The following is a 56,918-nucleotide window of genomic DNA, read 5'->3' as shown; positions in this document are numbered from 1 at the left end:
ATTTGGGCGATGCGAAAATTGCCTGCTCGCCGAAGTAGCCGACTGCCCTCAATGCGGTATTGGCCGAATGAATTCCAAAGCTGGAAAGCATTGCGGCGCGAGGAGCTAGGAGTGCGTCCCTCCACTCGCTTGAACCACGGTCAACATCTACGGCTTTGAACAGAGCATCGAATTCCTCCGAGGACAACCGTCCGTCCAACGAGAGCTTATCGGAAGCACTCAGCTTTGCGAGGGCGTTACCGTCTAAAAGAGTAACTCCCATGGCCTTAGCAAGTCGCTTAGAACTGGGCCGCTTATCGGTGCTTGCAACTATCGAGCCGTCCACGCCCAAGGCAGACTGAAGGCCTCTTACCCATACCAGTCGCTCAGCCGCCCGAGGCACTTTCTTGTTCTTCGCGTCAAGAATCAGCCTACGTCGAGTGAGCGCCGCAGGCCTCTCGTAAAGCCAGAGATCAACGTCGGTGATATCCTCGCCGTCCAGTCGGAACGGCACGCCGCGAACGACAAAATAGCCCGCAGCCCAAAAATAGGCCTTCAGCACTTCCTCTGCGGCGCCACCCTTTTGGCCGGTTTTCTGCCCCGCCATCAGAAAGCCCCTCCCGTTCGCAGCGCCGCGAGTATGTCACCGGTTAGCTTCTTGCTTTCCTTCGTCTGCCTCTTACGCCTGAAATCGGTGCGAGACGCCTCCGGGCCCTGGTAACCGGACATGGAACCCTCGAATGGCCGATCGATAGCATTTGTTGAAGCTGCTTCGCCCGTCGTCAGAACAGCAAGCGCCATCTGCCCGATATCTCTCTTCTTCAATTTCATCAGATAGCCATAGCGCGATCCGGGACGAGTTTGGATTACGCCTTTCATCTCCAGAACTCGATAGTCCTCTCCAATGGCAGTCGCAGGGCCGATCTCGTTGCCGCTAATGAGCTTGTTCAGCAATGCCGATATCATTCCAATTCGTCCCGTGCCTGAAGATCTCAGCGTCATCCCATAAGTCAAAGCCGCCACCAACGCCTTTGCGAGATCGAAGGCGTCATCAGCCATTGGATCGTTAAATTTGTGGAACGCGGCAGGCTTCGTCACAAATCCGAATTCTCCCGTCTGGTTCATAACGTGGTTGATATCATACATTCCAGCAGACCTGACTTTGTCGAACAGCGTCGTGCCCAAAATCTTGTCCGCTTCAACTGTACTCACACAGCCCCGCCTCTCCAGCAATGCGTCGAGTTCGGTGATTTTGGCGGTATCCGCGCTGGACAACGAGCCGAGCACCTTCGTGATCTTGTTCAGATTGTCACGGCGGAAGAGATTTCCGTTAAAGTAGGTTCTCTGGTCTTCCACCATTTCGCCATCAACGAAGCCAATTGCCTCGGATCGATCGAGCAACTCGGAAGTCCGGCTCTTAGATAGCTTGAATTCGTCGGATATGAATTCTGCCGTCTCAGTGTGTAGCACCGGGCAAATGGACGTTAGATCGGCCAAGACAATGGTGGCGCGTTCTTCTGAATTCGGCTCAAGTTCATCAAAGATATCGCTGGCGTGCTGGACAGTAACGCTGGTTGTCAGACCTAATACCGAGACATCCCCAGCCTGTGAGAGGTCGACCACTCTGCGGCGCTTTAGCATGTCGAGAAGCGAATGAAGCTCCGTCTTCGGATTCAGTCCTGCCGCCTTCGCAAAGGCCTCGACAGTGTTCTTAGGTATCACCGACTGTTCGCTCGCAGAGAGCTGAGAGAGCAAAGATGACGCTTTACCAGCGGCGTCGAGGGCAGGGAATTCGGCCGAAGCATTCTGGGTCGAAGCCGTCTTTTGAGAATGGTGCACTACCCAAGCACCTTTTTCCTTCTTCGGGATCGCCTCATATTTTTTGCTCACGTTACCCTCCCCGCACAATCAACGCACAGAACCTATCAATAGGGGAGAATACCGCAATAGGGACCGCTATGGTTGAGCACTGAATAGCTAACCAAAAAGGATAGCATCCGGGGCATGCCGCATTGTGCACGATTGACGGAAGCACACAGCGCTGGTACACACGTCTCATTAACCCGCTAGCGCTTCGCCAGCGTTTCCGGCATATTTCACGCTGGATGCTTGACTTCAAATTTATCTAGCAGCACCAGTTTTCTTCTCATAAAACCAAAGAATTGCGGCCACGAGCCACTGCTCGTTTGTTGCTTGTGCTCTCGCGCACACGCCGATTTGGGCACAGTCCTTTTGTACTTGTCTTCCGGCTGAACCGAACACGCATTCGGGCGTGGCCTGATCCGTTGCGGCCAGGTGCCAGTCCGGTTCCTCTTCGTTTGCGGCAAATTGCCGGTGATAAAACCGATCTCACAGACGTTCCTGTCGCCAACGCGCGTCCGCGTGGCGACCGGCTGGAAAGGTCTCGCGCTTGGTCTCCGGTTGCGATAGGAGGCGTCAGGCGAGAGCGGGGAACGAGATGCCGAGGGACAAGAAGCGCAGCCGGCTTGAAAAGCTGCAGAACTCCTGGGCGAAGGCGACGCCGGCGGAGCGGTATGATTTTCTGAGCTGGATCTCCGGCGCCGTCGATGACGGAGCGGAGGCTTCCGACCCGACCGCGGCGGCGGCTTCCGCGGGCGAACCGATCGCGAGCGGTCGGTACCTTCTGCCTCCAGCCATCCAGCGCATCCGGTCGGTGATGGCGGAACGTGGGCTCACGTCATCCGATGTGATGGCGGAAATGGGCTTCGGGCGCAGCGGCCAGCCGCTCAAACGGGCGATGGACGACGGTGCGAGCCTCAGGCTCGCCGTCGTCGCGGCACTTGAGCGCTGGCTTCTGGCGAATTCGGCGGCCCCTTTGCCGCCGCCGATCACGGAACCGCGGTGACGGTCAGTTCGCTGTCGCCGATCATGCCGACATAGAGGCCATCCTCTTCCTTGTCGGCGCGACCGACCATTTCGAGACCCGACAGCGTCGAGTAGAGGATGAGCGAACCGTCGCCGTTGTTCATCGACCAGCCAGTGATAGCCTGGAGAGCCTTCGGGCAGGTCTCGTCGTCATGGCGCAGCGTCGCCCACACGCCCTCAGCGACCGGATCCTCCTGGAACGACATGTGGCATGTCCCTTCCGGCGTCTTCAACGCCCAGACTTCGTCAGCCGCGGACTGGGCCGACGCGCTCGATGCCGTCGCGATCAGGGCGAGCAACGACAGGCAATGGATCTCTTTCGACATAGGATGGTTCTCCGATCTGGCAGTCGCCAATGAGCTAAGAGCCGCCGGCAGCGGCGTCAATCGCCACGGGCGCACCGGCGGAGACCTGCCCAGAATTGGGCGTATGTCGGAAGAGGAGCGAGCCCCGGAGGCGTTACGGTTTTAGGCAAAGTCGCACTGGTCTTTATACGTCTCCCAAAGGATTTCGTGGCATAAGCGAGCGGGCGCAAACGCAGCCGGAAGGTCTTCATGCCGAACGACCATAGCAGGGACAAGCGCGCACCCGGGGCGAACGGGGCCAAGCCGGTGCCTCCGAGGAGAGGCGCGCGGCGTCTCTTCATCGTGCTGCTGCTCATGTTGACCGGGGCAATCCTCGCGACTTCGCTGCTGGCCAACGGCCAGCGAAACCTGAGGGCGCTGTTCGACCGCTACGGCATCGACTGGCTCGATGACGAGGCGCCGCCCATTCCGCGTGGGACGCGACCCTTGGCAGGACGGCAGGTCCCGGCCGACACCATCATCCTCCCATCACGTTTCCTTTCAGACGTGGAACTGGCCGCCACCGGCGCCTTCGGGCGTGAGTTCCGAATACGTGGCGAAGAGCTTTGTGCCGCCTTCGATGCAGCGGGCATCCGCAATGACGGGTGGAAGCCCGGCCAGTTCGACCCAAGAATTTCCGAATGCCTGTCGGAAACGGTGCTGGCCGACGACGAGGCTGATGGGGGGAACGCATCCTTCTTCTTCATTGCCAAGGGAACGCCGGGAGGCGAGGTCGCCTCGATCCGCATGAAGCTGATGGCTCCGGAGACGGACCAGGGAGAAGCAGCCCACCGGCTGCTGGTGAAGGCGCTCGAAAAGGTCATTGCACTCACCCAATGGCGCGACCTTGCCATCGCGGTCTCCAAGGCGGAGGTGCTCGAGGATTTCCATTCGGTGCGGTTCGGGCTGTCCCTCCGCTTCGCCCACGAGTTCAGCGCCATGCGAAACTTCAACCTCGTCATCCTGCCGGTCTCGCGGACATCGGCGATGACCCGAAGCCGCGCCTTCTTCGACAGCGCCGGCTGGCTCGAGCTGCCGTCTGCCATCGCACGGCTGCCGGCCTTTCTGCTGCCGCATGTCGTGCGCACGGAACCGTCGTCCGCAATGCCGCCGTCCCCTTGAGCCCTTCCAGCCGCCTTGCACATTTATAGTAAAATCACTATGTGTTTGCGACCACGCTGGAACGCCGACGCCGGCCGTCATGCCACGATCCGCTTTCCGGTGCAGCAGGCCCCTCGCTCGAAAAGGAAGACTATCGATGAACATCCGCCCCCTCACCCGCACATACCACGTCACCGGCCAGCTGAAGCCCGGCGATCTCCAGCAGGTGGCCGAGGCCGGCTATTCGACGGTGATCTGCATGCGACCGGATGGCGAAGGCTGGGGACAGCCGAAGTTCTCGGCGATCGAAGAGGCGGCGACCGCAGCAAAGCTGAAGGCCTATTACCTTCCGGTGGGCGGCGCGGCCGTGCCGATGGAACAGGCGCAGAAGCTTCACGCGCTGCTGAAGGAAACGGAAGGCCCGATCCTTGCCTTCTGCGCTTCGGGCAATCGTTGCGCCGGCCTCTATCAGATGGCCCAGCAGATCGGCGGGTGAATGAACCTTTGCTCCCTTCGGTTGCAAAGCCTCGCGCCAGCCTGACGTGCTAGCAATCGATCAAGAGAGAGCAAACGCCTTAATCGCCGGCCGACTCCAATACGATCTTCGAGCCCCGTCCGTGCACGATCCCGCGGATGGGGCCTTTCTTTGGACGATGGGGCTGTTCAGAAGCCACTTGCCGCGAGGCGGCGACGCAGGGTGCCGATGTCGTTGGAGACGTCGTGGGACAGCCGCGCTTCCCAGGCAATCGCCGTTTCGACGATCGTGTCGAGATCGTCATGGCGCGGAACCCAGCCGAGTTCCTTTCGTGCCAGAGAGGCATCGGCAACGACGAAGGCCGCATCGCCAGCACGACGGGGGCCGTATTCGATCGCGATCGGCCGACCGGCCGCCCTGGTCACCGCGTTCAACACGTCGAGCACGGAAAAGCCCTTGCCGTAACCGCAATTGGCAACGAGCGACGCCCCGCCGCGGCGCAGGTGGGCGAGCGCGCAGAGATGGGCCTCGACCAGATCCGCAACATGGATGTAGTCCCTGACGCCGGTACCGTCGCGGGTCGGATAGTCGGTGCCATAGACGGAGACGGACCGGCGTTTTCCGAGAGCCGCCTCGCAGGCCACCTTGATGAGATGGGTCGCGCTGTCGGTCGACTGGCCGGTGCGACCCTGCGGATCGGCGCCGGCAACGTTGAAATAGCGAAGCGCGACATAGCGGAAATCATGAGCGTGCGCGACGTCGCGCAACATGAGCTCGCTCATCAGCTTCGACTGGCCATAGGGGTTTTCAGGCCGCAGCGGCGACGTTTCGCGGACTGGTTCGGCGGCATCCGGCGTACCGTACACCGCAGCGGTCGAGGAGAAGATGAGCCGGTTCACGCCGGCCTTCAACGCCGCCGACATCAGAACCCGGGTCTTGCCGGTGTTGTTCTCGTAATAGCTGAGCGGATCGGCGACGGATTCCGGAACAACGATGGAGCCGGCAAAATGGATGATCGCCTCGATCGCATTTTCCGCGAAGACCTGCCGAAGGACCGTTTCGTCGCCGACATCACCGAGATAGAACCGAGCCTGCGGAGCAACGGCCCAGCGAAAGCCGGTCGACAACCGGTCGATCACCACCACATCCTCGCCGGCATCCAGAAGCGCCCACACCATGTGGCTTCCGATGTAGCCGGCACCGCCCGTTACCAAGATCGCCATGTTTTTCTTCCCGCTTTTTCTTTTGCGGGAAACATAGGCGCCCTTCGCCTTAAATATTCTGACGAATCTTCCGATTGATCAGTATCGGCACAGTTTAACTTCAGACAGGAAAAACAAATACCGAAGGAATTCGTTCGAATTTTATCTATCGAAGACCAACGGCCTCACGTCATCTTGCGCCGACAGGTCAAAGCGCCAGGATGTAGCGGCAGAGACGATCGGCGGCCTCTTCGATCTGTCTCGGATCGCGCAGGAAGCAGGCGCGCAAGAAGCTCTCCCCACCCTTGCCGAAGGCCGAACCGGGCGCCAGCGCCACGCCGGTCCGATCGACAATGTCGAGGGCGGCCTGCCGGCTGTCGGTGATGCCGTCGATCTTCAGGAAAGCGTAGAGCGCGCCTTCGGGCTTCAGGGTTTCGACGCGATTGGTGGCGATGAGCGCATCGCAGAGCAGATCACGCGACGTCTTCGCACGCTCGAAATTCTCCTGCACGAAGCTGTCGCCCTGATCGAGGGCGGCGACCGCGCCGCGCTGCATGAACTGCGCCACACCGGAGGTCGAATACTGGATCAAGTTTTCGAAGACCTGGCCGGTTTCCGGCGGAGCGACGATCCAGCCGACGCGCCAGCCGGTCATCGACCAGTTTTTCGAGAAGGAATTGGCGAAGAGGACACGGTCACCTTGCTGCATCACGTCCATGAAGGAGGGCGCGCGCTTTTCAGCACCGTAGTAGTAGAGGGCGTAGATTTCGTCGGCGAGGATCCAAAGGCCGTGCTGGCGTGCAAGTTCGAGGATCGCCTTCAGGTCCTCGCGGGTCGCGGTCCAGCCGGTGGGATTGGACGGCGTGTTGACGAACAGCGCCTTCGTTTTCGGCGTAATGGCCTTTTTGAGCTGTTCGAGATCGAGCGACCAGCCACCGTTGGAGAAAGTCAGCGGCCGCGCGACGGCGCGACCGCCGGCCACTTCGATCGCGGACACGATGTTCGGCCAGGCCGGAGAAAGATAGATCATCTCGTCGCCCGGCTCGGTGAGCGCCTGGACACAAAGAACGATCGACTGCATGCCTGAACCGGTGACGTAGAAATGCTCCGGCGGAAGCTCGGCGCCGAAGTGACGCGCATAGTAGCGGGAGAGCGCCTGTCGCAGTTCGGGAATGCCGCGCTGCCAGGTGTAGAAAGTCTCGCCGCCGAGCAGGGCGTCACTGGCGGCGCGATTGATGAAATCGGGGCTCGGCAGATCTCCCTCTCCGGCCCAGAGCGGCAGGAGGCCCTCGCGTCCACGCGCATAGTTGATGATCTCGACGATCCCGCTTTCGGGTGCAGCAAGAGCGCGGGGGCTGAGATCCTTCAAGAGCGTCATGTCGAGCCTTTCCAATTCCACGTGTTTCCGGCAACGCAAGGTCTATCCGATCGACGCGGGAAAATCCCATGACAATCGGTGAGCACAGAATCGATTTCGGTGATGAATGCGCAAACGACCGCGCATGGGCTCAAGCCGGGACGCGGTCGTCGTCAGTGGCGCAGGATCAGCGGGTCTTCAGCAGGTCGCGAATCTCGGTGAGAAGCTGGATGTCGGCCGGCGGCGGCGCGGCTTCAGCGGACTTCTTATCCTCCTTCTCGAGCGAGGCGCGAAGGGTGTTCACACCCTTCACCATGAGGAAGATGATCCAGGCCAGGATCACGAAGTTGATGACGACGGTGATGAAATTGCCGTAGGCGAAAACGGCACCCTGTTCGCGGGCAGCAGCCAGCGACGTCGCCGTGACATTGGCGCTCAGCGGCAGGAAGTAGTTGGAGAAGTCGAAACCGCCGAACACGACGCCGACGAGCGGCATGACGATGTCCTGGACGAGCGAGTTGACGATCAGGCCGAAAGCGCCGCCGATGATGACACCGACCGCAAGGTCCATGACGTTGCCGCGGGCGATGAATGTTTTGAACTCGTTCAGCATTTCCCATCTCCTTGAGATCTTTGACAGGCCGCAGGCGCAAGCGCTTTGGCTTCCATGATGATTAACGAAAGTTCAATCATTCGAAAACAGTGATTTTGCGCTCATTTTTCGAGGCCTTCGACTTAAGGTCAATCCGCAAGCGATTTCAAAAGGCCGCGACTTCCCCTAATGTTCGACTGTATTTGGAGCGCCGTTCTAGAGGAGGAAGCGTGCTTCCGGGATGGGTCATCTTTGCCTCGGCCTTCGCCTATCTGCTGCTGCTCTTCGCAGTGGCCAGCTACGGCGACAGGAAGAGCCGTGTGCACGGCGTCCCAGAAGGCGGGCGACCGATCGTCTATGCGCTGAGCCTCGCGGTCTATTGCACCTCCTGGACCTATTTCGGCGGGGTCGGGCTCGCCGCCGACCGCGGCCTGGAATTCACGGCGATCTATATCGGGCCGATCCTGATGTTCACGATCGGCATGCCGATCGTGCGGCGGATCATCGAACTGGCCAAGACGGAGAAACTGACCTCCGGCGCCGACTTCGTGGCTGCGCGCTACGGCAAGAATCCGATTGTCGGCATGCTCGTCACCGTCATCTGCCTGGTCGGAACCATTCCCTATATCGCGCTCCAGCTTAAGGCCGTCTCGAGCTCGGTGACGGCGATGGTCGATCCGACCGAATACGGCATCGGCACCGGCAATCTCTACTTCATCGACCTGCCGCTGATCGTCGCCTTCCTGCTCGCCTGCTTCGCCGTCGTGTTCGGTACGCGCCATACGGACGCGACCGAGCATCAGGATGGGCTGATCCTGGCAATCGCCATGGAATCGGTGGTGAAGCTCGTCGCCTTCTGGACGCTTGGCGTCTATGTGGTTTTCTTCCTGTTCAACGGCCCGACCGACCTCTGGCAGAAGGCTACCGAGAACCAGGCCGTGATGGCCGCGCTTTCCCACCAGACGCCGGTCAGCCGCTGGGTGCTGCTGATCGCGCTCTCGGCATTTGCCATCATCATGCTGCCGCGGCAGTTCCACGTTACTGTGGTCGAGAACCGAACGCCGCGCGAGCTGAAGCTTGCCGGGATCCTGATGCCGCTTTATCTGGTGGCCATCAACATCTTCGTCCTTCCTGCCGCCATGGGCGGCATCATGACCTTCGGTGGTACTGGCGACGCCGATCTCTACGTGCTCTCGCTGCCGCTGCATCACGAGATGGCGCTGGTCTCGCTCATCACCTTCCTTGGCGGCTTCTCGGCCGCCACCGCCATGGTGATCGTCGCCTCCGTCGCGCTGGCGATCATGGTGTCGAACGACATGATCCTGCCGATCTTTCTCCGGCAGAAGCTTCTGACGCGACCGAGCCAGCGTGACGATTTCGCCAAGACGCTGCTACACATCCGGCGCTCGGCGATCTTCGCCGTGATGCTGCTCGGCTATGTCTACTATCGCTCCGCCGACAACTCGACCGGGCTCGCGTCGATCGGCCTCTTGGCCTTTGCGGCCATCGCGCAGATCGCGCCCGCCCTGTTCGGCGGATTGCTTTGGCGCCGGGCCAACGCACGCGGCGCAATCGCAGGCCTGAGCACCGGCATCTTCGTCTGGGCCTACCTTCTCTTCCTGCCGAGCCTCGGCGCCGAGAACAATTCGCAGATCGCGTCGTCGATCCTCGGCTTCCTGTTCCCCGGCATCGACATGTTCAAGGCTCCTCATGCCGATCCTCTGGTCAATGCGACCTTGCTCAGCCTGCTGGTCAACACGGCGGCCTTCATCATCGGCACGCTCAGCCGCAATCCGCGGCCCGTCGAACGCATCCAGTCCGGCATCTTCGTCAAGCGCCATCCGCGCTCGCAATTCGCCACGCGCGGCTGGAAGACCCGGGTTACCGTCGGCGACCTGAAAGCGGCGATCGCGCGTTATCTCGGCGACGAGCGGATGATGCGCTCGTTCCGCTCCTACGAGCAGGCTGCGGGTCGGAGGCTGACCGACGACAGCCCGGCGGACATGGCGTTCATCCATTTTTCCGAACAGTTGCTCGGAAGCGCGATCGGCTCGTCGTCGGCGCGTCTGGTGTTATCGCTCATCCTGCAGAAGGCCGAGGATACCTCGGCCGACACCGCCTGGCTGCTCGATCAGGCAAGCGAGGCGCTGCAATACAATCAGGACATGCTGCAAACCGCCCTGTCCCAGATGGACCAGGGCATCGCCGTCTTCGACGCCAGCAACCGGCTGACGATCTGGAACCGGCGGTTCCGGAGCTTGCTCGACCTGCCGGAAAACGTGGGACAGGTCGGGTTCCCCCTCACCGAAATCGTCGGCATCCTGGCACAGCGGGGCGACGTGGCGGAAGGCGAGCAGGCACCACTGGTCCGGCGGTTCCAGCAGTTCGACAAACCCTTCCGTCTCGTCACGGCAGGCGGTGAACGCATCATCGAGGCACGATGCAATCCGATGCCCGACAAGGGCATCGTCGCAACCTTCACCGACATCACCAGCCAGGTGGCCGCCGACAAGGCGCTCAAGCAGGCCAACGAGACTCTCGAACAGCGCGTCGGAGAACGCACTGCCGAGTTGACGCGGGTGAACCACGCGTTGGCTGAAGCCCGTGCCGCTGCCGACGAGGCGAATATCGGCAAGACACGTTTCTTCGCCGCCGCCGGTCACGACATCCTGCAGCCGCTCAATGCCGCGCGCCTCTACTCATCGTCGTTGGTTGAGCGGCTCGGCGACTCGGAAAACAGCCCGCTGGTGCGCAACATCGATTCTGCGCTGGAATCGGTCGAGACCATTCTCGGCGCGGTCCTCGACATTTCGCGCCTCGACACGGGTGCGATGAAACCGCGGTTCGCTTCCGTGCCCCTCAACGGGCTGCTCGAACGCATCGAGACCGACTTCGCGCCGATAGCGCGGGAGAAGAACCTCAAGCTCGTGGTCATGCCCACGTCGCTGAAAGTTCGCTCAGACCCGAACTTGCTTCGCCGCCTCGTGCAGAATCTTGTTTCCAACGCCATCAAGTACACTCCCTCCGGCAGGGTGCTGGTCGGCGCGCGGCGAAACGGCAGGGAAGTGATCATCCAGGTGATGGATTCAGGGATCGGCATTCCCTCGTCTAAGTTCCGCACCGTATTCAAGGAGTTCGCCCGCCTCGAGGAAGGGATGCGCACGGCCTCCGGCCTGGGCCTCGGGCTATCGATCGTCGATCGCATCGCCCGGGTTCTGAACCATCCGGTGCAGCTCTCCTCCAAGCAGGGCAAGGGAACAACCTTCCGCGTAGTGATGCCGCTCGACCAGTCCGCTCCCGTTACCTCGTCGGTCACCGAGATACCGTCGAGCGGAAAGGGTGCGATGCCGCTCAAGGGCCTCAGGGTTCTCTGCATCGACAACGAGCCGAAAATCCTCGAAGGCATGGAACTCCTGATCTCGGGATGGGGCTGCGATGTCTCCTGTGCCGGCTCGATCGAGGCACTGGACGCCATCGTCGCGGCCAACAAGACCCCGCCCGACGTCATCATTGCCGACTACCATCTCGGCGACGGCAGCGGCATCGGCGCGATCCTGCGCCTTCGGGCACTCTACGAGAGCGATATCCCGGCGCTGCTCGTCACCGCCGACAGGACGGCGGAGGTGAGGGCCGAGGCGGAGAAGCAGAACATCGGCCTGCAGCACAAGCCCGTTCGACCAGCAGCACTCAGGGCGTTCATCACGCAGATCTCGGCGACAAAGAGAGCAGCAGCCGAATAGCTTCTCCCGCTGCAAAGGGGATTGGAACCGGTCTAACGCCGCGCGACCATCGACGGCTGGCCGGGCGTCTCGGACCAGGCGCCGGCGAGATCCCTGACCAGATCGTTTCGACGGACGAATTCGGCGGTCTCCCGGCCCGAACGTAGATAGAGCAGGAACTTCAGGCGCGTCCGGCCGTCGAGCGTCGCCGCGACCACTTCGTCCGGCAGAATCATCCGGCGACCGTATACTGTCCGGACCGGCAGTTTCAGCTCGGGAAGCACCGTGTTCACCAGCTCGGTACAGAAGGTACAGGCCGTGGTGTCTAGGTCGAACCAGTAGTCGAACGGCATTCCGAGACGCTGATAGAATCCAACGAGTGCCTCGCGCTTGCGCGATTCCCCGAGGCCCGACGGCCGGAGGACGGCAATGGCATCGGCATCGAGCGCCGCCGCCGCAGTGGAGAGATGCACACCCTTGTTGTCGGCCTCGATGAACATCGCTCCCTTGCGGATCGCTGCCTGGTGTTTGCGGACCGCCGGGTGGTTCCATACCCCTGCCTGGCGCAACTGCTTTTCCGTTCCGACATAGACCGCAGCATGACCGAAAAGGCCCGGAATGGTGTGACCGGACAGGCGCCCCTTGTTGCTGACAGTGATGACGTCCAGCGGACGGAGTTGCTTCAGAACCCGGTCGATGGTGCCATCATGGCGGAGAAGATGCCCCTCGCGCCAGACCATCCGCGCGACCATGCGCCCGACCGAAGGTGCGATCGGATCGGCCAGTGCGACAAGAGCCGGCGGATAGCGCTCCGGCTTCGCGCAGCAATCCCCCAGGCGAGCGACATCGCCGGTCTTCGCCGAGGGCGTTCCCTTGTCGACCGACGTGCAACCTGCTGCCAGAAGCATCAAGACGAGAGCGAGGGACCAGGCAAGCCACCGAATGGATGCGCCGACCTCACATGCATCAGGCACTCCCAACGCCGACATCGAGCCCAATCGCATGCCACGAAACCAAGTCACCATGAATTGCCAGACCTACGCCCCCACGCCGCGTCGATCCCCATCGGCACGCCAGCATGCATTTCTTTCTGCTGAAATTCCTAGTCGGTCGGCGACGGCAAATCAATTGGCCGAACGGGCAGCAAGTCGCCCGGAGAGATTGCCGGGCATCACCAGGACTTCAAGGCTCTGAGCGTGGGCGTCTTCTTCAGCATGTGTTCGTCCATGCGCGCCAGCAGACGATCGAGCAGTTGGACAGCCTGCAGGACTGCCGGTCCCTTGTTGAGCATGACGCATTCGGCCCGCGCTGCCATGGCGGCGTCAGTCATTTCGCCGCGCGTCGGGATGCCTTCGCGCACGAGGTCCTCAAGCACCTGCGTCGCCCAGACAGCCGGAACGGAGGCGGCCTCGCAGATCCAGAGGATTTCCTCCTGCATCTCGGCGAGCCGTTCGAACCCGATCTCGGCGGCAAGATCGCCGCGCGCGATCATCACGCCGAAGGGGCCGCGACGACGGGCCCGGTTGATCAGCGCCGGCAGGTTGCGCACCGCCTCAGGCTGCTCGATCTTGGCGATGAGGCCGAGCGGTCGCCCCATCATGCCGTGGCGCTCGAGGATGGTGTCGAGCAGATCAATATCTTCGGGGCGGCTGACGAAGGAGTAGCCGATGATGTCGGCGCATTCGATCACGGTCGCAAGATCCGTCTCATCCTTGTCGGTCAGGGGCGACAGGCCGAGCGGCGTATCGGGCAGATTGATGCCCTTTTCCGACTTCAGCTTCGTTCCACGGGCCTTGGTCCGTTCGACCCTGACGACGGCCTCCCCGTCGGCAACGGTCTCGACAACGGCCTCCAACTTGCCGTCGTCATAGCGAACACGATCGCCGACAGACAGACGGGTCACCATTTCAGGCAGAGAAACACCGGCGGAATAGACGACTTCATCGCACGTCCTTGGTTTACCCGAGGCAACCAGCCGGATGCGGTCACCGACCTCGAGACGCGCCTTCTTGTCCGGGAGCGCAACCGCGGCCGTACGGATCTTGGGGCCGGCAATGTCCATCAGCACGGCGATGTCGCGCCCGGTCGCTTCGGCTGCGGCGCGGGTGAATGCCGCCATGGCACGCCAGGCGTCAGGACCGTCGTGGGCGCAATTGATGCGCGCGACATCGAGACCGCTCCGGGCCAGTTCGAGAACGAAGTCCGGGCCGTCGGCAGCTTCGCTCGGCAACGTGACCATGATGCGGGTGCGCCGGTTCTCGGGCTCGCTGCCGAAAAGGTTGCTGGACGCCTGCTCGAGCCGCGCCTCGCCGTAGAAGAAGTCGGCTTCGGAGGGCATCGTCACGGGCTTCTCGCGTCCGGCAAGCGCAGCGAGTGCAACGAGCACGGCGTCGAGTGTCGGCAGGACGCGGCCTTCGAGGCGACCGAGAGAGGAAAGGCCGAGGCGCATCAGGCGACGCTGGAGCGGGCGGATGTCATGGTGGCGGAGGCAGAGATAGTGAGCGAGGTTGACAGAGGCGGGATCGACGGCGTCGCCATCGATCGAGAAGCGGTTGACGAGCGGTTCGGCCGCTTCGAGTATGGCGACGCGCAGGGCCGTCACTTCATCCAGCAAAGCCGATGCCTCAAGGGCCTCGGCCCGGAAATCCTGGCTGTTCATCGCATCCGTCCTTCAGCTTGCCCGGCGACCTTCAGGACACCGCTTGCCGTCGCGGCTAAGCAACTCCCGGTTCCGCTCCGAACAATAGGCTTTACAGTTGACGGATACATGACGACGCGTCCTGATGATCGCAAGCACCCTAGGCCCTGTTTGAAACGGTCGCGCCCCCTCCTTCCGACCAATAGCCTTCTCCTCGATTAGCCCCTAGATTGCCGCTCCAAGCATTCGTTGCCAGGGAGGGGTAATGCGGATCGCTTTTCTTTCGGACATTCATGCCAACAGGCAGGCGTTCGAGGCGGTGCTTTCGGCCGCACGCGATCGTGGCGCGGCGCGTCATGTCATCCTCGGCGACATCGTCGGATACGGGGGAGATCCTGCCTGGTGCGTCAACCGGACGATGGAACTCGCAGCAGCGGGCGCGATCGTCATCCGCGGCAACCATGACCAGGCCGTCGCCGATCCGGGCGTGTCGATGAACGAAGCCGCACGGGCGGCCATAGACTGGACTTGCACGCAACTTGACGAAGCCCAGAAGGCCTTCCTCGCCGACCTGCCGTTGAAGGCGGAAGAGGACGACCGACTCTATGTCCATGCCGATGCCTCGGCGCCGACCCGTTTCAACTATGTGACCGACGCCGAGACGGCGGCCACGCATCTTGCCGCCTGTAGCGCACGCATCAGCTTCTGCGGTCACGTCCACCGGCCCGCGCTCTACGGACTAGGCCCGAACGGAAAGGTCACGACCTTCGTTCCCTCCTCCGCCAACGGCATCCCCCTTCTGAGGCAGCGACGTTGGCTTGCGGTGATGGGCGCCGTCGGCCAGCCGCGCGACAACAATCCGGCAGCGGCGTTCGGCATCTTCGACACGGACCTCGAGGAGCTCGAATTCCACCGCACCGGCTATGACATAGAAGCGGCGGCGGCGAAGATCCGGGCCGTGGGATTGCCCGAGGGGCTGGCAGTCAGGCTGTCGAGGGGAAAGTAAGCGGGGGAAGACAATGCCGAGGGGAAAGATCCATCAAGGCGCAGTGATCGACGGCTTCATGATCGGTGAGCTTGCCCATCGCGGAGGCATGGCGCAGCTCTTTCACGTGACCCGGCTGAGCATCGATTTTCCGATGCTGATGAAGGTGCCGGAAATGGGGGCGGGAACAGATCCCGCCATGATCGTCGGGTTCGAGATGGAGCAGATGATCCTTCCGCGGCTTTCGGGCCCCCATGTCCCGCGCTTCGTCGCCAACGGCGATTTCGCCAACCATCCTTACATCGTCTTCGAACGCCTGCCGGGCAAGTCGCTCTACCCGATGCTCGACGACCTGCCGCGACCGGCGGACGAAGTCGTGTCGCTCGGCTGTCGCATCGCCGCAGCCCTCGGCGACCTGCACCGGCAGAACGTCGTTCATCTCGACATCAAGCCGTCGAACATCATGTTCCGCGAAACGGGAGAGGCGGTGCTGGTCGACTACGGGCTTGCCCGTCACCTGCAGCTGCCGGACCTGATGGACGAGGAATTCCGCCTGCCCTACGGCACCGCGCCCTATATGGCGCCCGAACAAATCCTCGGCGTGCGCAGCGATTTCCGCAGCGACATCTTCGCGCTCGGCGTCCTCATGTACTTCTTCGCCACGGCCCGGCGCCCCTTCGGCGATCCGCAGAGGATGAAAGGTCTTAAGAAGCGGCTCTGGTGGGACCCGGTGCCGCCGCGCGCGCTCGTGCCGGATTTGCCGAAGCCGCTACAGGAGGTGATCCTGCGTTGCCTCGAGGTCAATCCGGCGCGCCGCTACCCCACAGCTGCACAGCTGATGATGGACCTCCAGGACCTTTCGAAGGTGACGCTGACGGGCCGGGCCGAGAAGCTGAAGCGCGACGGCTTCTCCGCGGTCATCAAGCGCCGGTTCAACCCCGACCCGATCGAACTGGTACGCCCGCAGGTGGCCGCGACGGCGCTTTCCAACGCGCCGATCGTGATGGTGGCGATCGACCTTTCTGACGGATCGGAGGAACTCGGCGATGCTTTGCGAATGACCGTCAGCCGGATCATCGAGAAGACGCCAAATGCCCGTATCGCATGCCTCAACGTTTTGAAAATCGCCCGCATCAGCCTGGAAAGCGACCTCGACGCCGACGGCAACAACAAGCATGTGGCGCGACTGGTGCAGCTCAAGCACTGGGCGGAGCCGCTAAAGGCGCCGGAGGGCGCGATCACCTATCATGTGATCGAGGCGGTTTCGCCTGCAGGGGCGATCCTCGACTACGCGCGGGAGAACGTGGTCGACCACATCGTAATGGGCGCGCGCGCCAATTCGGCCATGCGCTCGCTGCTCGGCAGTGTTTCAGGTGAAGTTGCGGCCCACGCGCCCTGCACGGTGACGGTCGTGCGCGTACGCTCTTTGGCCGAGACGGCCGAATAGAGCCTGACGGCCTCAGAGCCTCAGTGCCCAGATCGTCGCCGAGCGCAGCGTGCCCGGCGACGCCGTCAATCGGGCCGAACGAACCGGATCGAAACCGTCTATCCGCTTGGTGCCGGCGATCCGGCCATCGTCGGCAAAGACCTCGATGGAGCCGTAGTCGAGAAAGATGCGCAGGCGGGAGACCCTTGCGGCCTCGGCGATATAGTGCGGCGAAGGCTGCTCCGGCCTCTCATAGCGCAGAACGAGACCCGTTTCGTCCTGAACGAGCCCCAGTCCAACCGACGGATGCTCGAGCGCAAGCTCGAAGGGCAGGCCAGGCTCCGCCACTTCAAAGAGGATTTCCACGGCGCCGCTCGGAAAGTTCACGCGCTCGCCATTCACCAGACGCGTGCGGTCGAGGATATGGCTGCGCAGGCTTTCCGCCGCGCCGATCGGCGGGGTCAGCAACTGCCCGTCCTCCAGTCGCAGCGTGCGCGGCAGGGTCATGGCCGAGGGAAACTCGATCGTCGGGCCGGTATCGGCCCAGTTGCCCATCCAGCCGATGCCGACCGGTGTCGTTCCGTCGGCGAAGGCCTGGAAGGCATAGTTGTCGGTGATGAAATCCAGCTCGCGGCCGAACTCCTTGGAAAAGGTGCGCCCGTCGAACCATCCGACATCGGCCATCGTCAGGTTCTTCCGCCCCGTCCGCTCATCGACTGCATTCATCAGTCCGTAGATCAGAGCCCAGCGGGTGGAGGGATGCGCGGGTTCCCCGTCCAGCGGTAAGAGGCAGGGGCATTCGAGCGCGGTTGTTCTGTAGCGGGTCTCGACATGAAGCTTCCCGATATAGGTCCAGCCGCCGGCTGCCTGCGGGTCCTCGGTCTCGTAGAGGAGGATCACCCCGCCCACGTGGCTCTGGCTTCCGAGCAGCATCTTCCAGCGGCCGTCCGGTCCCTTGAACACATAGGGATCGCGGAAGTCGAAGGTCAGCCCCTCGCCGGCCGGACGATGCGGCAGGATAACGCTCGCCTCGCCGGCGCTGAAGAGATCGGCCGACGTCGCCGACATCTGGATCTCCTGTTCCGGAACGCGCTCGCTCACCTTTTCCGTGAAGAAGACCCGGATTCCGGGGCCACTCGTGAGCGGGATCGCCGAGCCGGAAAAGGCGCCGCCGCGCTTGTCCGGGCGGGCAGACAGTTCTTCGGAGGGAAAGAGGAAGACCGGGAGGTGGCGCCAGCGCAGATAGTCCGACGAAACGGCGTGGCCCCAGTGCATGTTGTTCCATGTCCGGCCGTGTGAATAGTGCTGGTAGAAGAGATGCGGCCGGCCACCGAAACGACCGAAGCCGTTGGGGTCGTTCATCCAGCCGAAAGGCGGGCGGAAATGATAGCCTCCAGGGAGTTCCGGGGGCGCATTTGCCGGATTGGTGTGCAGCACGGTGATGCCGGTTTCCAATACGTCGGACGCCGTAAACCAGTAGGCGACGGAAACGGACGTGATCTCGCTGTCGTATTGCAGTTCGATCCGTCCGCCGCCGAAGACCTGGTAGATGCGGAAAGAATGCTCTTCCGCATTCACTGCCTGGACCTCGCCAAACTTTCCGTTGGCGCTGACGAGCGAGACCGATCCCGGAGTTCCCGGCTGTACGGCCTTCAGCCATAGATGCAGCGTCGCGTTAACCGGCAGCTCGGCGGAGATGATCCGCATCGTATCCCGATCCACGCCACTCATGGGCGATGCACTCCCGACCATGGCAATTGCGGGGGTAATGTCGTCACTCGATCGGTCGGCTCGTTTAGCATGAACCGCAAACGATCAGGTGCGCCCCGCGGTTCCACCGCGTGTGAGGATCATCGTTTCACCGATGCGCAGTACGCGCGCCCGTCCATGGCCGGCGCTTGCAGAGAGGAAACGGTCCGCCGGCTCAAGCAGCGGCTCCGGCGACAGCGCGAAGGTGCCCCAATGAATGCCGATGCCCAGCCCTGCCCGGACGTCATCGAGAATGCGGGAAGCATCTTCCGGGCAGGAATGCATGTCCGATACGAGCGTCGCGGGTTCGAAGGCGCCGATCGGGACCAGGGCCAGGTCAAAGGGACCACGGCTCCGGCCGATGTCGCGAAACACGGAACCGTAGGCGCTGTCTCCGACGAACAGCACAGAGCGCGTGCCGTCCCGGATATCCCAGGAATTGGCCTTGCCGTCAGGGACCGCCAGAAAGTTTCGCCGGGTCGCATGCACGGCGGGAAGAGCGGTGATGCGGGCGGCACCGGCAATGACGACCCCGCCCTCCCTCGGGTGATCGACACGGGCAAAACCCGCCTTCTCGCCAAATGGCTGCAGCCCGTCCGGAACGATCAGGCGAACCTTGGGAAAACGTTTCACCAGAGCCTTGAGCGACGGCAAGTGAAGATGGTCATAGTCGCCGTGCGAAATCAGCACGACATCGATCTTCGGCAGATCTGCCAATCCTATGGGCGGCTCGACGTGCCGATGCGGCAAGGGAGCGCCGAGCACGATTCCGTCGGCCAAGACCGGGTCGGTCAGGATGCTCACCCCCTTCAGCCGGATGAGCGCCGTCGAATGTCCGAGCCACGTGATGCTATCCGCATTGCCGATCGCCGAAAGCCCGGCCAGAGCAGCTTCGCGGTCGAGGGTGACGTGCTCGTCGGCTTCGTCGCGACGCACATAAGTGCCGGTCACAATGCCGAGATGATGAAAGCCGAGGGCAATCGCGCGAAGGGGCTTCGGCAGCGGTGGGTGGTCATGCCCACCGGAACTGACGGTCAGACCGTGGCAACTTGCAAGAAGCGAAGAGAGCAGGCAACCGAGCAGCAACCGCCGCACAAACAACCTCCAGCGTCGCGCAACGCCAACGGCATTACGCGGCCTTGAGACCATCTTCCCGCATTCCCCCATGTCGCCCCCGCGTCCTCGCCAAACTAAGCGCGATCGCACGCCAGAATGCAAGCAACCCCCTTCGAATTGACTAGAGCCGCAGGATTCATCGTCCCGTCACCGATCCTTCACGCGGTTGTTACGCGCCGATTCTATCGCGATCTTGACCCCATCGGACCAGGAGCCGCACCATGCGTTTGACCGCCCCGATCATCGCCGCGTTGCTGTCGCTAATGCCAGTGTTGTCGTCGGACGCTTCCATCCCGAAATCCGGCCATGCCGCACTGATCGGCGAAAGGCTTTCGAATGCCAACCTCTGGCGCGACCACGTCATGGTCGTCGCGCACCGCGCCGGCTGGAAGGAGAACGGTTCGGTCGTCAGGGCAGAGAACTCGCGTGCGGCGATCGACAATGCCGCCGCGATCGGCGTCGAAATGGTCGAGCTCGATGTCCGCCGCTCCCGCGACGGAGCGCTGGTCGTCATGCACGACGCGACGCTCGAGCGCACGACGACCTGCCGGGGCGAGGTTTCCGACCTTCTACTGGCGCAACTCAAGGCATGCCGGTTGATCGTCGAGGGAAGCCGCATCGTGACCGACGAAGCAGTCCCGACGCTCGCAGAAATGCTCGCCCATGCAAAGGGGCGGGTCCTCGTCAACATCGACAACAAGCTGGAGCCGGAAGATCTTCCCGAAATGGTCGAAATCGCCCGCCGGTTGGGCAACGCCGACGGCATCCTGATCAAGACGCCGATCTGGAACGACGAGAGGCTGACGCGGGTCCGTGCCGTGATGCAGCAGATCGGGCCGGACATCGCCTTCATGCCGATCCTCGCGGACGACGCGGTGCGCGACGCCGCCTTCGTCGACAAGGTTTCCAAGGCCTTCTCGCCCGACGCGGCCGAGATGATCCACTGGCGCCGGGAGAAGACCGAGCCGCTGACCGTTGCCGGCGGGCCGCTCTTCACCCCTCAGGCCCGGGCCGCCGCGGTGCGCGGCAACTTCCACATGTGGATCAACACCTACCCGATCACCGATCGGCCGGACGGCATGGTCGCGGGCGGACGCGGCGACGGCCTCGCCTTTGCCGAGGGAAAGCCGGACGACGTCTACGGTTTCTGGGTCAACCGCGGCGCCACCATCATCCAGACAGACGAGCCGAAGGCCGTTATCGACTGGCTCGATCGGCATGGCTATCGCCGCCACTACGGCGTCGGCAGCTGAAGGCTTCTCCCCTTGCCCGGGGCAGAACGGGCCGTCTCGTTGCGAGCCATCCCTGCCGGTCTGCGACCGAAGAACACTGTCCTTCAAGAGCCGGGGATGCCGCAGTTCGGGTGACGCCGGGCTGCAAAAGTGTTTAAGCAGGTGCGGAACCGAAAGGCCACGACGAGGGACCGCGCATGACAATTACCACTTCCCGCCTGAAGCTTCGCAGGCCAGAACTTGCCGATTTCGAGGCCTATGAGGCAATGTGGTCGCATCCCGACGTCATGCGGCACATGAGTTCCGATGTGTTGACGACCGAGCAGATCTGGACCCGTTTCCTGCGCCAGGCCGGGGGCTGGCACTATCTGGGCTTCGGCTATTTCTCCATCGAAGAACGACAGACGGGCCGCTTTGTCGGGCAGATTGGCTTTCAGGACCTCAGACGTGAAATCTCGCCTCCGCTCACCGGAACACTGGAGGCCGGCTGGACACTTCATCCCGACGCCCAGGGACTGGGCTATGCCAGCGAAGCCGCTGCCGGGCTGTTCGCCTGGGGCTCGGAGAACTTTGCGGGGCGCAGGGCCACCTGCATCATCGCGCCGGTGAATGCGCCGTCGCTGCGTATCGCAGAGAAGATTGGGATGGCGGAGTTCGCGCGCAGTACCTATCACGGGAAACCGATCGTGATGTTCGAACGGCTGCTGTGACATCCGGCGTCGATCGGCCGTCGGTGTCTTCTCCCCAAAATGAAAGCGGCGCCTGACCCCAAGGCCAGACGCCGACGACTGTCGCGTTGACGGAATGTGTCGGGCAACGCCCCCTCATCCTCCCTGCGGGCACCTTCTCCCCGCAAGCGGGGAGAAGGAAGCAGCCTCAGGCCGCCTTGGCGCTTTCACCGTAAGGGTCGAAGCGGCCGTAGAAGGTTTCGCCCTTGGCGGCCATTTCCCTGAGGAGAGGCGTCGGCTTGAAGTGGTCGCCGTAGGACGCGGCGAGCTTCTCGCAGAGGTCCACGAAGGCCTTTACGCCCATGCCGTCGATGTACGACAGAGTGCCGCCGGTGTAGGGCGCGAAACCGAAGCCGAGGATCGAGCCGACATCGGCTTCGCGCGGATCGGTGACGATGCCTTCTTCCATGGTGCGGGCAGCCTCGAGCGCGATGGTGACGAGCAGGCGCTGCTTGATCACCTCGACATCGACATCCTCCGGCTTCTTCTGGGCGAACAGATCCTTCAGGCCCGGCCAGATGAACTTCTTCGCCGGCTTGGCCGGATATTCGTAGAAGCCCTTGCCGTTCTTGCGTCCGCGGCGGTCGAGTTCGTCGACCATCTTGTTGATCAGGGTCATGTGGCCCGGAACGACGGCGGCTTCGCCGAGGTCGGCGATCGAGGCCTTCATGATCTTCTGGCTGAGGTCGACAGCAACCTCGTCGTTGAGCGACAGCGGACCGACCGGCATGCCGGCCATCTTGGCGGCATTCTCGATCATCACCGCCGGCACGCCTTCGATCAGCATGTCATAGGCTTCGTTGATGTAGCGGAAGACGCAACGGTTGACGTAGAAGCCGCGGGTGTCGTTGACGACAATCGGGGTCTTCTTGATCGCCGCAACGTAGTCGAGCGCGACGGCAAGCGCCTTGTCACCGCTCTCCTTGCCGAGGATCACTTCGGTCAGCATCATCTTCTCGACCGGCGAGAAGAAGTGCACGCCGATGAACTGGGCCGGGCGCTTCGAGTTCTTCGCAAGGCCCGTGATCGGCAAGGTCGAGGTGTTGGAGGCGAAGATCGAGCCTTCCGGCAGGACGGCCTCGACGGCCTCGATGACGGCCTTCTTGACTTCGCGATCCTCGAACACGGCCTCGACGACGAGATCGGCATCCGAGAGCGAGGCGTAATCGGCAGATGGCGTGATCAGGGAGAGCAGCTTCTCACCGTCCTCCTTGGACATCTTGCCCTTGCCGATCGCGCCGGCGACCAGTCCTTCGGAATGGGTCTTGCCCTTGGTGGCGGCTTCGATGTCGCGGTCGATCAGGACGACCGGGATACCGGCAGCAGCCGTGACATAGGCAATCGAGGCGCCCATGAAGCCGGCACCGACGACGCCGACCTTCTTGAACTCGGACTTCGGAACGCCGGCCGGGCGGCGAGCGCCCTTGCCGAGTTCCTGCATCGAGACGAAGAGCGAGCGGATCATCGAGTAGGCTTCGGTGGTCTGGACGATCTCGGTGAAGTAGCGCTGCTCGATCCGAAGGCCGGTTTCGAAGGGAACCTGCAGGCCTTCATAGACGCATTTCAGGATGGCGAGCGCGGCCGGGTAATTGCCGGCGGTTTCGCGGCGAAGGATGGCCGACGCCGCTGGCCAGAGCTGGGCAGCCGCCGGGGTCCAGATACCGCCGCCGGGAGCCTTGAAACCCTTTTCGTCCCAAGGCGCGATCGGCTTCAAGCCGTCCTTGATCATCTGCTTCGCGGCCGGGATTAGCTGGTCCGGCTCGACCACCTGATGCACCAGACCCATGGCCTTGGCGCGCGAGGCGGTGAGCGACTGACCAGTGGTCATCATCTGCAGGGCGTCCTGCGTGCCGGCGAGGCGGGATACGCGTTGCGTGCCGCCGGCGCCCGGAAAGATGCCGACCTTGACTTCAGGCAAAGCGAGCTTGACCGACTTCGCATTGGAGGCGACGCGGCCGTGGCAGGAGAGCGACAGCTCGAAGGCGCCGCCCATGCAGGTGCCGTTGATCGCAGCGACCCACGGCTTGCCGTTGGTCTCGATCTTGCGCCACAGCCACGACATGCGGCCAGCCGCGTCGAACAGCTTCTTGACGGCGTTTTCCGGATCCTTGGCCTTCTCTTCCTCGACCATGGCAAACATGCCCTTGATCATGGTGAGATCGGCGCCGCCGGAAAAGGAGGACTTGCCGGAGGTGAAGACGACACCCTTGACGGCGGCATCGGCGACGGTCGCGTCGAGGATCTTCTCGATCTCGTCCATCACCTCGACGGTGAAGACGTTCATCGACTTCTCAGGCATGTCCCAGGTGACGAGCGCGATGCCGTCTGCGTCGGTTTCGATGGTGAAGTTCTTGTAGGTCATGGTCTCTCTCCCCAAACTCAGACGCGTTCGATGATGGTGGCGGTGCCCATGCCGGCGCCGATGCAAAGCGTCACGAGCGCAGTGTTCAAGTCGCGGCGTTCCAGTTCGTCGAGCACGGTGCCGAGGATCATCGCGCCGGTCGCGCCGAGCGGGTGGCCCATGGCGATCGCGCCGCCGGCGACGTTCATCACATCGTGGCTAACGTTGAAATGCTGCATGAAGCGCAGAACGACGGCGGCGAAGGCTTCGTTGAGTTCGAAGAGGTCGATGTCGGAGATCTTCATGCCGGTGCGGGCAAGGAGCTTTTCGGTGACGTCGACCGGGCCGGTCAGCATCAGGGCCGGATCGGAGCCGATGTTGGTGAAGGCGCGGATGCGGGCACGGGGCTTCAGGCCCATCGACTGGCCGCCGGCCTTCGAGCCGACGAGAACGGCCGCCGCGCCGTCGACGATACCCGACGAGTTACCGGCGTGGTGGACATAGGTGATCTTCTCGATATCCGGATGAGCCTGGATGGCGACGGCTTCGAAGCCGCCCATCTCGCCCGGCATCTGGAAGGAAGCCTGGAGGCTTGCCAGCGACTGCATGTCGGTCCCGGGGCGCATATGTTCGTCGCGGTCGAGGATCACCAGACCGTTCTGGTCCTTGATCGGGATGACCGACTTGGCGAAATGACCCTTTTCCCAGGAAGCGGCAGAGCGCTTCTGGCTCTCGACCGCATAGGCGTCGACGTCATCGCGCGAGAAGCCGTATTTGGTGGCGATCAGGTCGGCCGAGACGCCCTGCGGCATGAAGTAACCGGGGAAGTTGACCGAGGGGTCCATGTACCAGGCGCCGCCGGACATGCCCATGCCGACGCGGGACATCGACTCGACGCCGCCGGCGATGACGATATCGTCGGAACCGGCCTGGATCTTGCCGGCGGCAAGGTTGATGGCATCGAGGCCCGAGGCGCAGAAGCGGGAGATCTGGATGCCGGGAGCGGAGAAGGCATAACCGGCCTCGAAGGCAGCCGCCTTCGGGATCACGGCACCGGCTTCCATGACCGGGTCGACGCAACCGAAGATGATGTCATCGACGGTCGCGGTGTCGAGGCCGTTGCGGTCGCGCAGGGCTTCAAGCGCCTTGGCAGCCAGGCGCGGCGTCGGCACTTCGTGCAGCGAACCATCCTTTTTGCCACGGCCGCGCGGCGTGCGCACGTGATCGTAAATGAAGGCTTCAGTCATGATTTCTCTCCCTTGGGGCGCGCAGGCGCCGAAAATTCCTTGTCCCTCTTCTCCCCAGCGGGGAGAAGTGCCGAGCGGATGCGAGGCGATGAGGGGGCCAGTTGCGCAAGCGCCCCCTCATCCGGCCCTAACGGGCCACCTTCTCCCCGGTGGGGAGAAGGGGAGGTTCAGAATGCTTCTGCAGCCATTTCCATCAGGCTGTCGGCGCCGGCTTCGATGCGGATCTTGCGCAGCGCGGTTTCCGGCATGATCTTCTCCATGTAGAAGCGGCCGGTGAGCAGCTTGTTCTTGAAGTAGTCGGCATCACCGGTGCCCGATGCCAGGTTCTCGTTGGCGGCCTTCGCCATCTTGGCCCACATGTAGCCGAGGACGACGAGACCGAAGAGGTGCATGTAATCGGTGGAGCCGGCGCCGGCGTTGTCGGGCTTGGCCATGGCGTTCTGCATGAACCACATGGTCGAGGCCTGCAGGTCGTTCAGACCCTTCTTCAGCCCCTTGGTGAAGAAGGAGAGGTTTTCGTCCGCACGGTTTTCCTCGCAGAAATCGCCGATTTCCTTGAAGAGCGCCATGACGGCGCGACCGCCGTTCATGCCGAGCTTGCGGCCGACGAGGTCTAGCGCCTGGATGCCGTTCGCGCCTTCGTAGATCATCGCGATGCGGGCATCACGGACATACTGGCTCATGCCGTGTTCTTCGATATAGCCGTGACCGCCGAAGACCTGCTGGGCCATGACGGCATGGTCGAAGCCCTTGTCGGTCAGGACGCCCTTGAGGATCGGGGTGGCGAGACCGAGGATATCGTCGGCGGCCTGTTTTTCGGCGGCATCACCTGAACGATGGGCGATGTCGGACTTCAGCGCGGTCCACAGCGTGAAGGCGCGGCCGGCTTCGGTGAAGGACTTGATGGTGAGCAGCGCGCGGCGGATGTCCGGATGCACGATGATCGGGTCGGCCTTCTTTTCCGGTGCCTTGACGCCGGAAAGCGAACGGCCCTGAATGCGTTCGCGTGCATAATTGACGGCGTTCTGGTAGGCGATTTCGGCGATCGACAGGCCCTGGAGGCCGACGCCGAGGCGGGCCTCGTTCATCATGACGAACATGGCGGCAAGGCCCTTGTTTTCCGCGCCGATCAGGTAGCCGGTCGCTTCGTCATAGTTCATGACGCAGGTCGAGTTGCCGTGGATGCCCATCTTGTGTTCGATCGCGCCGCAGGTGGCGGCATTGCGGGCGCCGACGGAGCCATCCGCGTTGACGAGGAACTTCGGCACGATGAAGAGCGAGATGCCCTTGGTGCCTTCCGGCGCACCCTCGATGCGGGCGAGCACGAGGTGGATGATGTTGTCGGTCATGCCGTGTTCGCCGGCGGAGATGAAGATCTTCTGGCCGGAAATCTTGTAGGAACCGTCACCCTGCGGCACGGCCTTGGTGCGCAGCAGGCCGAGATCGGTGCCGCAATGCGGTTCGGTCAGGTTCATGGTGCCGGACCAGGTGCCCTCGACCATCTTCGGCAGATAGGTCTGCTTCTGCTCGTCGGAACCGTGAACGAGGATCGCGGCGATCGCCCCCTGGGTCAGGCCCGGATACATCATCAACGCCATGTTGGCGGACGACATGTATTCGCCGACGGCGGCATGCAGCGTGTAGGGAAGACCCTGACCGCCGAATTCCTGCGGAACTGCGAGACCAATCCAGCCGCCCTGGCAATAGGCATCGTAGGCTTCCTTGAAGCCCTTCGGCACGGTCACGCTCGCGTCGTCATTGCGCTTGCAGCCTTCCTGGTCACCGGACAGGTTGAGCGGGAAGAGCTGTTCTTCGGCCAGCTTCGCAGCCTCGCCGACGATCGCCTCGATCATGTCGGGCGTCGCGTCCTCGAAACCGGGCAGATTGTGGTAGCGTTCGAGGCCGAGCACGTCGTTCAGAACGAAAAGCGTATCGTTAACCGGGGCCTTGTACACAGGCATGGATCATCTTCCTCCGAGACTAGATGCCGGACGGGGTCCGGATGGGTTCAGGCTATATATAAAATATTGACGTTTGCGTAAACGTCAAAATCTGCTCACGCCTGTTTTTTTGAACCGTGACGCGCGACCGGCAGGTTCGTCTGATGCCCATCCTGCAAGGCTCTGCTTGTGCGGGGCATATCAGCAAACGTTAAAAAATTTTTAGCCAGGTTAACGGGTTGTTTACCACGTTTCGTGAATTGTTGCCTCGAAAGGTGATGGTCGGCGGTGCGTCGCGTGCGAAGCGCTTTCGCCGCTCCCGCCCGGAGGAAAACCCGGTTGCGGAACGATCCATCACCAAGCCTGAGCCTAGACCCCGACCCCGGCCGTCGCGGGTGACCTGAACGAAGCGAGCAAGACCATGAACGGATCGCGATCTACTCCTTCCCGCCCCGGCGGCGCATCGTCGTTCGACGCGCTGAGCCGCACGATCGAGGGACTGGAAGCGCGCATCGAAGGGCTGATGGGAAGCACCGCCCGTCCGCGTCCGATGGAAGAGCCGCGACGCGATGGCATTCGCGAGCGCGTGGAGGAACGCCTGTCGCGGTCCGACCGCGAATTGCGCAGCGACCCTCTCGCCGAAATCCGCCAGCGCCAGCGCTCGCTCGAGGAAAGCCGCGCCCGCGTGCCGGAACGCGCACCGGCCCGCGCTGCCGATCCCTACATGCCCGCGCCGCAGCCGCGCGCTGCCGCCGCAATGCAGCCGGCCGGCTATCCGCCGGAAAACATTACGCGCGAGATCACCCAGGCGCTGCTCGGCCTTCGCCAGGAACTGAAACAGGACATTTCCGAAGGCCTCGGCCGCGAGATCAGCGCGCTTCGCAGCGAGATGCAGGGGATCCGTTCGATCGCCGAGGAACGTCGGCCGACCCAGGACATGCGGGACGACATCGCGCGGCTCTCGCACAGCATCCAGCAGCTCGGACAGGTTCGCGCCCCGGGCGCCGACGGGCTCAGGGCCGAGTTCGAGGAGCTGCGTTCGCTGATGGACGGGCTGGCCCGCGAGGATTCCGTCCGCCATATGGAAAGCCGCTGGAACCAGATCGAAGAACGTCTCGACGACGCGGATCCAGCCGCGCTGCGGGAGGAAGTCGTCCGCCTTGCCGACCGCCTCGACGACATCAAGGGCCATCTCGGCCGGATGGGCGACAATCGCGCGATCCATGCGCTTGAAGACAAGCTCATTACCGTGGCGGCCGCCCTCGAGCATATCGGCGCCCATATCGACCCGAACGAACGCATGGTCATGGAGCAGTTCGCCGGGATCGACATGCGGCTCGACGAGATCACCAGGGCGATCGCTGCCGGCAGCCGCGGCTCCGCCGCTGGCGTCGACAGCACCAGCTTCCAGCGCATCGAGGATCGCATCAGCGGGCTCGCCCACCAGATCGAGATGCTCACCGAACAGCGCCCGGAAGAAGAACCGGTCAATGAACTCGGCGACCGCCTGGAGGCGCTGACCGCGCGCATCGAGGAGCTTTCGGCCGAACGCGCTGCAAGCCGGCTGGAGGAACGCCTGGACCAGCTTTCGCAGCTTTTGGAGCGCAGCCACAAGCCGGTCGCGCAACCTGAGCTCACCGGCTACCTCGCCGACATTTCCCGCAAGATCGACGCGCTCGATCACGGCGCGGTCAACGACCGCCTGGCAGACCGACTCGACATGCTCGCACGCCGCATCGAGGCCATCGAACTCCCCGAGCCGAGCGTCGCGCGGATCGACGACAGCGTGCTTCGCCATTTCGAGGAACGGCTGAACGCCGTGGTTGACCGCATCGAGGATGCAAGCGTCGCACCGGCCGGCGAGAGCGCGAATCTGCGCGGACTCGAAGAGCAGATCGCCCATCTTTCCGCCCTGATCAGCAGCCCGGCGTCCGATCCGTCCGTCGGCGGCGAGCTCTCGGGACGCCTGATGGCGCTCGAAGACTACATGGCGACCAGCGACGAATACATCATCGAGGCGGCCCGCCAGGCCGCCGAGACCGTGATGGAAAACTATGCCCGCCAGATGCCGTCTGCCACGGGCAGTTCGGCGGCTGCGGCGGATGTCGCAGCCTTCGCCGCCCTCTCCGACCATCTGCGTCATCTCGAAGACTTCAGCCGCAACTCCGAAGAGCGGACCCACCGCACGTTCGAAGCGCTCCACGAAACCCTGGTTCAGATTGCCACCCGCCTGGACGAGATCGACCAGGGCGGCCGCCCGGCACCGCGCGCCGAGAGCGAACCGGCGCCCGTCCCGGCCGCGCCGAGCCCCGTCAGGGCCGCAGCCGAACTCGCCCCGCGGGAGACCGCCTTCGAATTCGAGCCGCAGGTCTTCGAACCCGCCCCTGTCCGCGAACCGGCAATCGCTGCCGAAGCAATCGACACCCTGTTGTCGGAAGTCCCGGTCATCGAAGCCGCGCGCCCGGAGAAGAAGGTCGAGAAGCCGAGCCTGCTTGCGGGCCTGAGCAAGCGCCTGCTGCCCGGCCAGAAGAAGGACGAGCCGCCGGCAACTTCCGGCCGCCAGCATATCGACAAGGCCCCGTCGATCGACCCGGCAGAAGTCCTTCCGCCGGAAGAGGCCAACGAACTCCTGGAACCCGGTTCGGGCGCACCGGACGTGCGCAAGATCCTCGAGCGCGTTCGTGCCAGCCAGTCGAACCAGCGTGGTGATGCGGCCGATCTTTCGGCCCAAGATGCCGACCGCGCCGACTATATCGCCGCCGCCCGCCGCGCCGCCCAGGCCGCGGCGCAGGAACTTGAGCGTACTCCCAAGGTCGCTGCAACCTCCCCTGCCCCGCTCGGCACCAGCGAGCCGAAAGCTTCGGCTTTTGCGCGCTACCGCCGCCCGATCCTGATGGCGGTCGGGGCCATCCTGCTCGCTGCGATGGCCATGCCGCTCGTCAAGACGCTGACGGGTGGTCAGCCCGCGCCAGCAACAATCGAAGCACCCAAGCCGGTCGAAAGCGGCATGGCACCGCCAGCTGCGCCCGTCGAGACCGAGGTCGCCGCCGATGCGCAGGCTGAACTGCCGGCCGCAGCTTCTGTCGACGCCAGCGGGGATGCGGACACGGAGGCGGCGTCAGTCGACGATCCGGCCACGGACGCCGCGGCGGCCGCTCTCGTCGGCGGCACGTCACTCGACGGCGAACAACTCGACACACTGAAGCCGGCACCGGATGCAGCAAGCAGTCCGGCACAAGGCTTTGCTCCCGCATCGACCGACGGCGCTGCCTCGGCTACCGCTGCAACCGCGCAGCCCGCTCCGGCGGCAGCTGCTCCCATGGCCCCTCCCGCTCCGATCGCGGACATCACCGTGCCGGCAGAAATCACGCCGCCCTCTCTCGCGCTCGCCGCCAAGCAGGGGGATCGGCTGGCACTTTTCGAGATCGCCTCACGCTACACCGAAGGCCGGGGCGTTCCCGGCGACTTCGCCGAGGCCGCGAAGTGGTATCAGCTTTCTGCCGACAAGGGCTTCGCCCCCGCCCAGTACCGGCTTGCCAATCTCTATGAAAAGGGAACCGGCGTGCCGCGCGACATCGCCAAGGCCAAGCAGTTCTACCAGCAGGCCGCCGACGCGGGCAATGCGAGCGCGATGCACAATCTTGCCGTCATCTACGCTTCTGGCAGCGACGGCGCGCAGGACTACGCCAAGGCCGTCGAATGGTTCACCAAGGCCGCTCAACACGGCGTCTCGGACAGCCAGTTCAACCTGGCAATCCTCTATGCCCGCGGCAACGGCGTGCAGCAGAACCTGGAAGAGTCCTACAAGTGGTTCGCCCTGGTCGCCAAGGAAGGCGACAAGGACGCTGCGCAGAAGCGCGACGAGGTGGCGAATGCCATGAAGCCGGACCAACTCGAGCGCGCCCGCGCCCAGGTCGATCTCTGGAAGGCGGCGCCGCTCGACGTCGACGCCAATTCGGCGACCTTCCCGGACGAATGGGTCGGCAAAGGCCTGAAGACGGCGAGCGTCGACATGAAGAAGGCGATCCGCAACATCCAGGTGATACTGAACAACAACGGCTTCGACGCCGGGACCCCGGACGGGGTCATGGGCGAGAAGACCGTGTCGGCGATAAAGTCGTTCCAGAAGTCGATTGGCGAAGAACCCACGGGCCTCGTCAGTGACAAACTGGTCAACGCGCTGCTGGCGCGCAACAAATAGTCGCTGAGAGTCATAAAAATCGGAAAATGCCCGCGTATTGCTGGGTCGAGAATTGACTCGCCCGGTATGCAGGCGCAAGAGAAATGACAAGGATCAAGCCCGATCAAGGGCTTGAGCCTGTTTCGCTTTTGCCTGAGACAGGCGGCATTTCCGACCCTTGCCCCATTCACCCGCTTCGGCGGGCAGACGCATTTCGAGGTCCGAGCGTGACGATCTACCTGCCAATTGCAGAATTGTCGGTGAACATCTTCATCATTCTCGGGATGGGTGCGGCCGTCGGGTTCCTTTCCGGCATGTTCGGCGTCGGCGGCGGCTTCCTCATCACGCCGCTGCTGATCTTCTACAACATCCCGCCCGTGGTGGCCGTCGCGACCGGCGCAAACCAGGTGGTCGCCTCTTCGATCTCCGGGGCAATCACGCATTTCCGGCGCGGCTCGCTCGACGTCAAACTCGGAACAGTGCTGCTGTTCGGCGGTCTCGCTGGCGCCACCGTCGGTATCTACATCTTCTCGCTGTTGCGGCGGCTGGGTCAGCTCGACCTCTTCATCTCGCTGCTCTACGTCGTGTTTCTCGGAACCGTCGGCAGCCTGATGCTGATGGAGAGCCTCAGCGCCATGCGCCGAGCGGCCCGCAACGAGACGGTCAGCCTGAAACGGCCCGGGCAACACAACTGGGTACACCGCCTGCCCTTCAAGATGCGGTTCAAGAAATCGAAGATCTATCTCAGCGTGCTGCCGATCATCGGCCTCGGCTTCGCGATCGGCATCCTGACCTCGATCATGGGCGTCGGCGGCGGGTTCATCATGGTCCCGGCGATGATCTACCTGCTGCGGATCCCGACCAATGTGGTCGTCGGAACCTCGCTGTTCCAGATCATCTTCGTCACCGCCTACACCACCATCGTCCAGGCCGCGACCAACTATTCGGTCGACATCGTGCTCGCCTTCATCCTGATGCTCGCCGGCGTCATCGGCGCGCAGTATGGCGTCAGGGTCGGGCAGAAACTGCGCGGTGAACAGCTGCGTGCGCTGCTCGGACTTCTGGTTCTTGCGGTCGGCCTGCGCCTGGCGGTCGAGCTGGTGGTGACGCCCGACGATATCTATTCGATCGCGATCGGGGGCTGACGATGCGCCGGCTCCTCGTCTCCCTTTCGACCGCCCTTTTCCTCTTCGCCGCAACCGAGAGCCGGGCACAGGTGCCGCTCGCCTCGGACATGACCGGCAAGGAAAGCCTCGACATCGGCACGTCGACCAGCGAGATCGCCATCACGTCGGATTTTCGCGGCGCCGACCTCACCATCTTCGGCTCCGTCAACAACAGCGACACGCTGCTGCTCGCCATCGGTCAGTATGACGTGGTCGTGACCCTGGAGGGGCCGCGCGACGACACGACCGTTCGGCGCAAGGAACGGCTGTTCGGAATCTGGGTCAACCGCACGTCGATGTCGTTCGAGCGGACGCCGATTTCGTATTCGCTGGCCAGCACGCGGAACCTGCTCGAGGTGACGGACCCGGAAACGCTGGTCGAACTCGGCATAGGGACCGACCATCTGGCGCTCACGCCGACCGGCTATCTCAGCAGCGGCGCCAACATCAAGGAATTCCGCGAGGCTTTCCGGCGCCTGAAACTGAGCGGCGGCCTCTACCAGGGCGATGCCTCCGGAGTTCGCTTCGTCAGTTCCAGCCTGTTCAAGGCGACGCTGCGCCTGCCGGCGAACATTCCGGACGGCGTGCATATCGTTCACGCCTATCTCTTCAAGACCGGCGAATTCATCGGCGAGCGCGAGCTCCCGTTGCGCGTGATCAAGACGGGCCTCGAGGATTCCATCTCGCGCGCGGCGCATGAAAGCCCGCTCGCCTACGGCCTCCTCGCGGTTCTTCTGGCCCTGATCACCGGCTGGGGCGCAAGCCTCGTCTTTCGCCGCGACTGATCCTCGACTCAGACGCCGACCGCGGCCATTCTCGCCCGAACCTCCAGATAGGCTTCCGTCAGTCTTGCAAGGGCCGATGGCATGCCTTCAGGCATCGGGATACCGAGATGAAGGAAGCGCAATTCGTGCATGAAGTCCTGCCAGAGCGGGCGTCCGCCCTGTTCGAGGAGTTCGGCTCGAATGGAAAGATCCTCCGACACGGCGAGATGTCGCCTGCCCCAGGCGCCCATCTCGGCGAACAGCGGCACGAGATCGATCGACATCTCGGTCAGGCTGTAGATCGCCTTCTGCTTGTGGCTCGGATCATCGACGCGCGTCAGGAGCCCCTTCTCTACGAGCTTTTTGAGCCGGTCCGCCAAGATGTTAGAGGCGATGCCTTCCTCCGAATTCTGCAACAGCTCGCGGAAATGGCGGCGGTTGCCGAACATCACGTCGCGGATGACGATCAGGCTCCAGCGATCGCCGAGAACCTCGAGCGTCAGATTGATCGGGCATCCGGAGCGGTGGGAATCCGTCATTGTCTCTCCTGCTAACCAGTTGCGCTTTGCCATCAGTCGAGCTAGAAGGCAACTGATTGCATATTGCAATCAGTTTGAAACCGTGACCGGGAGGAACCCATGCGCAAGTTGATTATCTGGAACCTGATGACGCTGGACGGCTATTTCGAGGGCCGGACCCCTTGGGACCTCGGCTTCCACGAGCTTGTCTGGGGAGACGAACTGCGCGACTACTCGCTGGAGATCGGACGACAGGCCGACCTTCTCGTGTTCGGACGCAAGACCTACGAGGGCATGGCTGCCTATTGGCCCGAGGCGACCGAGGAAACGGAAATCAAGATCTACATGAACTCGATCGCCAAGATCGTTGCGAGCCGCAGCCTTGAAACGGCCGAGTGGACGAACACGCGCATCGTCCGGGACATCGAGAACGAACTTGCAAAGCTCAAGGCCCAGGAGGGCAAGGACATCTTCGTCTTCGGAAGTGCAGCGCTCTGCGACAGTCTGCTGAAGGCCGGCCTGGTCGATGAAATACGGATCTGCCTGGCCCCGGTCGCGCTCGGCTGCGGCAATCCCCACTTCAAGCCGGCAGAGGCGCAAAGGCGCTTCCGGCTGATCGACAGCCGGTCCTTGAAGACCGGTGCGGTCATCCTGCGTTACGAGCCGCTCACGGCGCGGTAATCGCCGAGCAGGGAATGGAGCCTCAGCCCATCAGATTGGCGAAGCGCACAGAGTAGACGCGGTCGCGGCCGAGCAGATGGGCAACGAGGGCCTGCCGGTCGAACAGGCCGGTGAAGGCCTTGTGGCGGAGGTCGAGGCCGCCGGTCAGCACGCCGAAGGCCGGCATCATCAGACGTATGCCGTCGCTCGCAAAGCAGGGGCGGCGCACCGATTTTTCCCGACGCCGGACGGTTGCACAGGGGTGGAGGTGACCGGCAACCTCGCCCCGACCGGCAGCGAGGCTCGGCTCGTGGCGGAAGGTGAGCCCGCCATAGGCGAGTTCGTCGGCCGAGACGCCCGGCAGACCCGACGTGCCGTCCGGATCATGGTTGCCGTTGACCCAGATCCACTCCCGGCCAGCCGCCATCGCGCCGATGTGCTGGCGAAACGCGTCGGGCATCAGCGCCGAGCCGACCGGATCGTGGAAATTGTCACCAAGGCTGACGACGATACGCGGATCATGGCGGGCGATCACCGCTTCCAGGATGCGGAGCGTCGCGAGCGTATCGTAGGGCGGAAGCAGCTGGCCACGACGGGCAAAGGCTGCGCCCTTCTCCAGATGCAGATCGGAGACGACCAGCATATTGAGATCCGGCAGGACGAGTGCGCCGGACGGGTCGGCGACCGCCTCGACGCCGTTCACGATGAAACGGGCCGAACAATCGGTATCGACGGCAACCGGATCCTGCAGGCGCGCCAGGCGGTTCATGCTTTCAACTCTTCCTTCGGTCGCTTGTCTTTCAGGCCATGGCTTCGGCGATCAGATCGTCGGCGGCCTCGGCCAGAACATGTTCCTGGGCTTCGCCGACGACCGGCTCGCGACCGATCTCCAGCATCACTGGCACCGCGAGCGGCGAGATGTGATCCAGCCGCTTGTGGGTGATGTGCCCCCTGATTCTCTTTAGCATATCGGCAAGCCGGGCAATATCGAGGAGACCGGCGGCGGCATCCTGTCGCGTCGCCTGCATCAGGATGTGATCGGGCTCGTGGCTGCGCAGCACGTCATAGATCAGGTCGGCGGAGACTGTAACCTGGCGACCGCTCTTTTCCTTGCCCGGATGACGCTTCTCGATCAGCCCGGCAATCACCGCACAGGTGCGGAAGGTCCGCTTCAGCATCCAGGATTCGGCGAGCCAGGCTTCGAGATCATCACCCAGCATGTCCTCGTCGAACAGGTCGGACAGGCGCAGGCGTCCGGACGCGATCATCGTGCCCATGTCCTCAAGCCCCCAGACCGCCAGCGAATAATCGGTCGCGACAAACCCCAAGGGCTTCGCGCCCAAGCGCTCGAGCCGCCGGGTCAAGAGCATGCCGAGCGTCTGGTGGGCAAGCCGGCCCTCGAAGGGATAAGCCACCATGAAGAAGCGATTGGCGCGCGGAAATGTCTCGATCAGCAGCTCACCGCGCTTTGGCAACAGTGACTTCTCCCGCTGGATCTCCAGCCAGTCACGAACCTGATCCGGCAGCGCCCGACGGCGCTCCGGGTCGTCGAGCATGGCGCGCACCTGGTCGGCCAAATAGGTGGAGAGCGGAAACTTGCCGCCTGCATAGGCCGGGATCTTGGGATCTTGGGAAAAGGCATTCGAAACCAGGCATTCGTTGTCGCGCAGCCCCTCGAAACGCAGCACCTTGCCGGAAAAGAGGAAAGTGTCGCCGGGGCTCAACTGCTCGAAGAAATACTCCTCGACCTTGCCGAGCACCATGCCGCCGCGACCGAGCGAGCCGAGATGGTTGCGCTTGACGAGGCGGACGTTCAGCATCGGCATCTCGACGATGGTGCCGAGATTGAGGCGGTATTGCTGGGCGACCTGCGGGTTGGAGACGCGCCAGCGGCCCTCCTTGTTGAGCCGGATGCGGGCGTAGCGCTCATAGGTCTTCAGCGCATAGCCGCCGGTCGCGACGAAATCGACGATGCGATCGAAGGTTTCGCGCGACAAAGCAGAATACGGCAGGGCGGAAGTCACCTCCGCATGGAGATCGTCGGCAAGGAATGGGCTGGCGCAGGCCATGCCGAGCACATGCTGGGCGAGCACGTCGAGCGAACCGTCTCCGACCGGAGGCGTGTCCTGAGCACCGATATAGTTCGCATCGAGTGCCGCCTGACATTCCATCACCTCGAAACGGTTGGCGGGCACCAGGATCGCGCGGCTCGGCTCGTCCATGCGGTGGTTGGCGCGACCGATGCGCTGGGCAAGGCGAGAGGCCCCCTTCGGCGCGCCGACGTGAACGACCAGATCGACGTCGCCCCAGTCGATGCCGAGATCAAGCGTCGAGGTCGCGACGACGGCGCGCAGGCGGTTATCAGCCATGGCGGCTTCGACCTTGCGGCGCTGCGAGACGTCCAGCGAGCCGTGATGGAGCGCAATCGGCAGATTGTCGTCGTTGATGGTCCAGAGCTCCTGGAACAGGAGCTCTGCCTGGGAGCGGGTGTTGACGAAGATCAGCGTCGTCTTGAAGTTCTTCAGAACCTCGTAGAGTTCCGGCATGGCATAGCGGGCGGAATGGCCGGACCACGGGACCCTCTCCTCGGTCGCGAGGATCGTGATGTCCGGCCGCGCACCGCCATCGACCGTGATCAGGCCGGCATTCTCCTCCCGCTGAGACACCTGACCGACCAGCCAGCGTCTGAGATCCATCGGATCGGCAACCGTCGCCGACAGGCCAATCGTCTGCAGGCCGGGGGCCAGCCGGCGCAATCGCGCAAGCCCAAGGGAAAGAAGGTGCCCGCGCTTCGACGTGACGAGCGAATGGAGTTCGTCGAAAACCACATAGCGCAAGTCCTTGAAGAACCGCTCCGCATCGCCGTGCGAGATCAAGAGCGCAAGCTGCTCCGGCGTGGTGAGCAGGATGTCGGGCGGATTGAGCTTCTGGCGCTGGCGCTTGCCGGCAGGGGTGTCACCGGTGCGGTTCTCGATGGTGATCGGCAGGCCCATCTCCGAGACAGGCTTCATCAGGTTGCGCTCGATGTCGACGGCAAGCGCCTTCAGCGGCGAGATATACAACGTGTGAATGCCGGTGAAGGCGCTTCCGGGCAGCAGGCGACCGCGCTCGGCAAGCTCAGTCAGGGACGGCAGGAAGCCGGCCAGTGTCTTGCCGGCACCGGTCGGGGCAATCAGAAGCAGACTCTCCCCTCCCCTCGCGCGGGCCAGCAGTTCCAGCTGATGGGCACGCGGCTGCCAGCCCTTTTCCGCAAACCAACGGGTGAAGGGAGTGGGCAGCAGGGAGGTGGCACGCTCAAGAATGGTCACACCGTCAAACTAGCGGAGTCTGGCCGAAAGAGAAGCGCCGACGACAACCGATTTCCGTCGCTGCCGGCAAGACGCAGGATTCCTGAGAGCAGCAATGCTCCCGGTTATGCCCGTCACATCGCGATGTAGCGATCCCTGCGATGGTTGATCGCCAGCGTCAGGTTGAGGACCACTGCGCCGACCACCGAGCAGAAGATGATGTAGGGCGTAGCGACGAAGAAGGAGAAGACCAGGACGGTGCCGTCGAAAACGAGCTGCACGAGGCCGGCACGCCAGCCGAAGCGATCCTGCAAATAGAGCGCCAGGATGCCGAAACCGCCGAGGCTTGCCCGGTGACGGAAAAGGGCGAGCAGGCCGGCGCCGATGACCAGACCACCGAAAATCGCGGCTACCAGCGGGTCGATGTGAGAGATGCCGATCGCGTTCGGCACGGCCTCCGTCAGGAAGGAGGTGAAGGCGACGGCGGCGAAGGTCTTCAGCGTGAAACCGGGGCCGAAGCGGCGGAAAGCCAGCCAATAGAAGGGCAGGTTGATCAGGAAGAAGAGCAGGCCGAACGCATAACCGGTCGCATAATGCAGCAGGAAGGCGACACCGGTGGTTCCGCCGGTGAGCAGGCCGGCACTTGAGAGAAGCAGAACACCGAGCGAGGCCATCATCGAACCGGCAGCGAGGCCCTGGGCGTCATCGACCGGCGAATGCCGATCCGCAGCCGACGTCAGCAGTGTCGCAAAGCTTGTTCTCGCATCCGCCATTCTCTTCACCCGTCCTCTGATCTCAGTCGCCCGAACTCCTTACCCCCGGCAAGCGGGGGCCATCAAGACGGGAATGTTCGCGGCGGACGAAGGGAAACCTTCAAGGAACCTCATTCTCGCCGGGCGTGCCTCCCTCCTGTTCCCAATCCAGAAGCTGCCCGGTTTCCTGAGTGTTGAATTTGAGCCTCAGGCCCGGGCCGGCATCGCCAGCCGGAAGAAACTCCACGCCGAAATGATCGATCGCCTTGCGCAGCGCATCGAGCGACCGGCTGTCGAGGCCCGAGAGGCCCTGCTCGAAGCGCGCCACCGCTTCGACATCCAGTCCGGAGATTTCGGCCAACTGTCCAAGGTCGATCTGCGCCAGGGCGCGTGCGGCGCTCACGAGTGACGGGGTCAAGTCCATGGTGGTCTGCCTCCTCTGTCTCAGTCACCCGGTAATTCTACACCAGGCGCACCAGACGGACTAGCGCAGCGCAATGTAACGGTCGGAGCGGTGGTTGATCGTCAGGAAGAGGTTGAGCACGACCGCCCCGACCACCGAGTAAAGCACGATCATCGGGCTCACCACCGCGAAGGCCAGCGCCATGACGACGAGATCGAAGGCGAGCTGCACCAGGCCGGCGCGAATGCCGAAACGATCCTGCAGATAGACGGCGAGAATGCCGAGGCCGCCCAGGCTGGCGCGATGACGGTAGAGTGCGAGCAGGCCGAAACCGAGAAGCAGGCCGCCGAGCACCGCGGCCCAAACCGGCGCCACAGTCTCGATCACCAGGAAACGGCTTTCGATTTCCACCAGGAAGGAGGTGAGGCCGACCGCGACAAAGGTCTTCAGCGTGAAATCAACGCCGACGCGCCGGAGCGAAAGCAGATAGAAGGGAAGATTGAGCAGGAAGAAGAGGAGGCCGAAGCTCATGCCGCTCCAGTAGTGCAGGACGAAGGCAAGCCCGGCCATGCCGCCGGTGAGAAGCCCCACCTTGGCGAGAAGGTAAAGGCCGAGCGCCGAAATCATGCTGCCTGCGAGCAGTCCTTGCACGTCTTCGATCGGCGTATGCCGGGACGGATTTGTATTCCAGATACCCAATACGCTGCTGACTTGCGCCATGGTCGATGCCTCCAGAAACGGTCCTTCCGAAGGCTTCAGGGTAGCTCAGAACGCCATTCCCGCAAGAGCAATAAGTAAGCAATGCTGACCTATTGCAAAGTTCGCAATTTTCGTTCGGCTCACCCCTGTCGGGTCGCAATAAACAGGATACCGGAGACCGGTTTTCCGCCATCCATGCGAATGACCGTCCGCTCGATTTCCGTCGTTTCGAAGCCGGCGGCGTGAAGTGCGCCACGAACATAGGCTTCCGAATGAGCGTAACGCAGCGACGGAGCCAGATGAAAACCGTCCTTGGTCGCGGCATCCTCGACGGAAAGGGCAAAGACCGCGCCCGGGGCGGCAAGCGCCGCCGCGAGAGCAAAGGCATTGGAAAGATCGCCGAGATACATCAGCACGTCGGCGGCTCCCACGAGGTCGGCACGCTGAGCGGGAAGGCCGTCGCCGAACAGGCCAGAATCCACTGCCGGGAGCGAGAGATCGGAGCGCGCCAGATGGTCGTAAATACCCTTCTCCTCCGCCTTGGCCAGCATGTTGGCAGACAGATCGAAGCCCTCGAGGCGCTTCACCCCGGAGTGGATCTCGACCCCGAACAGGCCGGTGCCGCAACCGAGATCGACAGCGCATTCGAACGCGCCCGTTTCGCCGCGCACGCGCTGGACGAGAGCTGCGAGCTTGCCGGGAACGCTGTAGTCGAGCCGCTCCACGAGGGCCGCCTCGAAGCGATCGGCATAGTCATCGAAGAGCGCCTCGACATAGCGGCTTGGCGGTTTGTCGGGTGTCGCGACCTCGCCGAGCAGTGCGAGCTTCAGGCCCGCGCCAAAGATGTCCTGTGGATCGAGTTCGAGAACCCGGCGAAGTGCCGGCGCCGCATCGGACGGGCGCTCCGCCTTCTCGAGATACTCGGCAAGCCTCAGCCAGCCTGCCGCCCAGGCAGGCGCCAGTTCGAGCGCCTGCTCCATCAATTCGGCCGCTGCCGCAGGATCGCCACCTTCCGCGAGCATTCGGGCATAGTCGGCGCGACGGTCGGCAATGACGTCGCCGGAAGAGAACTGGGTCGGTTGCATGGTGAAATCCCGTCAATCAAGCGGCTCTTGACCGAAGGGCCGAAAAAACACAAGAGCTAAGTTGCAAGGGCCGATTTGCCCGGCGCCGCACGGCTTGCGTGAAATGGCGCCCCTTCCTATGTGAGGCAAAACAGGAGACTTCCATGTCGGATCAGGTCAACAGGTTCCTCGGCGACACGCCGAGCCGCACGCTCGTCAAGCTCGTCGTCGTATCGCTGATCGTCGGTTTCATCATGCATGTCTTCGGTATCTATCCGGTCGACATCATCGAGGGCATCCGCCATTTCTTCCTCGAACTCTGGTATCGCGGTTTTGCCGCACTCGGGCGGGTCGGCGACTACCTGCTGCTCGGCGCGACCGTGGTCATTCCGGTCTTCATCGTGCTGAGGTTGATCAGTGCGAGGAACTGAGATGATCGTGGCGACCTTCGAGCCGCTGGCGCGGCGCAGGCTGCTGATCCTCGCCGGCACCGGGCTCGTCGCGGCGCTTGCCGGCTGCCGCAGCACCGACATCCTGCCGGTGGAGGACGATCTCGCCCAGCTTCAGACCGAGGGCGCGCTCCCGATCGTCAACACGCTGCGCGCCAAGAAGGGCCTGTCTACGCTTTCCAAGAATCCGGCGGCGGAGAGTGCCGCCGTCGTGCAGGCCAAGCGCATGGCGCGCGCCGGCAAGATGGCGCATCTGATCGGCGTCAACGACAGCTTTCTCGACCGCATGAAGGCGACGCAGGTGCCGTTGCCGGCAGCCGAGAACATCGCCACGGGCCAGGATACGGTGGACAGGGCGGTGCAGGCCTGGATCGACTCCAAGAAGCACCTCGAAAACATGCTCGGCGGCTATAACGGCCTCGGCGTGGCCGTCGCGCGCGACCCCTCTTCCGCTAACCGCCCCTATTGGGCCATGGTGCTGTCGGCCTGAGCGATTCCCGCCCAGCGCCGGAAGGACGGGCGAAACGATGGAACTGACGGGCGACAGCGGCATCAAGGCACAGGAGAAAGAGGGCCTGGCCTTCGACGTGACGCACCGCCTCGTGCTGTCGATCGCGGTGCCGATGACCCTCGGCTTCGTGACGACGCCGCTGCTGGGCGTGACCGACACGGCCGTCGTCGGCCGAACCGGAGACGCGGCCGCCCTCGCAGGGCTGGCAATCGGTGCCGTCCTCTTCGACCTCCTGTTCGGCAGCCTCAATTTCCTGAGGGCCTCCACCACCGCGCTCGTGGCGCAGGCCTTCGGACGTCGCGACGAGCATGAGCAGCAGGCCGTATTCTGGCGCTCCTTCGTACTGGCGCTCGCCTTCGGCATCATCGTGGTGCTCGTCTCGCCGCTCCTGCTCGCCGCCGGTCTAAAGCTGATGGGGCCGGAAGGCCGCGTGGCGGAAGCGACTGCCACCTATTTCTCCATTCGCATCCTTGCGGGGCCCTTCTCGCTTCTCAACTTCACCCTGCTCGGCTTCATTCTCGGCCGGGGGCGCGGCGGTACAGGGCTTTTCCTGCAGGCCCTGCTCAATGGCACCAACATCATCCTGTCGATCTATCTCGGGCTGGTCCTGGGCTGGGGTATTTCCGGCGTCGCCTGGGGAACCGCTGTCGGTGAGGGACTAGCCGCCGTGGTCGGCCTTGCGATCGTGATGCGCAGCTTCGACAAGAGCAAGTCGCCGCGGCTCACGGAGATCTTTGCGCGTCACGAGCTCATCGCTCTGATCGCGATCAACCGCGATCTGCTGATCCGCACTTTCGTCCTGCTCGGCGCCTTTACCTTACTCACCCGCATCGGCACCGGATTTGGCCCGGAGGTTCTTGCCGCCAATGCGGTTCTGATGAACTTCTTCATGGTCGCGAGCTTCTACCTCGACGGCATGGCCAATGCCGCCGAACAGATCACCGGTCGCGCCATCGGTGCGGGCCATCGTCCGGCCTTCGAACGCGCGGTCAGGCTCACCGCAATCTGGTCCTTCGGCCTTGCCACGGTCACGACGGTCGTGTTCCTCGCCGCCGGACACTCGGCGATCGCCGTTCTGACCACAGCCGAGAATGTCCGGGCGCTTGCCGGCGAATTCCTGCCATGGGCCGCGCTGACCTCAGTCACGGGCGCGCTCGCCTTCCAGATGGACGGCGTCTTCATCGGTTCGACGTGGTCACGCGAGATGCGCGACATGATGCTCGCCGCATTCGCGGGCTACCTGCTGGCGCTTGCCGTGCTGGTCCCGGCCTTTGGCAATCACGGCCTTTGGCTGGCGCTCAACGTCTTCCTGGCGTTGCGCGGGCTTTTCCTGCTCGCGCTTCTGCCACGGAAACTCGATCAGACCTTCGCCACCGCCCAGTGATCGAGGCGACTGTCGCGCAAGTCCCGGATCGATGAGACCGTTTCGCGGTCGAGAAGCTTAGACAGGCCGCGAACGATACGGGCCGACAGACCCGGGCCTTCATAGACCATGCAGGAATAGAGTTGCACCAGATCCGCGCCGGCGCGGATCTTCTCGAGCGCCGTCTCCGCCGAGGAAACGCCACCGACACCGATGATCGGCATGGCCGGACCGACGCGCTTTCGCATGCGGGCCAAAACGGCCGTCGACTTCTCGAAGAGCGGCCGACCGGACAGTCCACCCGCCTCGCCCGCCAGACGTGGATCGGAAAGGCCGTCGCGCGCCAGCGTGGTGTTCGAGACGATCAGGCCGTCGAGGTCATGGGCAAGCGCCTCGGCCGCAATATCGTCCATGCCCTCCTCCGTGAGATCCGGCGCGATCTTCAGGAAGACCGGGCGACGCTCGCCGGTCGCAGCGGCAACCTCGTCGCGCGCAGCAAGCACCGCCGACAGAAGCGTGGAAAGGCTGTCGCGGGCCTGCAGGTCGCGCAGGCCGGGCGTATTCGGCGAGGAGATGTTGGCGGTGAAGTAGGACGCGACGCCGGCAAACCGGCGGATCCCCTCGACATAGTCGGCGACCCGGTCAGCGCTGTCCTTGTTCGCGCCGATATTCACACCGACGATGCCGACGGGGTGACGCGCCGCGAGCCGCGCAAGGGCGGCCGAGTGTCCCTCGTTGTTGAAGCCCAACCGGTTGATGACCGCCATGTCACGCTCTAGCCGGAAGATCCGCGGCTTGGGGTTGCCGGACTGTGGCTTCGGCGTGACCGTGCCAACTTCGGCAAAGCCGAAACCGAGGCGCAGCAATGCGTCAGGGACTTCCGCGTTCTTGTCGTAGCCAGCTGCCATGCCGAGCGGATTGGGGAAGGTCAGGCCGGCAACCGTAACGGCGAGACGCGGATCCCGGACGTCACTGCAGTTCGGCAGAAGGCCGGATTTGAGCGCCGCTATGGACATCCCGTGGGCAGTTTCGGCATCGAACAGAAAGAGGCCGCGGCGGGCCACCGATTTGAACAAATCGATCATTGATCCATCTCCGGGAAGACATGCAGGCCGTTTGTGCCGATCGGAAGGGCTTTTTCCCAGAGAACGGCATCAAGCGGCAGATCGACATAAAGATGCGGAAAGAGATCGCCGCCGCGAGAAGCCTCGTAGCGCAGGGCATCGCCCAGCGCCGCGGCCTCGACCGCCACCAGAAGCAGTCCCTCGACCCCGGCGAAGTGGAGTCTTGCCGTCTCGACGGCCTGACGCGCGGTCGAGAAATGGATGTAGCCGTCCTGAAGATCGATGGCGGCACCCCGAAATACGCCGTCACGACGTGCTTCCTGCCATAATTCGTGCGGCACAATCTTGTATATGATGCGATCCAAGGGTCCGTCCTTCCGCCAGAACATGCTTTGTCAGGCGGTTTGCCGCAAACCGACTGCCTTGTCCACGTCCGAAAGGCCGCATGCAGGGCAAGCCGTCCAAAAACCGGGAGAGATTTCATGGGAGCAAGACAGTTCCTGCCGAAAACGATGGTAGTGCTTGCGGCCTGCGCCGCTGTTGCCCCTGCCAACGCACAAGACACCGATGCCGCCCGTTTCACACTCGAGAAGAGCGAGACGGGCTTCGTCCGGCTCGACCGCAAGACGGGCGCAGTGACACTTTGCCAGGAGAAGGACGGCACGCTGACCTGTAGGATGGGTGCCGACGAGCGGGCAGCCTATGAAGACGAACTGGAGCGTCTGGAAAAGCGGGTAGAAGCGCTGGAGCAGAAGGTCGCCGGACAGCCGCTCACGGATGGCTCGAAGGCCATGCCCACCGACGAAGAGGTCGAGCGGTCCATCGGCATCATGGAACGCTTCATGCGAAGCTTCTTCGGTCTGGTGGAAGAATTCAAGCAGCGCGAAGAAGGCGATACGGCCGGAAAAACATAGACTATTGTATATATTCACGGCTACAGCTAAATAGAAGAAGAGCCGCGGACGCGGTGTGTAAGACTTGGCTCTTGGGAGGGGGCTCGATATGACGTCATCGACTTTCATCATTGCAGACGACCATCCGCTCTTCCGGGGTGCCCTGCGTCAGGCCGTAACCGGCATCGACGGCGACCAGACGATCATCGAAGCCGGCGATTTCGAAGCCGCGCGCAAGGCTGCCTCCACCCATCCCGAAGCCGACCTGATGCTGCTGGACCTCTCCATGCCCGGCGTCTCCGGCTTTTCCGGACTGATGTCGTTGCGCGCCGAATTCGCGAGCCTGCCGATCGTCATCGTTTCGGCAACCGACGATCCGACCACCATCCGCCGGGCGCTCGAACTCGGCGCATCCGGTTTCATCTCCAAGTCCTCCGGTATCGAGGACATCCGTGCCGCGATCCAGTCCGTGCTGGAAGGCGACATCTGGACGCCAAAATTCTATCAGGGCGGCCAGGAACAGGATCCGGACGTGGCCGATCTGATCAACCGGCTTCGCACCCTGACTCCGCAGCAAAGCCGTGTTCTCGGGATGCTGGGCGAGGGTCTGCTCAACAAGCAGATCGCCTACGAGCTCGGCGTTTCCGAAGCGACCATCAAGGCCCATGTCTCGGCCATCCTTCTGAAGCTTAAGGTCGACAGCCGTACCCAGGCCGTCATTCAGCTCGGCAAGATCAACATGGCCATGGTCGCCTGACCCACCGGCTCGCCGCCCGGACCACAATCAAGGATTTTATTCCTTCTTTCATCTTTACTCGGACCATCGCCTTCGCTAAAGTTCCGGCATATTGCCGGAACATGCGGAGCCAAGCCGCGATCGCCGGCGCTGGAGCCTGAGCGACAATGCTTTCGCACGACAAGATCTGGGCCGCCATCGACAGGCTCGCCGAGCGTCACCAGTTGACGCCCTCGGGCTTGGCGCGGCGAGCCGGTCTCGACCCCACCTCCTTCAACAAGTCGAAACGGACGGGACCGGACGGTCGCATGCGCTGGCCCTCGACGGAATCGATCTCCAAGGTACTGGAGGCCACTGGAACCGGCATCGACCAGTTCATGAGCTTCATCGAGCCCAATGCCGTCTCGGCGGCGAGCGACTCGTTTCCCCCGCAGTCGAGTTCCATTCCGCTCCTCGGTTTCGCCCAGGCGGGTGCCGGCGGTTTCTTCGACGACGGCGGCTTTCCGGCGGGACAGGGCTGGGATGTGGTCGAATTCCCCGCGTCTCCCGCCCGCAAATCGGGCGTCTACGCGCTCGAGGTGCAGGGCGACAGCATGAAGCCGCTCTACCGGGACGGAGACGTGCTGATCGTCGAGCCGGGCGCACAGGTCCGGCGCGGCGACCGCGTGGTCGTCAAGACCCGCGACGGCGAGGTGATGGCCAAGGTGCTGGCACGCCAGTCGGCCAAGTCGATCGAACTCATCTCCCTCAACCCCGAACACCCCAACCGCACCCTCGAAATGACCGAAGTCGAGTGGATCGCAAGGATCATCTGGGCCAGCCAATAGTAGGAAAATCGACCTATGGGCGGCGCCCGTACCTTGTTGAGCGGCCTGGCCGGCATTGCGATCTGGAGCATCCTGGTGGCTTGGGGCGGGAAGAGTGCCGGCGACGTCGGCATCGACGATCCGGCAACGGAAACGGCCACAGCCTTACCGGAGGCGGCGCCATCCGCCACGGCGGCACCGACGATCGAAAATCGTAATGTCCGTGCCGTTCACCCCGAACTATTCGCTGCGCCCTTTGCAGAAATGTCGGTGGGGCTGGAACGGATCGAGGCACGGCCGCCGCTTACCCCGCCGAAAGAAAAACCGGAGCCCGAAAAGGTCGTGCTTCTGCCACGACCGCTCAGCATCGAGGCCGGCTTCATCGGCTTCGGGGCACGCTCCCTCAAGCTTGCCGATATCGTTCCGACTGACCGCATGCGCACCTGCCGCTCATCTTCGGGCGAGGACTGGCCCTGCGGAATGCTGGCCCGAACGCAGCAACGGCAACTCCTGCGCGGGCGGGCGATCACCTGCGAAACCGACCTGACCACGTGGGAAGGCACGATAACGGCGCGCTGCAAGATCGGCGGGATCGACATTTCCGAATGGCTGGCGGCAGCCGGATGGGCGGAAGCGCCCGAAGGGTCCCCCCTCGCTGAACTGACAGCCAAGGCCCGGGCCGAGGGCAAGGGTCTTTTCGGCGACAACCGGCACTGAGACGTCTCGCCCGCTTGAAAGGCGGGTCGCCAATGCCTACTCTGCGAAAAAACAATGAGGAATGCCCGAAAGATGACCGCACCCGTAACACCGCATGACGCGCTGATCTTCGTCATGGTGATGGCTTCCGCCGTCGACAATTCGATGAACGACAGGGAACTGCGCCGCATCGGCCAGTTGATCGACATTCTGCCGATCTTCGAAGGGTTCGACAAGGACAGGCTGATCGACGTTTCCCAGCGTTGCGCCGACATCCTGTCCGGCCCGGAGGGGCTCGATATCGCGCTCGAGGTCATCCGCGACACGGTACCGAAGCGCTCGTACGACACGGCCTATGCCCTGGCGGTCGAGATCATGGCCGTCGACATGGCCGTGAAGCCGGAAGAGATCCGCCTTCTGCAGTTGCTGCGGGACAGGCTCGGCCTCGACAAGCTCACCTGCGCGGCGATCGAGCACAGTGCGGTTGCCCGTTACCGGCCGGTCTGATCTCTCTTGACGATGACGGCCGAAAACGAGCCGTCATCGTTGATCAATAGAGACCGTAGGGAAAGTATCGCAGGTAGATCTCCTGCAGGCGCCCGTTGCGCGACAGGGCCGCAAGGGCGCTGTCGAACGCGGCGACCAGCGTAGTGTCGTCGTGCCGCGCCATGATTGTCAGGCCTTCGCCGAGAAAGCGTTCGGAGACATAGGCGTCGCCGAGCAGCGAACAGCAGGCGGCCGACGCCTCGCCCGACACCCAGAAGGACAGCTGCAGGGAATCGGCGAAGACCGCATCGATCGTCTTTGTCTTCAGAGCCTCCAGCATCTTGTTCCGATCCTCGAAGCCGGCCGTCACTATCGCCGGGAAATAGGCCTTCAGCATGGCCTCATGCGCCGTGCCACTGACGACGCCGACACGGCGGCCGTCCAATCCCTGCACATTGTCCCCCTTGATTTCAGCCTGCCTGCTTCGCGCGAAGCGGGCTGGAAGCATCATGAAAGGGCGGCTGAAGGCGAAACGGCGGCGCAGGTCCTCGCTGACGGCGATGCCGGCCAGGACCGCATCCCCCTGGTCCGCCTCGAGCGCCTTTTCCAGATCGGCAAACGGCAGCGCCTGGATCTGGCACTTCGCCTCGATGCCGAGTTCGGCACAGATCGCGCGGGCAAGATCGATGTGGAAGCCGGACAATCGCCCGGTCTGGTCGGTGAAGTTGAAGGGCGGAAAATCGGTCGTCGTCAGGAAGCGCAACCGCAGCAGCCCCGAAAGATCCGGGCGCGACAGGCGCTCGCGTGCATCGAACAGGACGGGCAGGTCACCGGCCAGCGAGGGGCGTTCACCCGAAAAACACGCAAGAAAAGCGCAAGCCGTCACAACTAAGGCGCGCAACCCCCTGAAATGCAGGGATGAAACCAAGATGCGTATCATTATGATCCTGTTCCGGGGACAGTGGGGCGTCATCATCCGATGACGATGTATCAGAACCATGCAGGTCGGGGAATACGGGGACGGCCCTGGCAGGGTCTCCAGAACAAGAATTGCCGCACCAGCCATCGACGACACCGGCGCCATGAAGGCGGGTCGCGCGGCGATTCCCCGTTCACTGCGCGACGAGGCTCTGGTGTTGAAGTCGCTAGGCCTTGCCAAGCCACTGATCGCCCGGATGGGCGCGCGCGCCCTTCTGAACGGCACATCGATCGAACGGGAACTCCTTGCCGACGGCAGCATCGAGGAGGCGGCTTACTACGAGGCGCTTGCGCGCCGTGTCGGACTGACGTTTCTGAACGCCATCCCCGAGGAACAGGTGTTCGACTACCGCCATCTCGACGCGCAACTGACCCGCCCCACCTCGATCCGGCTTCATGCGCCCGGCCAGCCGCCGATGACCGTCATCGCACCGGAGGCAGGTCATGTCGGCCAACTGATCGAACGGCTTGAACGTATGCCGGGCCTGCGCCGCTCGCTCGCGATCGCCCCGCCGTCGCTGATCCGCGATGCCGTCTGGAAGGTTGGAGCGGAGCGTCGCGTCCGGGCAACGGTCGGTGCTCTCTTCGAAGACCAGCCGCAACATTCGGCCCGGCTGGTCGTCACGGGCCGCCAGGGTTTCTGGGGCGGGATCCTGCTCAGCGCCGGCGTGGCCCTGTTGCTGGGCTCGCCTTTCGTCAGCGCGGTCGCGCTTCACCTCGCACTGTCCCTTCTCTACTGTGCCTCGCTCACCATACGGCTCGGCGCGCTCCTGCACGGAAACCGGAAAAGGCGGCGCCGGCGGAGGCGCCTGCCGATGCCGATGACGACGGAGGCCGAACTGCCGGTGTACACCGTCATGGTGGCGCTTTATCGAGAAGCCGGGATCGTTCGCCAACTCGTCGATGCGCTGCAGCGACTGGACTGGCCCCGAACGCGACTGGATATCATGCTGGTCTGCGAAGCCGACGACAGCGAAACGCTGGATGCGCTGCGGGCGCTCAAGCTAGGCCGCCAGTTCAGCATCGTCGAGGTGCCGCCGATGCAACCGCGCACCAAGCCGAAGGCCCTGAGCTACGCGCTGAACGGCGCGCGCGGCGACTATGTGGTCATCTACGATGCGGAGGATCGCCCCGATCCGGGCCAGTTGCGCGAAGCCTATGAACGGTTCCGCAGGGTTCGTCCGGACGTCGCCTGCCTGCAGGCACCGCTGGTGATCACCAACGCCCGGGAGAGCTGGATCAGCGGGCTCTTCTCTCTCGAATATGCCGCGCTGTTTCGTCGGCTCCTGCCGATCCTCGCGCGCTATCGCCTGCCGCTGCCGCTCGGCGGCACCTCGAACCATTTCCGCATCAAAGCACTGCGCCATGTTGGGGCCTGGGATCCCTACAACGTCACTGAAGACGCCGATCTCGGCATCCGGCTGCATCGATGCGGCTATCGATCGGCGACCATCGACAAGCCGACCTTCGAAGACGCACCGGTGACAGCATCGGTCTGGATCGGCCAGCGCACCCGCTGGTACAAGGGCTGGCTGCAGACCTGGCTGGTGGTGATGCGCCGCCCCCGCCGCGCCGTCGCCGACATGGGACTGGGGTCATTCGTCACGTTCCAGCTCTTGATCGGCGGCATGCTGATTTCGGCGCTCGCCCATCCGCTGATCGTCGTCTTCCTGACGTCATCCGCCTTCGCCATGCTCAATCCGCCGAGCGCCGCCATGGATCCTCTTGCCCGCTTGCTGTTCGCCATAGATCTCTTCAACGTCTTCGGGACCTATGCCGTCGTCATCGCACTCGGCGCGAATGCCTTGACCTCGGCCGAAAGGAAGGTGCTGGGTCGGCGATGGCTGGCGGTGCCGCTCTATTGGATGATGACGTCGTTTTCCGCCTGGCGCGCCGTGATCGAACTGAGGGCGAGGCCATTCTTCTGGGAAAAGACGCCACACACACCTCGGGCGGAACTGACGGCAGAGCAGTCCAGCTCGACCTCCGGCAACCGGCCGGACCACGGCACGGCCCCGCCCGGGATCCCGACTTGACCATTCCCGGCACTGCGCGCAGATATGCGCGTATCTGACGCGTACCATCGAGAGGTGAACCGCCTTGGCGGAGACAAGTGACGCGCGCCGGGCGGCAAGCTGGAAACGGCTTCCCGGGGCGATCTGGGCCATCGGCTTCGTTTCCCTGTTCATGGACATCTCCTCGGAAATGATCCACGCCATCCTGCCACTTTACCTGGTGACGGTGCTCGGCACATCGACACTGACCGTCGGGATCATCGAAGGTATTGCGGAAGCAACGGCTGCGATCACCAAGGTCTTTTCCGGAGCACTCAGCGACTGGATCGGCAAACGGAAATTCCTCGCGGCGCTCGGCTACGGGCTTGCGGCGCTGACAAAGCCGATCTTTCCGCTGGCACCGAGCGCGGGCTGGCTGATTGCCGCCCGTTTCGTCGACCGCATCGGCAAGGGCATTCGCGGTGCCCCGCGCGACGCGCTGATCGCGGATATCACCGATCCGGAGCTGCGGGGCGCGAGTTTCGGCCTTCGCCAGTCGCTCGACACGCTCGGCGCATTGCTCGGTCCGCTCCTTGCGATCCTCTTCCTCTGGGCCTTCAGCAACAACTTCACGATCGTGTTCTGGATCGCGGTCATCCCTGCCTTCATTTCCGCCGGCCTGATAATCGTCGCAGTCCGGGAGCCGAAACGGGAGCGTCCCGAGCGCAAGGTTCGCATGCCGCTCAGCCGTAGCGAACTCCGGCGCCTCGGCGGCAATTACTGGTGGGTCGTCGCCGTGGCGTCAGCGTTCACGCTGGCCCGCTTCAGCGAGGCCTTCCTGGTCCTCAAAGGTCAGGATATCGGCCTTTCCATCGCTTTTGTTCCCGCGGTGATGGTGGTCATGAACATTGCCTACTTCCTGTCCGCCTATCCGGTCGGAGCACTCTCCGATCGCGTGGATCGCACCACGCTCCTGGCGATCGGCATCGGCCTACTGGTCGTCGCCGATGTCGTTCTTGCGCTTTCTTCCGGTTTGATCGGCCTCGCCGCGGGCGCGGCGATCTGGGGATTGCACATGGGTTTCACCCAGGGGCTGCTGTCGACGCTGGTGGCCGACACTGCGCCGGCCGAACTGCGCGGCACGGCCTTCGGCATGTTCAACCTCGTCACCGGCACGGCACTGCTCGCAGCGAGCGTGATCGCCGGATTGCTGTGGGACGTAATCGGTCCATCAGGCACCTTCCTCGGCGGCGCCGCATTCGCATTGATCACCCTGGCCGGGTTGATCACCCTCGAAAGGCGAATGCGCAGCAACGGCGGAAGCCTGTCCTCAAAGCGGCAGTGAAGGTTCACGGCGGTCCGAAGAATGCTGGAGCGGGTGAAGGGAATCGAACCCTCGTATTCAGCTTGGGAAGCTGCTGCTCTACCATTGAGCTACACCCGCTTGCGGCCCGCACAGTTCCAACAGTTGGCGCCCGCTGTCAAGGGTGAAGGAGAGGCTTGCGGAAGGAAGATTTTAACCAGAGGCACGCACAATCGCCGGATATTCATCGCCCTTGTTGTTCCGGTACTTTTCATCATGGATGCTCTGCGTCGCCTCATTTCCTCCGAGCGCTTCGATTCCTTCATCACCCTCCTCGTGCTCGCCAATGCCGTCACACTAGGGCTGGAAACCTCCCCAGTCATTATGGCCAGGTTCGGCATGGCCCTGCATGTGGTCGACCAATTGCTGCTTGCCGTCTTCGTGTTCGAAGTGCTGGCCAAGCTCGTCGTTTATCGGCGCGAATTCTTTCAGGAACCCTGGCGGGTCTTCGACCTGGTGGTGATCGCCATTTCCATCGTGCCGAGCACAGAGTCTATCTCCATCCTGCGTGCACTTCGGGTGCTGCGGATCTTCCGCCTCATCTCCTCGGTCCCGTCGATGCGGCGCGTGGTCGGCGGGCTGTTTTCCGCCCTGCCCGGCATGGGATCGATTTTCCTGCTGCTGAGCCTCGTCTTCTATGTCTCGTCCGTCGCCGCGACAAAACTCTTCGCTGCCGACTTTCCCGAGCTGTTCGGGACGATCGCTGCCTCCGCCTTCACGCTGTTCCAGGTGATGACGCTCGAGGGATGGACGGGCGAAGTCGTGCGGCCGATCATGGCGCTTCATCCGCTCGCCTGGGTGTTCTTCATTCCCTTCATCATTGCCACGTCGTTCACCGTGCTCAATCTCTTCATCGGCATCATCGTGTCGTCGATGCAGGCCGATCACGAGATCCCGACGCAGGTGTCCCAGGACCTGATCGTCGACGAGCAGAAGAAGATCCTCGCGGAACTCGGAGAGCTTCGACGGGAGCTTTCGGCGTTGCGGCGCGAGCGGGGTTCAGCCGAGCCGGAAATGCTTTGAGAGCTTGAGGCCCTGGGCCTGATAGTTCGAGCCGACACCGCTGCCGTAAAGCCCCTGGGGCCGTTCCTGCATGTGCTCGTAGACCAGGCGACCGATCACCTGGCCATGCTCGAGGATGAAGGGAACCTCGTGGCTGCGCACTTCGAGTACCGCCCGGCTTCCCGTGCCGCCGGCGGCGGCGTGGCCGAAACCGGGATCGAAGAAGCCCGCATAGTGCACGCGGAACTCGCCGACCAGCGGGTCGTAGGGCGTCATCTCGGCCGCAAAGAGCGGCGGCACATGCACCGCCTCGTTGGAGACGAGAATGTAGAACTCGTCGGGATCGAGGATCAGATCGTTGCGGCCGCGGCTGTAGAGCGGTTCCCAGAAGTCGAGAACGTCATGGGCGGCCTTCTTGTCGACGTCGATCACGGAGGTGTGGTGCTTGCCGCGGTAACCGATCAGACCGTCAGGCCCGGAGCCCTTCAGATCGATCGACAGGGCAATGCCGCCGCCAGATACGTTCGGCGCTTCGCTCGCCACCAGCGTCTCGGACGCATGAAGATCCAGCAGCTCCTGATCGCCGAGCAGTGCCTGGCCAATGCGGAAACGGATCTGCGACAGCCTGGAACCGCGCCGGACAATCACCGGGAAGGTGCGCGGGGAAATCTCCAGATACAGCGGGCCCTTGTATCCGGCGGGGATCTTGTCGAACTCCTGGGCGTTGTCGACCATCACGCGGGTGAAAATGTCGAGGCGGCCGGTCGAGCTCTTCGGATTGGCGGAAGCGGACATCCCTGCGGGCAGGTCGAGCGCCTCCATCAGCGGCACGATGTAGACGCACCCGGTTTCCAGGACAGCCCCGTGCTCGAGGTCGATCTCATGCAGGGTCAGGCGCTCCAGCTTCTCGGCCACGGTATGCGCCCGTCCGGGCATGAAGCTGGCTCGCACGCGCAGCGCCTTGGCGCCCAGCCTGAGGTCGAGACTGGCCGGCTGGATCTGGTCTTGATCAAGCATCCTCTCGCTCGTCAGCCGCCCTTCGCCAAAAAGCGTGCCGATGGCTCGGTCCGAGAGAATGCCGGTGGTCCTGATCATGTCGTTTCTTCCTATTTGGGATCGACAAAACCAAAGTGGAGGAATTGACGCAAGCCTGTGATGGGCGTATGGCAAGCTTATCCCGTGGTGATTTGGCCGGTCGGCTTGCAGCCACGTTAAACAAATGGCTAAAGAGACCGGGTGCTTGAAACCGGTCCGATTTCGCGACCGGTTTTTTTGTGTTCGAAAGGCTTGAGTGGCATGAGCAAGAACTGGCGCCCGGCAACCCAACTGGTCCATGGCGGAACCCTGCGCTCGCCCTACGGCGAGACGTCCGAGGCGATCTACCTGACCCAAGGCTTCGTCTACGAAAGCTCGGAAGCGGCCGAGGCGCGCTTCAAGGGCGAAACCGACGGCTACATCTATGCCCGCTACGGAAGCCCGACCAACGACATGTTCGAAAAGCGCATGTGCCTGCTGGAAGGCGCCGAGGACGCCCGCGCAATGGCGTCCGGCATGGCTGCCGTCGCCGCCGCCGTGCTCTGCCAGGTGAAGGCCGGCGACCATATCGTCGCGGCCCGCGCGCTGTTCGGTTCCTGCCGCTACGTCGTCGAGACGCTTGCGCCGCGCTATGGCGTCGACTTCACGCTGGTCGACGGACGCGACCTGAAGAACTGGGAAGCGGCGGTCCGCCCGAACACCAAGGTGATGTTCCTCGAAAGCCCGACCAATCCGACGCTCGAAGTCGTCGACGTGGCCGGCGTCGCCAAGCTTGCCAACCAGGTCGGCGCCAAGCTGATCGTCGACAATGTCTTCGCAACCCCGCTTTTCCAGAAGCCGCTCGAACTCGGCGCCCATGTCGTCGTCTATTCGGCGACGAAGCACATCGACGGCCAGGGCCGCTGCCTCGGCGGCATCGTGCTCTCGTCGAAGGAATGGATCGACGAAAACCTGCACGACTACTTCCGCCATACAGGCCCGGCCATGTCGCCGTTCAACGCGTGGACGCTGCTCAAGGGCATCGAGACCCTTCCGCTGCGCGTCAAGCAGCAGACGGCGAGTGCCGCGGCCATTGCCGACTTCCTCGCAGAGCAGCCGCAGATCGCCAAGGTGAGCTATCCAGGCCGCGCCGACCACCCGCAGGCCGACATCATCGCCAAGCAGATGACCGGCGGCTCGACGCTCGTCTGCTTCGAGATGAAGGGCGGCAAGGAAGCTGCCTTCAAGCTGCAGAACGCGCTCGAGGTCATCAAGATTTCCAACAATCTCGGTGACGCCAAGAGCCTGATCACGCACCCGGCCACGACCACGCACAAGAACCTGACCGACGAGGCACGAGCCGAACTCGGCATGTCCGGCGGCACGGTTCGCCTGTCCTGCGGCATCGAGGACACGCAGGACCTGATCGAGGATTTTGCCCGCGCCCTGAAGTCGGTAAGGGCCTAAGTCGAAGGCCGGACGAAGACAAAGACCCAAAAAAGTCCGGGCCGCAAACGCCGCGCCCGGACCGCGTTCTTAACGTCAATCATTAGCTTTAACGACAAAAACGCAAGGCCGTGGACGGTTCGACCGTCTAACGGCCTTGTTTTTTCCGCATTGCGTTACATGCTGTATGCTATGCCTAGCAGAGCTTTAAGAAGGTCCAGTGGATGTATCGTGCCCTGACACGCGATATCGAAGTCAGTGTCGAACCCTATTACCTGGAGGAGCAATCCGACCCGGAAGACAGCCGCTATGTCTGGGGCTACCGTATCGTGATCGCCAACCACTCTTCCAAACCCGTACGCCTGACGCACCGCTACTGGCACATTACCGACCAGAATGGCCAGGTGGACGAGGTGAATGGACCGGGCGTCATCGGCGAGCAGCCGCGCCTTCGTCCGGGCGATACCTATGAATACTCATCGGGCTGCCCGCTCGACACGCCCTCGGGCATGATGTTCGGCCACTACCAGATGGAAACCGACGACGGCGACGTCTTCGACGTTGAAATCCCGGCCTTTTCGCTCGATGCGCCGGGCATGCTGCGCGTCCTGAACTGACAGAAGAGGCGGGACACGTGGTTCCCGCCCCTCCATTGTCGTGAGCCACTCAGGCGCTCAGCACTTCCTGCGCTTCATAACGGTAGCTCGACGAGCAGAACTCGCAGGTGACCGTGATCACACCGTCGGTCTCGCTGGCGGCGATCTCCTCTTCCGAGAAGTTCCCCAGCACGCCCTTGATCTTGTCGCGCGAGCAGCTGCAACGATCGTAAACGGCATTCGGTTCGAAGACGCGTGCACCGCGTTCATGGAACAGCCTGAAGAGAAGACGTTCCGCGCCGATCTGCGGATCGGTCAGTTCATCCGCATCGATCGTCTCGACCAGCATGCGCGCTTCCGCCCATGCGTCGTCTTCCGAGAGGGCGGAACCACCCTCATCGCCGTCACCGCCGTGAAGATCCGGCTGGCGCATGCGCTCCGGCGCTTCCGGGAGGAACTGGGCGATCAGGCCGCCTGCCCGCCAGCTGCGGCGCGGGCGCCCTTCGGCGTCACGGTCGAAGAATTCGGCCACGCCGAGACGTACCCGCGTCGGGATCTGTTCAGACTGGCGGAAATAGACGCCGGCGATGTCCTCGAGCGAAGCGCCATCGAGCGGAACGATGCCCTGATAGGGCTGCATGAAGTTGCCCTGATCGATGGTGAGTGCGAGCACACCGTTGCCAAGCAGTTCTTCCGGAGAAGTCCGACCGGCATCAATCGCTTCGGCAAGACGCTCTTCGTCGAAACGAGCATAAGCGCGCACGTTTTCGGGCGTGGTGAAGTCAGCGACCAGCAGGTCGACCGGACCGTCGCTCTTGGTCTGCACCGTGAACTTGCCCTGGAACTTGAGCGACGTACCGATCAGCACCGTGAGCACGATCGCTTCGGCAAGCAGCCGGGCGACCGGGGTCGGATAATCGTGGCGTGAGAGGATGGTGTTCAGCAGGGGACCGATCTGCACGGCGCGACCG

Annotated in this window: 50 protein-coding genes, 1 tRNA gene and 1 riboswitch (2 of these 52 running past the window's edge); of the genes, 25 read left to right on the top strand and 26 right to left on the bottom strand. The window is 63.2% G+C overall.

All coding sequences use genetic code 11. From position 1 onward, the window contains the following. Both ACX93L_RS09480 and ACX93L_RS09475 read right to left on the bottom strand, forming a co-directional pair. A protein-coding gene (locus ACX93L_RS09480) for a hypothetical protein (RefSeq protein WP_459404625.1) crosses the window boundary here: on the bottom strand, positions 1-586 show its 5' portion. Its footprint begins 569 nt before the window's first position; the window shows 586 of its 1,155 coding nt (coding positions 1-586); the start codon lies at positions 584-586; the stop codon falls past the left edge of the window. Beyond that, entirely contained in the window at positions 586-1,869 is a 1,284-nt protein-coding gene (locus tag ACX93L_RS09475; RefSeq protein WP_459404624.1) for a hypothetical protein, read from the bottom strand. Before ACX93L_RS09475 ends, ACX93L_RS09480 begins: the two co-directional genes overlap by 1 nt. Before the next feature lie 568 nt (positions 1,870-2,437). Here ACX93L_RS09475 and ACX93L_RS09470 point away from each other — a divergent pair. Continuing rightward, complete coding sequence (locus tag ACX93L_RS09470; protein WP_459404623.1) at positions 2,438-2,845, top strand: hypothetical protein; 408 nt, start codon at positions 2,438-2,440, stop codon at positions 2,843-2,845. Here ACX93L_RS09470 and ACX93L_RS09465 read toward each other — a convergent pair. Further along, entirely contained in the window at positions 2,829-3,191 is a 363-nt protein-coding gene (locus ACX93L_RS09465; RefSeq protein WP_459404622.1) for a hypothetical protein, read from the bottom strand. The genes ACX93L_RS09470 and ACX93L_RS09465 overlap by 17 nt on opposite strands. Before the next feature lie 228 nt (positions 3,192-3,419). Here ACX93L_RS09465 and ACX93L_RS09460 point away from each other — a divergent pair, with 228 nt between their 5' ends. Together ACX93L_RS09460 and ACX93L_RS09455 are read left to right on the top strand one after the other, a co-directional pair. Continuing rightward, entirely contained in the window at positions 3,420-4,331 is a 912-nt protein-coding gene (locus ACX93L_RS09460; protein ID WP_459404621.1) for a DUF6030 family protein, read from the top strand. 136 nt (positions 4,332-4,467) lie between these two features. Beyond that, on the top strand, positions 4,468-4,806 hold the full coding sequence (locus tag ACX93L_RS09455) for a protein tyrosine phosphatase family protein (protein ID WP_459404620.1): 339 nt from the start codon (positions 4,468-4,470) through the stop codon (positions 4,804-4,806). Between the two features lie 167 nt (positions 4,807-4,973). On the opposite strand, the gene galE is transcribed toward ACX93L_RS09455, so the two are convergent. The 3 genes from galE to mscL form a co-directional block, all read right to left on the bottom strand. Continuing rightward, positions 4,974-6,008, bottom strand: coding sequence for a UDP-glucose 4-epimerase GalE (gene galE / locus ACX93L_RS09450; protein WP_459404619.1), 1,035 nt, complete (start codon positions 6,006-6,008; stop codon positions 4,974-4,976). Positions 6,009-6,195: 187 nt separating this feature from the next. After that, on the bottom strand, positions 6,196-7,365 hold the full coding sequence (locus ACX93L_RS09445; RefSeq protein WP_459404618.1) for a pyridoxal phosphate-dependent aminotransferase: 1,170 nt from the start codon (positions 7,363-7,365) through the stop codon (positions 6,196-6,198). A gap of 166 nt (positions 7,366-7,531) precedes the next feature. Continuing rightward, positions 7,532-7,957: a large conductance mechanosensitive channel protein MscL gene (gene mscL / locus ACX93L_RS09440; protein ID WP_459404617.1), complete on the bottom strand. Its 426-nt coding sequence runs from the start codon at positions 7,955-7,957 to the stop codon at positions 7,532-7,534. 209 nt (positions 7,958-8,166) lie between these two features. Here mscL and ACX93L_RS09435 point away from each other — a divergent pair, with 209 nt between their 5' ends. Continuing rightward, complete coding sequence (locus tag ACX93L_RS09435) at positions 8,167-11,676, top strand: hybrid sensor histidine kinase/response regulator (protein WP_459404616.1); 3,510 nt, start codon at positions 8,167-8,169, stop codon at positions 11,674-11,676. A 32-nt stretch (positions 11,677-11,708) separates the two neighbouring features. On the opposite strand, the gene ACX93L_RS09430 is transcribed toward ACX93L_RS09435, so the two are convergent. After that, positions 11,709-12,629 (bottom strand): YiiX/YebB-like N1pC/P60 family cysteine hydrolase, encoded by a 921-nt coding sequence (locus ACX93L_RS09430; protein ID WP_459404615.1) that lies wholly within the window; start codon positions 12,627-12,629, stop codon positions 11,709-11,711. Between the two features lie 197 nt (positions 12,630-12,826). Continuing rightward, positions 12,827-14,314 (bottom strand): pyruvate kinase, encoded by a 1,488-nt coding sequence (locus ACX93L_RS09425; RefSeq protein WP_459404614.1) that lies wholly within the window; start codon positions 14,312-14,314, stop codon positions 12,827-12,829. Between the two features lie 244 nt (positions 14,315-14,558). Here ACX93L_RS09425 and ACX93L_RS09420 point away from each other — a divergent pair, with 244 nt between their 5' ends. Both ACX93L_RS09420 and ACX93L_RS09415 read left to right on the top strand, forming a co-directional pair. Beyond that, positions 14,559-15,299: a metallophosphoesterase family protein gene (locus ACX93L_RS09420; RefSeq protein WP_459404613.1), complete on the top strand. Its 741-nt coding sequence runs from the start codon at positions 14,559-14,561 to the stop codon at positions 15,297-15,299. Positions 15,300-15,312: 13 nt separating this feature from the next. Further along, positions 15,313-16,725, top strand: coding sequence for a serine/threonine protein kinase (locus tag ACX93L_RS09415; RefSeq protein ID WP_459404612.1), 1,413 nt, complete (start codon positions 15,313-15,315; stop codon positions 16,723-16,725). 12 nt (positions 16,726-16,737) lie between these two features. Here the strand turns inward: ACX93L_RS09415 and ACX93L_RS09410 are convergent, their stop codons facing one another. Next, positions 16,738-18,435 carry a GH32 C-terminal domain-containing protein gene (locus ACX93L_RS09410; RefSeq protein ID WP_459404611.1) on the bottom strand — a complete coding sequence of 566 codons (1,698 nt, stop codon included), beginning with the start codon at positions 18,433-18,435 and terminating at the stop codon, positions 16,738-16,740. 84 nt (positions 18,436-18,519) lie between these two features. Continuing rightward, positions 18,520-19,548 carry an MBL fold metallo-hydrolase gene (locus tag ACX93L_RS09405; protein ID WP_459404610.1) on the bottom strand — a complete coding sequence of 343 codons (1,029 nt, stop codon included), beginning with the start codon at positions 19,546-19,548 and terminating at the stop codon, positions 18,520-18,522. Positions 19,549-19,790: 242 nt separating this feature from the next. Here ACX93L_RS09405 and ACX93L_RS09400 point away from each other — a divergent pair, with 242 nt between their 5' ends. Together ACX93L_RS09400 and ACX93L_RS09395 are read left to right on the top strand one after the other, a co-directional pair. Further along, the gene (locus ACX93L_RS09400; RefSeq protein ID WP_459404609.1) at positions 19,791-20,822 is read left to right on the top strand and encodes a glycerophosphodiester phosphodiesterase family protein; all 1,032 of its coding nucleotides are present in this window, start codon (positions 19,791-19,793) and stop codon (positions 20,820-20,822) included. A gap of 176 nt (positions 20,823-20,998) precedes the next feature. Then, positions 20,999-21,511, top strand: coding sequence for a GNAT family N-acetyltransferase (locus tag ACX93L_RS09395; protein WP_459404608.1), 513 nt, complete (start codon positions 20,999-21,001; stop codon positions 21,509-21,511). A gap of 166 nt (positions 21,512-21,677) precedes the next feature. Here the strand turns inward: ACX93L_RS09395 and ACX93L_RS09390 are convergent, their stop codons facing one another. The 3 genes from ACX93L_RS09390 to ACX93L_RS09380 form a co-directional block, all read right to left on the bottom strand. Then, complete coding sequence (locus ACX93L_RS09390) at positions 21,678-23,891, bottom strand: FAD-dependent oxidoreductase (RefSeq protein ID WP_459404607.1); 2,214 nt, start codon at positions 23,889-23,891, stop codon at positions 21,678-21,680. A gap of 17 nt (positions 23,892-23,908) precedes the next feature. After that, positions 23,909-25,117 carry an acetyl-CoA C-acetyltransferase gene (locus tag ACX93L_RS09385; protein ID WP_459404606.1) on the bottom strand — a complete coding sequence of 403 codons (1,209 nt, stop codon included), beginning with the start codon at positions 25,115-25,117 and terminating at the stop codon, positions 23,909-23,911. Positions 25,118-25,284: 167 nt separating this feature from the next. Then, positions 25,285-27,078 (bottom strand): acyl-CoA dehydrogenase C-terminal domain-containing protein, encoded by a 1,794-nt coding sequence (locus ACX93L_RS09380; protein WP_459404605.1) that lies wholly within the window; start codon positions 27,076-27,078, stop codon positions 25,285-25,287. 400 nt (positions 27,079-27,478) lie between these two features. Between ACX93L_RS09380 and ACX93L_RS09375 the strand changes: the two genes are divergently transcribed. The 3 genes from ACX93L_RS09375 to ACX93L_RS09365 all read left to right on the top strand — a co-directional run bounded on the left by ACX93L_RS09375 (position 27,479) and on the right by ACX93L_RS09365 (position 33,188). Continuing rightward, positions 27,479-31,258, top strand: a complete 3,780-nt coding sequence (locus tag ACX93L_RS09375; RefSeq protein WP_459404604.1) for a peptidoglycan-binding protein — start codon at positions 27,479-27,481, stop codon at positions 31,256-31,258. Between the two features lie 206 nt (positions 31,259-31,464). Beyond that, positions 31,465-32,382, top strand: coding sequence for a sulfite exporter TauE/SafE family protein (locus ACX93L_RS09370; RefSeq protein ID WP_459404603.1), 918 nt, complete (start codon positions 31,465-31,467; stop codon positions 32,380-32,382). A 2-nt stretch (positions 32,383-32,384) separates the two neighbouring features. Continuing rightward, positions 32,385-33,188, top strand: a complete 804-nt coding sequence (locus ACX93L_RS09365; protein WP_459404602.1) for a TIGR02186 family protein — start codon at positions 32,385-32,387, stop codon at positions 33,186-33,188. An 8-nt stretch (positions 33,189-33,196) separates the two neighbouring features. Here the strand turns inward: ACX93L_RS09365 and ACX93L_RS09360 are convergent, their stop codons facing one another. Then, on the bottom strand, positions 33,197-33,706 hold the full coding sequence (locus tag ACX93L_RS09360) for a winged helix-turn-helix transcriptional regulator (RefSeq protein WP_459404601.1): 510 nt from the start codon (positions 33,704-33,706) through the stop codon (positions 33,197-33,199). A gap of 99 nt (positions 33,707-33,805) precedes the next feature. On the opposite strand from ACX93L_RS09360, the gene ACX93L_RS09355 reads away from it, so the two are divergent. After that, positions 33,806-34,366, top strand: coding sequence for a dihydrofolate reductase family protein (locus ACX93L_RS09355; protein ID WP_459404600.1), 561 nt, complete (start codon positions 33,806-33,808; stop codon positions 34,364-34,366). 22 nt (positions 34,367-34,388) lie between these two features. Here ACX93L_RS09355 and pdeM read toward each other — a convergent pair whose 3' ends face one another. The 6 genes from pdeM to ACX93L_RS09325 all read right to left on the bottom strand — a co-directional run bounded on the left by pdeM (position 34,389) and on the right by ACX93L_RS09325 (position 40,571). Next, positions 34,389-35,114, bottom strand: coding sequence for a ligase-associated DNA damage response endonuclease PdeM (gene pdeM / locus ACX93L_RS09350; protein ID WP_459404599.1), 726 nt, complete (start codon positions 35,112-35,114; stop codon positions 34,389-34,391). Positions 35,115-35,145: 31 nt separating this feature from the next. Continuing rightward, on the bottom strand, positions 35,146-37,653 hold the full coding sequence (locus ACX93L_RS09345) for a ligase-associated DNA damage response DEXH box helicase (protein ID WP_459404598.1): 2,508 nt from the start codon (positions 37,651-37,653) through the stop codon (positions 35,146-35,148). Positions 37,654-37,766: 113 nt separating this feature from the next. Beyond that, a complete protein-coding gene (locus ACX93L_RS09340) occupies positions 37,767-38,405 on the bottom strand; it encodes a YitT family protein (protein WP_459404597.1) in 639 nt (212 codons plus the stop codon). A 100-nt stretch (positions 38,406-38,505) separates the two neighbouring features. Continuing rightward, positions 38,506-38,808 (bottom strand): helix-turn-helix domain-containing protein, encoded by a 303-nt coding sequence (locus ACX93L_RS09335; protein WP_459404596.1) that lies wholly within the window; start codon positions 38,806-38,808, stop codon positions 38,506-38,508. A 60-nt stretch (positions 38,809-38,868) separates the two neighbouring features. Beyond that, entirely contained in the window at positions 38,869-39,507 is a 639-nt protein-coding gene (locus ACX93L_RS09330) for a YitT family protein (RefSeq protein ID WP_459404595.1), read from the bottom strand. Positions 39,508-39,626: 119 nt separating this feature from the next. Then, positions 39,627-40,571, bottom strand: coding sequence for a class I SAM-dependent DNA methyltransferase (locus tag ACX93L_RS09325; protein ID WP_459404594.1), 945 nt, complete (start codon positions 40,569-40,571; stop codon positions 39,627-39,629). A 143-nt stretch (positions 40,572-40,714) separates the two neighbouring features. Between ACX93L_RS09325 and ACX93L_RS09320 the strand changes: the two genes are divergently transcribed. From ACX93L_RS09320 to ACX93L_RS09310, 3 genes are read left to right on the top strand one after another with little or no spacing between them, the layout of a single operon-like run. Beyond that, positions 40,715-40,981, top strand: a complete 267-nt coding sequence (locus ACX93L_RS09320) for a DUF6460 domain-containing protein (RefSeq protein WP_459404593.1) — start codon at positions 40,715-40,717, stop codon at positions 40,979-40,981. 1 nt (position 40,982) lies between these two features. Continuing rightward, positions 40,983-41,489, top strand: a complete 507-nt coding sequence (locus ACX93L_RS09315) for a CAP domain-containing protein (RefSeq protein ID WP_459404592.1) — start codon at positions 40,983-40,985, stop codon at positions 41,487-41,489. 37 nt (positions 41,490-41,526) lie between these two features. Beyond that, positions 41,527-42,894 carry an MATE family efflux transporter gene (locus ACX93L_RS09310; RefSeq protein WP_459404591.1) on the top strand — a complete coding sequence of 456 codons (1,368 nt, stop codon included), beginning with the start codon at positions 41,527-41,529 and terminating at the stop codon, positions 42,892-42,894. Here ACX93L_RS09310 and ACX93L_RS09305 read toward each other — a convergent pair. Beyond that, on the bottom strand, positions 42,870-43,958 hold the full coding sequence (locus tag ACX93L_RS09305; protein WP_459404590.1) for a quinone-dependent dihydroorotate dehydrogenase: 1,089 nt from the start codon (positions 43,956-43,958) through the stop codon (positions 42,870-42,872). The two genes, ACX93L_RS09310 and ACX93L_RS09305, sit on opposite strands and share 25 nt — an antisense overlap. Then, on the bottom strand, positions 43,955-44,302 hold the full coding sequence (locus ACX93L_RS09300) for a DUF952 domain-containing protein (RefSeq protein WP_459404589.1): 348 nt from the start codon (positions 44,300-44,302) through the stop codon (positions 43,955-43,957). Before ACX93L_RS09300 ends, ACX93L_RS09305 begins: the two co-directional genes overlap by 4 nt. A 147-nt stretch (positions 44,303-44,449) precedes the next feature. On the opposite strand from ACX93L_RS09300, the gene ACX93L_RS09295 reads away from it, so the two are divergent. The 5 genes from ACX93L_RS09295 to ACX93L_RS09275 all read left to right on the top strand — a co-directional run bounded on the left by ACX93L_RS09295 (position 44,450) and on the right by ACX93L_RS09275 (position 47,575). Continuing rightward, positions 44,450-44,851 (top strand): hypothetical protein, encoded by a 402-nt coding sequence (locus ACX93L_RS09295; RefSeq protein WP_169592858.1) that lies wholly within the window; start codon positions 44,450-44,452, stop codon positions 44,849-44,851. Between the two features lie 88 nt (positions 44,852-44,939). After that, on the top strand, positions 44,940-45,587 hold the full coding sequence (locus tag ACX93L_RS09290) for a response regulator (RefSeq protein ID WP_459404588.1): 648 nt from the start codon (positions 44,940-44,942) through the stop codon (positions 45,585-45,587). 146 nt (positions 45,588-45,733) lie between these two features. Further along, entirely contained in the window at positions 45,734-46,393 is a 660-nt protein-coding gene (locus tag ACX93L_RS09285; protein WP_459404587.1) for a S24 family peptidase, read from the top strand. A gap of 15 nt (positions 46,394-46,408) precedes the next feature. Then, a complete protein-coding gene (locus ACX93L_RS09280) occupies positions 46,409-47,089 on the top strand; it encodes a thermonuclease family protein (protein ID WP_459404586.1) in 681 nt (226 codons plus the stop codon). A 72-nt stretch (positions 47,090-47,161) separates the two neighbouring features. Beyond that, positions 47,162-47,575: a tellurite resistance TerB family protein gene (locus tag ACX93L_RS09275; RefSeq protein WP_459404585.1), complete on the top strand. Its 414-nt coding sequence runs from the start codon at positions 47,162-47,164 to the stop codon at positions 47,573-47,575. A gap of 43 nt (positions 47,576-47,618) precedes the next feature. On the opposite strand, the gene ACX93L_RS09270 is transcribed toward ACX93L_RS09275, so the two are convergent. After that, entirely contained in the window at positions 47,619-48,494 is an 876-nt protein-coding gene (locus ACX93L_RS09270) for a transporter substrate-binding domain-containing protein (RefSeq protein ID WP_459404584.1), read from the bottom strand. A 142-nt stretch (positions 48,495-48,636) separates the two neighbouring features. Here ACX93L_RS09270 and ACX93L_RS09265 point away from each other — a divergent pair, with 142 nt between their 5' ends. Next, complete coding sequence (locus tag ACX93L_RS09265) at positions 48,637-50,568, top strand: glycosyltransferase family 2 protein (RefSeq protein WP_459404583.1); 1,932 nt, start codon at positions 48,637-48,639, stop codon at positions 50,566-50,568. Between the two features lie 64 nt (positions 50,569-50,632). After that, entirely contained in the window at positions 50,633-51,871 is a 1,239-nt protein-coding gene (locus tag ACX93L_RS09260; protein ID WP_459404582.1) for an MFS transporter, read from the top strand. A 25-nt stretch (positions 51,872-51,896) separates the two neighbouring features. On the opposite strand, the gene ACX93L_RS09255 is transcribed toward ACX93L_RS09260, so the two are convergent. Continuing rightward, positions 51,897-51,970: transfer RNA gene (locus ACX93L_RS09255), tRNA-Gly, on the bottom strand. A 135-nt stretch (positions 51,971-52,105) separates the two neighbouring features. On the opposite strand from ACX93L_RS09255, the gene ACX93L_RS09250 reads away from it, so the two are divergent. Further along, positions 52,106-52,912, top strand: coding sequence for an ion transporter (locus ACX93L_RS09250; protein ID WP_459404581.1), 807 nt, complete (start codon positions 52,106-52,108; stop codon positions 52,910-52,912). Here ACX93L_RS09250 and ACX93L_RS09245 read toward each other — a convergent pair. Then, positions 52,889-53,986, bottom strand: a complete 1,098-nt coding sequence (locus ACX93L_RS09245) for a 2'-deoxycytidine 5'-triphosphate deaminase (RefSeq protein WP_169591062.1) — start codon at positions 53,984-53,986, stop codon at positions 52,889-52,891. The genes ACX93L_RS09250 and ACX93L_RS09245 overlap by 24 nt on opposite strands. A 74-nt stretch (positions 53,987-54,060) precedes the next feature. Beyond that, positions 54,061-54,139: riboswitch (SAM riboswitch) on the top strand. A 48-nt stretch (positions 54,140-54,187) separates the two neighbouring features. Between ACX93L_RS09245 and ACX93L_RS09240 the strand changes: the two genes are divergently transcribed. Next, the gene (locus tag ACX93L_RS09240) at positions 54,188-55,372 is read left to right on the top strand and encodes an O-succinylhomoserine sulfhydrylase (protein WP_459404580.1); all 1,185 of its coding nucleotides are present in this window, start codon (positions 54,188-54,190) and stop codon (positions 55,370-55,372) included. Between the two features lie 203 nt (positions 55,373-55,575). Further along, positions 55,576-55,968, top strand: a complete 393-nt coding sequence (gene apaG / locus ACX93L_RS09235; RefSeq protein WP_169591069.1) for a Co2+/Mg2+ efflux protein ApaG — start codon at positions 55,576-55,578, stop codon at positions 55,966-55,968. A 49-nt stretch (positions 55,969-56,017) separates the two neighbouring features. On the opposite strand, the gene ACX93L_RS09230 is transcribed toward apaG, so the two are convergent. After that, on the bottom strand, positions 56,018-56,918 hold the 3' portion of the coding sequence (locus ACX93L_RS09230) for an Hsp33 family molecular chaperone (protein ID WP_459404579.1). The gene runs 89 nt beyond the window's last position; the window shows 901 of its 990 coding nt (coding positions 90-990); the start codon falls outside the window, past its right edge; the stop codon is at positions 56,018-56,020.

Source organism: Rhizobium sp. CAU 1783 (assembly GCF_054551725.1).
Note: the sequence above shows the minus strand (reverse complement) of the source record. Positions and strands in the feature narration are given on the sequence as shown.

Coding starts and splice junctions, on each gene's coding strand:
- ACX93L_RS09470 (WP_459404623.1), top strand. CDS start 2,438: ATGCCGAGGGACAAGAAGCGCAGCCGGCTTGAAAAGCTGCAGAACTCC.
- ACX93L_RS09465 (WP_459404622.1), bottom strand. CDS start 3,191: ATGTCGAAAGAGATCCATTGCCTGTCGTTGCTCGCCCTGATCGCGACG.
- ACX93L_RS09460 (WP_459404621.1), top strand. CDS start 3,420: ATGCCGAACGACCATAGCAGGGACAAGCGCGCACCCGGGGCGAACGGG.
- ACX93L_RS09455 (WP_459404620.1), top strand. CDS start 4,468: ATGAACATCCGCCCCCTCACCCGCACATACCACGTCACCGGCCAGCTG.
- galE (WP_459404619.1), bottom strand. CDS start 6,008: ATGGCGATCTTGGTAACGGGCGGTGCCGGCTACATCGGAAGCCACATG.
- ACX93L_RS09445 (WP_459404618.1), bottom strand. CDS start 7,365: ATGACGCTCTTGAAGGATCTCAGCCCCCGCGCTCTTGCTGCACCCGAA.
- mscL (WP_459404617.1), bottom strand. CDS start 7,957: ATGCTGAACGAGTTCAAAACATTCATCGCCCGCGGCAACGTCATGGAC.
- ACX93L_RS09425 (WP_459404614.1), bottom strand. CDS start 14,314: ATGAACAGCCAGGATTTCCGGGCCGAGGCCCTTGAGGCATCGGCTTTG.
- ACX93L_RS09420 (WP_459404613.1), top strand. CDS start 14,559: ATGCGGATCGCTTTTCTTTCGGACATTCATGCCAACAGGCAGGCGTTC.
- ACX93L_RS09415 (WP_459404612.1), top strand. CDS start 15,313: ATGCCGAGGGGAAAGATCCATCAAGGCGCAGTGATCGACGGCTTCATG.
- ACX93L_RS09410 (WP_459404611.1), bottom strand. CDS start 18,435: ATGAGTGGCGTGGATCGGGATACGATGCGGATCATCTCCGCCGAGCTG.
- ACX93L_RS09400 (WP_459404609.1), top strand. CDS start 19,791: ATGCGTTTGACCGCCCCGATCATCGCCGCGTTGCTGTCGCTAATGCCA.
- ACX93L_RS09395 (WP_459404608.1), top strand. CDS start 20,999: ATGACAATTACCACTTCCCGCCTGAAGCTTCGCAGGCCAGAACTTGCC.
- ACX93L_RS09390 (WP_459404607.1), bottom strand. CDS start 23,891: ATGACCTACAAGAACTTCACCATCGAAACCGACGCAGACGGCATCGCG.
- ACX93L_RS09385 (WP_459404606.1), bottom strand. CDS start 25,117: ATGACTGAAGCCTTCATTTACGATCACGTGCGCACGCCGCGCGGCCGT.
- ACX93L_RS09380 (WP_459404605.1), bottom strand. CDS start 27,078: ATGCCTGTGTACAAGGCCCCGGTTAACGATACGCTTTTCGTTCTGAAC.
- ACX93L_RS09375 (WP_459404604.1), top strand. CDS start 27,479: ATGAACGGATCGCGATCTACTCCTTCCCGCCCCGGCGGCGCATCGTCG.
- ACX93L_RS09365 (WP_459404602.1), top strand. CDS start 32,385: ATGCGCCGGCTCCTCGTCTCCCTTTCGACCGCCCTTTTCCTCTTCGCC.
- ACX93L_RS09360 (WP_459404601.1), bottom strand. CDS start 33,706: ATGACGGATTCCCACCGCTCCGGATGCCCGATCAATCTGACGCTCGAG.
- ACX93L_RS09355 (WP_459404600.1), top strand. CDS start 33,806: ATGCGCAAGTTGATTATCTGGAACCTGATGACGCTGGACGGCTATTTC.
- pdeM (WP_459404599.1), bottom strand. CDS start 35,114: ATGAACCGCCTGGCGCGCCTGCAGGATCCGGTTGCCGTCGATACCGAT.
- ACX93L_RS09340 (WP_459404597.1), bottom strand. CDS start 38,405: ATGGCGGATGCGAGAACAAGCTTTGCGACACTGCTGACGTCGGCTGCG.
- ACX93L_RS09335 (WP_459404596.1), bottom strand. CDS start 38,808: ATGGACTTGACCCCGTCACTCGTGAGCGCCGCACGCGCCCTGGCGCAG.
- ACX93L_RS09330 (WP_459404595.1), bottom strand. CDS start 39,507: ATGGCGCAAGTCAGCAGCGTATTGGGTATCTGGAATACAAATCCGTCC.
- ACX93L_RS09325 (WP_459404594.1), bottom strand. CDS start 40,571: ATGCAACCGACCCAGTTCTCTTCCGGCGACGTCATTGCCGACCGTCGC.
- ACX93L_RS09320 (WP_459404593.1), top strand. CDS start 40,715: ATGTCGGATCAGGTCAACAGGTTCCTCGGCGACACGCCGAGCCGCACG.
- ACX93L_RS09315 (WP_459404592.1), top strand. CDS start 40,983: ATGATCGTGGCGACCTTCGAGCCGCTGGCGCGGCGCAGGCTGCTGATC.
- ACX93L_RS09310 (WP_459404591.1), top strand. CDS start 41,527: ATGGAACTGACGGGCGACAGCGGCATCAAGGCACAGGAGAAAGAGGGC.
- ACX93L_RS09305 (WP_459404590.1), bottom strand. CDS start 43,958: ATGATCGATTTGTTCAAATCGGTGGCCCGCCGCGGCCTCTTTCTGTTC.
- ACX93L_RS09295 (WP_169592858.1), top strand. CDS start 44,450: ATGGTAGTGCTTGCGGCCTGCGCCGCTGTTGCCCCTGCCAACGCACAA.
- ACX93L_RS09290 (WP_459404588.1), top strand. CDS start 44,940: ATGACGTCATCGACTTTCATCATTGCAGACGACCATCCGCTCTTCCGG.
- ACX93L_RS09285 (WP_459404587.1), top strand. CDS start 45,734: ATGCTTTCGCACGACAAGATCTGGGCCGCCATCGACAGGCTCGCCGAG.
- ACX93L_RS09280 (WP_459404586.1), top strand. CDS start 46,409: ATGGGCGGCGCCCGTACCTTGTTGAGCGGCCTGGCCGGCATTGCGATC.
- ACX93L_RS09275 (WP_459404585.1), top strand. CDS start 47,162: ATGACCGCACCCGTAACACCGCATGACGCGCTGATCTTCGTCATGGTG.
- ACX93L_RS09270 (WP_459404584.1), bottom strand. CDS start 48,494: ATGATACGCATCTTGGTTTCATCCCTGCATTTCAGGGGGTTGCGCGCC.
- ACX93L_RS09265 (WP_459404583.1), top strand. CDS start 48,637: ATGAAGGCGGGTCGCGCGGCGATTCCCCGTTCACTGCGCGACGAGGCT.
- ACX93L_RS09250 (WP_459404581.1), top strand. CDS start 52,106: ATGGATGCTCTGCGTCGCCTCATTTCCTCCGAGCGCTTCGATTCCTTC.
- ACX93L_RS09245 (WP_169591062.1), bottom strand. CDS start 53,986: ATGATCAGGACCACCGGCATTCTCTCGGACCGAGCCATCGGCACGCTT.
- ACX93L_RS09240 (WP_459404580.1), top strand. CDS start 54,188: ATGAGCAAGAACTGGCGCCCGGCAACCCAACTGGTCCATGGCGGAACC.
- apaG (WP_169591069.1), top strand. CDS start 55,576: ATGTATCGTGCCCTGACACGCGATATCGAAGTCAGTGTCGAACCCTAT.